The organism is Kitasatospora sp. NPDC056446, from assembly GCF_042796115.1.
GTDB lineage: Bacteria > Actinomycetota > Actinomycetes > Streptomycetales > Streptomycetaceae > Kitasatospora.
Genome location: NZ_JBHTRF010000044.1, coordinates 1 through 57,671, shown reverse-complemented (window position 1 = coordinate 57,671; position 57,671 = coordinate 1). Strand labels below are relative to the sequence as shown.

The following is a 57,671-nucleotide window of genomic DNA, read 5'->3' as shown; positions in this document are numbered from 1 at the left end:
TCAAGCCCGGGCTCACCGGCCTGTGGCAGATCAGCGGGCGCAGCGACCTGCCGTGGGAGGAGGCGGTGCGGCTGGACCTGCGGTACGTGGAGGACTGGTCGCTCGCGCTGGACACGGTGATCCTCTGGAAGACGCTGCGTGCGGTGCTCCAGGGGCAGGGGGCCTACTGAGGTGTCAGTGGCCTTGGTGATGTGTGGGGGGTGCCGTCCGATCGGCACGGGAACGGCGGGCCACAGGGGCCTGCCCGAGGGGAGGAACCGGTCATGCGGGTCAGCGTCTTAGGGCTCGGTTACGTGGGCTGCGTGTCGGCCGCGTGCCTGGCCAGCCTGGGTCACGAGGTCATCGGGGTGGACGTCAACCCGGTGAAGGTCGACCTGGTGAACGACGGCAAGGCGCCGGTGGTCGAGGAGCGGATCGGCGAGCTCATCGCCGAGGTGGTGCGGACCGGGGCGCTGCGCGCCACCACCGACGTCCGCGAGGCGATCATGGGCAGTGAGGTGTCGCTGGTCTGCGTGGGCACGCCGTCGGAGCCCAACGGCAGCCTGTGCACCACGTACCTGGAGCGGGTGACCGAGCAGATCGGTGCCGCGGTGGCCGAGCGGGGCGGGAGGCAGACCGTCGTGTTCCGCAGCACCATGCTCCCGGGCACCTGCCTGAACCTGCTGGTGCCGATCCTGGAGAAGTACGCCGGCGGCACCGCCGGGGTGGACTTCGGGGTGGCGGTCAACCCGGAGTTCCTGCGCGAGGGCACGAGCGTGCGGGACTTCTTCGACCCGCCCAAGACCGTCATCGGCGAGCTCGACCCGGGCAGCGGCGACGTGGTCGCCGCGCTGTACGACGGCCTGCCCGGCGAGGTGTTCCGGGTGCCGGTCCCGACCGCCGAGGCGATCAAGTACGCGGACAACGCGTTCCACGGCCTCAAGATCGGCTTCGCGAACGAGCTGGGCGCGGTGTGCCAGGCGCTCGGGGTGGACTCGCACCAGGTGATCGACGTGTTCCTGGCCGACCGCAAGCTGAACATCAGCCCCGCCTACCTGCGGCCCGGCTTCGCCTTCGGCGGCTCCTGCCTGCCCAAGGACCTGCGCAGCCTGGTGTACGCGGCGCAGCGGGCCGACGTCTCCGTCCCCATCCTGTCCCACGTGCTGCCGTCCAACGCCGAACACCTGCAGCGCGCGGTCGAGTTGGTCGAGCGCACCGGCAAGCGCCGGGTGGGCCTGTTCGGCCTGTCGTTCAAGCCCGGCACCGACGACCTGCGCGAGAGCCCGCTCGTCGAGCTGGCCGAGCGGCTCTTCGGCAAGGGCTACGACCTGCGGATCTACGACCCCAACGTGAACCTCTCCCGGCTGCTCGGGGCGAACCGCGAGTACATCGAGACCAGGCTGCCGCACCTCGCGCAGCTGCTCGCGCAGTCCGTCGACGAGGTGCTGGAGCACGCCGAGGTGTGCGTGGTCGGGACCAAGGACCCGGCGGTGCTGTCGGCGCTGCCGGCCTCCGGCGGCCCGGTGGTCGTCGACCTCGTCCGCCTTCCCGACGCCGAGGCGCGCCGGGCCGAGCCGGGGTACGTGGGCCTTGCCTGGTGAGATCACCGGCGGCGACGGTCCGGACCGTCGCGCGCTGGTCCTGGTGGAGAACCTGTCGGTGCCGTTCGACCGGCGGGTGTGGCAGGAGTGCACGACGCTGCGCGACGCCGGCTGGACGGTGCACGTCATCTGTCCGCAGGGGAGCAAGCGGGACACGGAGCCGGAGGCGGTGATCGACGGGGTGCGGATCCACCGCTACCCGCTGCGCGCCGCCACCGGCGGGCCGGCCGGCTACCTGCGGGAGTACGGATCGGCGCTGTGGCACACGGCCCGGCTGGCCCGCAGGGTCGGCCCGGTCGACGTGGTGCACGCCTGCAACCCGCCCGACCTGCTGTTCCTGCCCGCGCTGTGGCTGAAGCGGCGCGGCGCGCGGTTCGTGTTCGACCAGCACGACCTGGTGCCGGAGCTGTACCTGTCCCGGTTCGACCGGGGCCGGGACCTGCTCTACCGGGGCGTGTGCGCGCTGGAGCGGATGACCTACCGGGCCGCGGACGTCGTGCTCTCCACGAACGAGAGCTATCGGGACGTGGCGCTGCGCCGGGGCGGCCTGCGGCCGGAGGACGTGTTCGTGGTGCGCAGCGCCCCGGACACGGACCGGTTCCGGCCGGTGGAACCCGAGCCGGAGCTGAAGCGCGGCAAGCCCCATCTGCTGTGCTACCTGGGCGTGATGGGCCCGCAGGACGGGGTGGACTACGCCTTGCGGGCGCTGGCGAAGCTGCGCGACGAGCTCGGGCGGACCGACTGGCACGCGGTGTTCGTCGGCTCCGGCGACACCTTCGACGCGATGGTGGAGCTGTCCCGGCAGCTCGGGCTGTCCGAGCAGGTGGAGTTCACCGGGCGGGTGCCGGACGCCGACCTGGTGCGCTACCTGTCGACCGCCGACGTGTGCCTCTCCCCCGACCCGCACAACCCGCTCAACGACGTGTCGACGATGAACAAGGTCCTGGAGTACATGGTGATGGGCCGGCCCATCGTCTCCTTCGACCTGCGGGAGGCCCGGGTCTCGGCCGGTGACGCGGCCGTCTACGCCCGTGCCAACGACGAGGCGGAGTTCGCCGGGCTGGTGGCGCAGCTGCTGGACGACCCGGACAGGCGGGCCTGGATGGGCAAGCTCGGCCGGGAGCGGATCAGCGGGCCGCTCGCCTGGCGCAACTCCCAGCGGTCGCTGCTCGCCGCGTACGCCGCCGCCTGCCGCGACCGGGCCCCGGTGGCGGCGGGCGGCCCGGGCCGGGCGGGGAGAAGGCCGCGCCGTTGAGCGACGAAACGATACGCCTGGCCACGATCGGTCGGATCATCCGTCGGCGCTGGCGGCTCCTGGCCGTCGTCGCCGTCCTGGGTGCGCTCGTCGGCTACGGCACCTCCCTGCTGCTCCCGCCGCAGTACACGGCGTCCGCGTCGGTGCTGCTGCCGGGGGCGTGGCAGGAGCGCGAGCTGCTGACCCAGGCGCAGATCGCGAGCAGTTCGGTGGTCGTCGACCGGGCGGCCGCCGCGCTGGGCTGGGCCGGGACCGGCGGCACGGAGCTGCGGGACCGGGTGAGCGCGGCGGCCTCGGACGGCAACATCGTCAAGATCTCGGGCACGGCGGACACCCCGGAGCGCGCGCAGCAGCTCTCCGACCAGGTGGCCAAGCAGTTCGTCACGTTCGCGGCGCGGGTCGCGGGTGACGGCAGCGACCCGGAGGCGGCGCAGCCCGAGGCGCTGCGGCAGATGGTGGCGCAGGCCAGCCGCCGGATCACCGACCTGGCCGACGCGGTCGCGCCGGGGCAGAGCGTGGAGAGCGTGCAGACCCGTACCGAGCTGGAGAAGCTGCGCACCGCGCTGCAGGACGCCGTCAAGAAGCTGGACCAGGCGGACCCGGCCGCCGCCCTCAAGGCCAACATGGTGGTGATGGGGCCGGCGCCCCGGCCGTCCGGCGAGGCGCCGCCGACGAGGAGCCAACTCGTCGTCGGCGGGGCGCTGCTGGCCATCGTGGTCACGGTCGTGGGCCATCTCGCCTCGGCGCGGATGAGCCGTCGGCTGCGCACCGCGCCGGAGATCGTCGCGGCGCTGGGGTCGACGCTCCTCGGCACCGTCGACGTGACCGGTGAGCCGCCCGCGCGGCGGCCGTCGGGCGGCGGGCCGCGCGCCCGGGTCCGCCGGCTGCTGGGCACCGACGTCCGGTGGGACCTGCCGGCCCCGCACGCCTCCGGCGACGAGGCCGGGCGGCAGGTCCGCTACCGGCGGGTGTGCGCCCGTCTGCGGGACCGGCTGCCCGCGCCCCGGGAGCTGCTGCTCGTCGTCCCGGAGGGCGACGGGATGGCCCTGCGGGCCGCCGATCGGCTCGCCGCCGAGGCGCGGGGCGGTCCGGAGCTGCGGGTGGTGGAGGTCTCGGTGTCCCGGCCGCTGGTGCCGGACCGTGACGAGGGCTCGGGCGCCCTGGTGGTGCTCAGCGCGGGCAGTTGGACCGCGCCGGAGCTCACCGGGATCGCCGAGGCGTGTACGGACGCCCGGCGGGAGGTCGTCGGCGTGGTCGTCGCCGGCACGGTCCGGGGGCGTCCGAAGGCGGCGGCCGGCCGTCGGGCGAAGCGGGCCGGCCGCCGTGGTCCGGACGCCGCCGGGCCCGGCGCCGGCGACGGCGCGGGGGACGCGGACGACAGCGATTCGGTGTTCGCGACAGGTGACGAGCCCGCGCTCGCGGTCGGCGACGAGGCCGGAAGGGGTACGGGGTGACGACGGGTACGGATCCGGAGCCGTCGGCCTCCGCCCCGCTGGTGGACCTCCAGGCGCTGGTGGTCGCGGTGCGCAGGCGCCGGCGCCTGTGGTGCGCCCTGGCGCTGGTCGGGCTGCTGGTCGGCGCGGCCGTGGCGGTCCTGCGGCCGCCGCCGCCGACCGCGGTGGCCAAGGTGCTGGTCGCGCACCAGGCGGACCAGCCGAACGATCCCGGGACGCTGATCCGCACCGACGCGGCTCTGCTGCAGACCACCGGGATCGCCGGCCAGGCCCTCAAGGCCCTCGGGTCGGCGGAGAAGCCGGAGGACTTCATGAAGGACTACGGGGGTGTCGGGCTGACCAACAACCTGCTGGAGATCGACGCGACGGGCCGCACCGGCGAGGAGGCGGTGGCCCGGGCCAAGGCGCTGGCCGACGCGTTCGTCGCGGACCACGTGCGGCGGATCCAGGAGGCCGCGGACGCCGAGTCCAAGGCCCTGCTGGACCAGCGGGACCGGATGCGCGACGAGCTCGTCCAGGTCAACCAGGCGATCGGGGACAGCTCGCAGCAGAGCGGCCCGAAGGCCTCGGCGAACCTGGAGTCGCTGTACGCCAGCCGGGCCGAACTCACCTCCCGGATCACCGACTTCGGCCAGCGCGCGGCGGAGGCGCGGGTCGGCACGCCCCGGCTGGTGGCCGGCACCCAGATCGTGGACGCCCCGCGCGTGGTGCGGCAGTCGCTGCCCAGGGCCGCCGCCACCTCCGCCGCGATCGGGCTGGTCCTGGGGCTGGTCCTCGGGATCGCGGTGGCCGCGGTGGGCACGGTGGTGGCGGACCGCCCGGTGCTGCGCCGGGACATCGCCGCGAACCTCGGCGCCTCGGTCCTCGCGGAGCTGCGCCGGCTGCCCCGCCGGAAGGTCGGGCGGTGGCAGCGCAAGGCCGCCCGGGAGGCCCGGACCAGGCTCACCACGACCCTGGCCCGCCGGGTGCGCGGCTCCGCCGAACCGGTGTCGCTGCTGGCCCTGGGCTGTGCGCACAGCACCGGCGCGATCGCCCTGGACCTCGCCGGGGCGCTGGCGGAGGACGGGCCGGTGGTCGTCGTCGACGGCCTGCCCGGCGCCCGGCTCGCCCGGCGCGGCGCGCAGGAGGGGGGCCCGACCGTGGTCGCCGGCGAGCAGGCCGAGGCCCTGCCGCGCCAGGACCCCCAGGAGCGCCGGATCGGCGTCGGCTCGGTGGCGCCGGGCACGGCGTGGACCGACCTGCGCCACCTCGGCACCCGCGCGGTGCTGGTGGTGCGCGCCGGGCACGGCAGCGCCGCCTGGCTGCACACCGTGGCACGCCGGCTCGCCGACCAGCGCGTCACGGTGATCGGGGTGGTGCTGATCGATCCCGATCCGCGCGACCGGACCGACGGCACCCTGTGGGACGGGCCGGGCGCCGCGCCGCGCGGCCGAAGCGAGCGGCCGGCCCGGCAGAACGGGACGGGCCGGCGGCGTACGGAGCGACTACCGATGTGGACCGCACGGGTCCCGGACAGTGACCAGGAGGCGAGGTAGGACATGTGCGGCATCGCGGGCACGTATCGATGGCCGGACGGCAAGGCGGTGACCGACCTGCTCACCGACACCCTCGCCCACCGCGGCCCGGACGGGGCGGGCCGCTACGGCCACCCCCTCGGGGACGGCGAAGTGCAGCTGGGGCACCGCAGGCTGGCCATCGTCGACCTGTCCGAGACCGGCGCCCAGCCGATGGTCTCGGACGGCCTCGCCCTGACGTACAACGGCGAGCTGTACAACGCGCCCGAGCTGCGGGCCGAGCTGTCGGCCGCCGGGGTGCGCTTCCGCGGCACCTCCGACACCGAGGTGCTGCTGGAGGCGTGGCGGCGCTGGGGCACGGACTGCCTGCCCCGGCTGCGCGGCATGTTCGCGTTCGCGGTGTTCGACGAGCGGACCGGTGAACTGGTGCTCGTCCGCGACCAGCTCGGCATCAAGCCGCTGTTCCTGGTCCGGCGCGGCGGGGGCCTGGCGTTCGCCTCCGAGCTGAAGGCGCTGGCCGCCGCCACCGGCGGGTCGCTGGAGGTGGACCACGCGGCGATGGTGGCCTCGCTGCTGTACTACTGGGTGCCGGACTCCCGGTGCGCGTTCCGCGAGGCGGAGAAGCTGCCGCCGGGCAGCTGGCTGCGCTGCCGGCCCGACGGCCGGGTGGAGCACGGCCGGTTCTGGCACCTGCGGGAGGTCGCCGCCGAGGGCCGGGAGCGGGCGCTGGCCGGCGAGCTGCCGGACATCGCCGCCGTCGTCGAGGAGTCGACCCGGCGCCACCTGCTCGCCGACGTGCCGGTGGCGACGTTCCTGTCCGGCGGGCTGGACTCCAGCTACCTGACCGCGCTGGCGGCCCGCGACCGGCCCGGGATCTCCGCCTACACGATCGGCTTCCGGGCCGAGGACGCCAGGTTCGAGGCGATGCCGGACGACCTGCGCTACGCCCGGCAGGTGGCCGAGCGCTTCGGCGTCGACCTGCACGAGATCGAGATCGCCCCGGACGTGCTCGACCTGCTGCCGCGGATGACGTACCACCTGGACGAGCCGATCGGCGACCCCGCCGCGATCAACACCTTCCTGATCTGCTCGGCCGCCCGGGAGGCCGGGGTCAAGGTGCTGCTCTCGGGGATGGGCGCCGACGAGCTGTTCGCCGGCTACCGCAAGCACCTGGCCAACCGGCTCGCGCTGCGCTACCAGCAGGTGCCCCGGCCGCTGCGGCGCGGCCTGTCCGCGGCCGTGGACCGGCTGCCGGTCGCCACCGCCAGCCGGGGGTTCCGGTCGGTGCGGTTCGCCAAGCGCTTCCTCTCCTTCGCCGACCTGCCGGAGGAGACCGCGTTCCGGCGCAGCTACACCATGTACGACCGGGAGGAGCTGCTCGCCCTGGTCGACCCGGACCTGGCCGGGACCGTCGACGACGTGCTGACCGAGCACGCGGACGTGTACGAGGACAACGAGCTCGACGACTTCGTCAACCGGATGTGCCTGGGCGACGCCCGGATGTTCCTGCCGGGCCTGAACCTCGCGTACACGGACCGCTCCAGCATGGCCGCGTCGACCGAGGTGCGGGTGCCGTACGTGGACGTCGAGGTGGTCAGGGCGGCGTTCACCGTGCCCGGCGACCGCAAGATCGTCGGGCGGCAGGGCAAGGCCGTCCTCAAGGAGGCGGCCCTCTCGGTCCTGCCCCAGGAGATCGTGTACCGGCCCAAGGGCCTGTTCAGCGCCCCGCTGCGGGCCTGGATGAGCCGGGACCTGGCCCCGCTGGTGCGCGAGGTGATCAACGACGGCGAGCTCGTGCGGTCCGGGTTCCTGCGCCGCGACGCGCTGCAGCGGCTGGTCGCCGCGGACGCCGCCGGGCAGCAGGACTTCTCCAAGCACCTGTGGCACGTGCTGACGCTGGAGTACTGGTACCGCGGCGCGATCTCCGGCACCGGCTCCGGCACCCCCGGACGGCCCGGGCACTGAGCGGCCCGGGCACAGGGCGACCCGGGCACCGAACGACTCGGGCACTGAACGGCGTAGGAACCGAACGGCTTAGGGAACAAGGGGACTTCCGGTGAAACAGGTTGTGCAGAACTACAAGAGCGGCGAGCTGTCGGTGCTGGACGTGCCGGTGCCGGGGTGCAAGCCGGGCGGGGTGCTGGTGCGCACCGTCTACTCGCTGATCTCCACCGGGACCGAGATGATGAAGGTGTCCGAGGCCGGGATGTCGATGGTGGGCAAGGCCCGCTCGCGTCCGGACCAGGTGGCCAAGGTCATGCAGAGCGTGGCCACCAACGGGCTGCCCGCCACGTACCGCAAGGTGATGGGCAAGCTGGACTCGTACACGCCGCTGGGCTACTCGCTGTGCGGGGTGGTCGAGCAGGCCGGCGCCGGGATCGACGACGTGAAGGTCGGCGACCTGGTGGCCTGCGCGGGCAACGAGCACGCGCTGCACGCCGAGTTGAACTGGGTGCCCCGCAACCTCTACACCCCGGTGCCGGACGGCCTCGCGCCGCAGCACGCGGCCTTCGGGACCGTCGGGTCGATCGCCCTCCAGGGCGTGCGCCAGGGCGAGCCGCAGCTCGGCGAGGTGGCGCTGGTCATCGGCCTCGGGCTGATCGGGCAGCTGGTGGTGCAGCTCCTCACCGCCGCGGGGGTGCGCGTGGTCGGCGCCGACCCCGACCCCTCGCGCTGCGAGCTGGCGGAGAAGCTGGGCGCGGCGGCCTGCGGCGACCCGGGGTCGGCGGCGGTGGAGAACGCCGTCGCCGAACTGACCGGCGGTCACGGCGTGGACCAGGTGTACCTGGCCGCCGGCGGCGGCAGCAACCAGCCGGTGGAGCTGGCCGCCCACCTGGCCCGGGACCGCGGCCGGGTGGTCGACATCGGCAAGTGCAAGCTGGACCTGCCGTGGAACGCGTACTACGAGAAGGAGTTGGACGTCCGGTTCTCCCGCTCGTACGGCCCCGGGCGCTACGACCCGGAGTACGAGCTGGAGGGGCGCGACTACCCGATCGGCTACGTGCGCTGGACGGAGCGGCGCAACCTGGCCTGCTTCATCGACCTGATGGCCCGCGGCCGGGTGGACGTCGGCCCGCTGGTCTCCCACGTCGCCGACTTCGAGGACGCCGTGGAGACGTACCGGCGCCTGAAGGACGGCGAGTTGAAGGCCGTCACGGCGCTGTTCCGTTACCCCCCGGCGGAGCCGCAGGCGCAGGCCCCGACGGTGGCGGTGCCCGCCGTGCGGCGCCCCGCCGCGCAGGCCGCCCCCGCCCGTCACGGCAAGGCGCCGGTGCGGCTGGCGTTCATCGGCGCGGGCAACTACGCGACCTCCATGCTGCTGCCGCACCTGGCGCAGCGCGAGGGCGTCGCACTGTCCACCGTCGTCACCACCACGGCGCTCTCGGCCGCCAACGCCCAGCGCAAGTTCGGCTTCGCCCAGGCGACCACCGACCTCGACTCCGTCCTCGGCGACGATGCGATCGACGCGGTGTTCGTGGTCACCCGGCACAGCTCGCACGCCGCACTGACCCGCAAGGCGCTGCTCGCCGGCAAGACCGTCTTCGTGGAGAAGCCGCTCGCGCTGACCGAGGAGGAGCTCGCCTCCGTGCTGGCCACGGTGGAGGAGTCCGGCAACGACCGCCTCCAGGTGGGCTTCAACCGCCGGTTCGCGCCGCTGCTGCGCGAGGCCAGGAGCCACCTGGGCGCCCGGACCGGCCCGGCGAGCCTGCGCTACCTGGTCAACGCGGGCCGGCTCCAGCACGGCAGCTGGTACCTCCAGCAGGGCACCGAGGGCTCGCGGTTCGAGGGCGAGGGCGGGCACTTCATCGACACGGCGAGCTGGCTGCTGGGCGCCGACCCGGTGTCGGTGTACGCCGTCGCCCCGTCCGGCAACGAGGACCTCCAGATCGTGCTGAGCTACCCGGACGGCTCCACCGCCGCCATCAGCTACGTCACCTCCGGCGCGCCCGGCTTCCCCAAGGAGACGCTGGACCTCCTCGCGGACGGCAAGGTGCTCAAGCTGGACGACTTCGTCCGCGCCTCGGTCTACGGGCGCAAGCGCTGGGTCAGCTCCCGGCTGCCCAAGGCCCGGGACAAGGGCCAGTCCAACGAACTGGCCTCGTTCGTCAAGGCCGTGCGCACCGGCGGGCCGATGCCGGTGCCGCTGGAGTCGCTGGTCGCCACCACCGCGGCCACCCTGGCCGTGCAGGCGAGCCTGGCCGGCGGCGCGCCGGTGACCCTGGCGAGGTCGCTGTGACCATGAGCGCGGGCTGGTACCTGCGGCGGCTGTCCGCGATGGGGCCGCGGGAGCTCGGCGGCCGGGTCGGCGACACGGTGCGCAGGCGGCGGTGGCGGACGGCGCCGCCGCACGCCCCGGTGGTGACCGGCGCCCGGTTCACCGCCGTCCTGCCCGCCGGGACGCTCGCCGCGGTGCCCGCGGACGCCGCCAAGCGCCTCGTCGCCGAGGCGGACCGGCTGATGGACGGGCACGCCGAGTTCTTCGGGGTGGACCGCGACGACCTGGCCGCCCCGGACTGGTGGCGCGACCCGAAGACCGGGCGCCGGGCGCCGGACGGCTACGCCTTCGACGTGCCGTACCGCGACGAGGACGCCGTCGGCGACATCAAGCAGATCTGGGAGCCGTCCCGGCACCAGTACCTGACCGTGCTCGCCGCCGCCTACGCGCTCACCGGCAACGAGCGGTACGCCGAGCGGGTGGCCGAGCACCTGCGGTCCTGGTGGGCGGCCAACCCGCCGCTGCGCGGCGTGCATTGGATCAGCGGCATCGAGCTGGGCATCCGGCTGCTGTCCTGGGTGTGGGTCCGCCGGCTGCTCGACGGCTGGCCGGGCGCGGCCGCCCTGTTCGAGGGCAACCAGGTGGCGCTGGAGCAGATCTGGCACCACCAGCGCTGGCTGGCCGCCTTCCCCAGCCGGGGGTCCTCGGCGAACAACCACGTCATCGCCGAGACCGCCGGGCAGTTCGCGGCCGCCTGCGCGTTCGACTGGTTCCCCTCCTCGGAGCGCTGGCGCGCGGACGCGCTGGGCTCGCTGGACCGGCACCTGCGCGCCAACACCTTCCTCTCCGGGCTCAACCGCGAACTGGCCAGCGAGTACCACGGGCTCGTCCTGGAACTCGGCCTGGCCGCGCTGGCCGAGGCGGACGCCGCCGGCGTCCCCGTCCCCGCGACCGTCCGGCTGGTGCTGCTGCGGATGACCGACGCGCTCGCGGCCGTCGTGGACGACCGGCTGCGGCCCCCGCGCCAGGGGGACGCGGACGACGGGCACGGCCTGGTCGTGGACGGCGCGGGCACCGACCGCTGGGGCTCGCTGCTGGCCACCGGCGGCGCCGTGTTCGGCCGGCTCCCCTGGTGGCCGGCCGTGAACGGCACCGATGTGCGCACCCCGCTGCTGGCCGCGCTCCTGCGCCCGTACGGGAACGACGGCACGGTGAAGCGCCCGGCGAGCCGGCCGGTGCACTTCCCCGACGCCGGGATGACCGTCCTGCGCGGCCCGGCCGGGATCTGGTGCCGCCTCGACGGCGGCCCGCACGGGTTCCTGTCCATCGCCGCGCACGCCCACGCGGACGCGCTGTCGGTGGAGGTCCGGCACGACGGGGTCGACGTGCTCGCGGACCCGGGGACGTACTGCTACCACGGGCAGCCCGAGTGGCGGCGGTACTTCCGCTCGACGCTGGGCCACAACACCCTGGAGCTGGACGGCGCGGACCAGTCCGTCTCCGGCGGCCCGTTCCTGTGGACCCGGCACGCCCGCAGCCGCGTCCTGGTCGCGGACACCTCCGACCCGGCCGTGTCCCGCTGGTGCGCCGAGCACGACGGCTACCAGGGCGCGGCGCACCGGCGCCGGGTGGAACTGGCCCACCCGCGCCGGGAACTGACGATCACCGACGAGGTGCGCGGCCCGGGCCGGCCCGTACGCCTGGCGTTCCACCTCGGCCCGGCCGTCACCGCGGACCTGAGCGGGAACCGGGCCGTACTGACCTGGACCCGGGACGGCGAGGAGCGCTCCGCGGTGCTCGACCTGCCCGGGCGGCTGACCTGGCGGGCGCACCGCGGCGAGAGCGACCCGCCGCTGGGCTGGTACTCCGCCGGCTTCGGGCGCAGGGAGCCCGCCACCACGCTGGTCGGCACCGGTGTGTCCGACGACGCGCGGCAGTTCACCACGGTGCTCGGGTTCCGGGACTAGGGAGAGGCGAGTGCGGATGAAGAGGCGGCGCCGGGGGGTGTCGGCGGCGGCGCAGCTGGCGCTGGCCCTGCTGCTGGCGACCGGCTGCACCAGCGCGTCGGACGCCCCGGCGGAGCCGACCGCCGGGCCGTCCGGGCCGGTGGCCGTGGCGCGGGTGTGCGCCGCCCCGGCGGACGGGCCGACGAGCGCGCCGGCGGGCGCGGTCACGGTCGACCCGGCGGTGGTCGGCGACCTGGCCGCGAAGACCAGGAGCAGCCCCCCGAACACCACGTTCTGGCTCCGGCCCGGGACGCACACCCTCGAACCGGACCGGTACGCCCAGGTGCTGCCCAAGGAGGGGGACAGCTACGTCGGCGCGCCGGGCGCGGTGCTCGACGGCCGGAAGACCAACGCCTACGCGTTCGGCGGCGGCGCCGCCGGCGTCGGCATCCGCCACCTGACCGTGCAGGGCTTCATCGCCCCGCAGAACGAGGGCGTGGTCAACCACGACTCGGCCGACGGGTGGGTGGTCGAGCACACCACGGTGCAGGACAACTCGGGTGCCGGGCTGATGGCCGGAGCCCACCAGCGGGTCCGCGCCAGCTGCCTGCGCCGCAACGGCCAGTACGGCCTGAACGCCTACAAGACCGGCGCCCCCGTCACCGACCTGGTCGTCGAGGGCAACGAGATCACGGGCAACGACACCGACGAGTGGGAGCGGCAGCAGCCGGGCTGCGGCTGTACCGGGGGCGTCAAGTTCTGGGCCGTCAACGGCGCCGACGTGCGCGGCAACTGGGTGCACGACAACCGCGGCGCCGGCCTGTGGGCGGACACCAACAACAACGACTTCCGCATCGAGGACAACGTGCTGGAGGCCAACGACGGCGCCGCGCTGATCTACGAGACCAGCTACAACGCGGTCATCCGCAACAACACGATCCGGCGCAACAACTGGGTCGAGGGCCGCCGTTCCGCCGACCGCGGCGACAACTTCCCGTTCGCGACCGTCTACCTGTCCGAGTCCGGCGGCGAGCCGCGGATCCCGGCCCGCACGGACCGGATCGAGATCTACCGCAACGTCCTGGAGGACAACTGGTCGGGAATCACCCTGTGGGAGAACGCCGACCGGTTCTGCAACAGCCCGGCCAACACCTCGTCGGGCGACTGCACGCTGCTGGTGCACGGCACCGACCGCTGCGCCCAGCCGGCGATCGCCGGAGCGCCGCTCTACGGCGACTGCCGGTGGAAGACCCAGCGGGTGGACATCCATCACAACCGCTTCTCGCTGGACGCGTCCGTCGTCCAGTGCACGGTGAAGTGCGGCCGGATGGCGGTGCTGGCCAACTACGGCACCTACCCGGACTGGTCGCCGTACAAGGGCGAGCCGGTGGCCGAGGCGATCACCGGCAAGCAGCAGAACCACTGGCACGACAACACCTACGCCGGGCCGTGGAGCTTCATCGCCCACGACCCGAGCCGCACGCTCGACTTCGGGCAGTGGCAGGGCGCGCCGTACCAGCAGGACGCGGGCAGCACCTTCCGGCCCCGGGCGGGTGGTTGAGGTGGGGCGGAACCTGACGGTGGGAAGGGACCTGACGGCGGGCCGGGACCTGACGGCGGGCCGCGAGCCGGCGTCCGCCGCGCCGAAGGCGGTCGGGATCGTCTGGGGGCTGCTGATCCTCAACACGCTCGGCTCCGCCGGGGCGCAGACCATCATCCCGCTGCCCCGCTCGCTGATCCAGATGGCCACCATGGGCGCGCTGGTCTCCGCGTTCGCGCTGGCACTGCTGCTCAACCTGCGGCTGCGCGTGCGGGCCGGCGCCTACCTGTCCCTGCTGACGCTGCTGCTGGTGCTGAGCGTGGTCTCCAGCGCGCACCTGACGTCCGGGGCCGGGGCGCTGTTCCGCTGCTTCCGGCTGTCCCTGTTCGTCGGCACGCTGTGGCTGCTCAGCCGGTGGTGGGACGGCGGGACGACGTTCGTGCGCCACCACATCCGGATGTACTTCGCGGTGCTCGCGTCGGTGGCCGCCGGGCTGGTCGCCTCACCGGGAGCGGCCTTCCCCGACGTCTACGGCGGGCGGCTGGTCGGCGCGCTGTGGCCGCTCACGCCGCCGCAGATCGGCCAGTACGCCGCCGTGATCATCGGGCTGACCGTGCTGCTCCTGCTGGACCGCCGGACCACCGGGCGCGACGCGGCGACCGTCATCGTGCCGTCCCTGGTCCTGCTCGCGCTGACCCACACCCGGACGGCCACGCTCGGCCTGATCGTCGGGCTGACGCTGGCGATCGGCTCGCTCCTGCTGACCAGCGCCGCCGCCCGCCGGTTCTTCTCCTGGGCGGTGCTGTGCGCCACCGTGGCCGCGGTGGCCCTGAGCTCGCTGCTCCAGGCGTGGTTCCTGCGCGGGCAGAGCCAGGAGAACTTCTCCAACCTCACCGGCCGGGCCAAGGTCTGGGACGCCCTGCTGTCGGCGCCCCGCACGACCCTGGAGCAGCTGTTCGGCACGGGCCTGGGCGACAAGTCGTTCGGCGGGCTGCCGATCGACAACAGCTGGCTGGCCGTCTACAACGAGCAGGGCCTGGCCGGCGTCGCCCTCGTGGCGGCGTTCCTCACCGTGCTGGGCGGCGTGGCGCTGCTGCGGCCGCCGTCGCTGGAGCGGGCCGGCGCGCTCTTCCTGATCAGCTACTGCGCGATCGCCTCGTACACCGAGGCCGGGCTGGGCGACGCCTCGCCCTACCTGCTGCACCTGACGGTGGCCGCCTCGCTGCTGGCGGCCCCGGCCGCGGCCGCCCTCCCGGCGCCGTCCGACGTCCCGCGACGGCGCGTACCGCACCGGGCCCAGAGATCGGAGGCGATCTGACCATGCACGTCCTCGTGGTGCACAACCGCTACTCCTCGGCGCAGCCGAGCGGAGAGAACCGGGTCGTCGACCAGGAGGTGGCGCTGCTGCGCGGGGCCGGCCACCGGGTCGGGCTGTTCGAGCGGCGCAGCGACACCATCGCCGCCCGCTCCCTGCCGGGCAAGGTCGCGGTGCCGCTGCTGGTGCCGTGGAACCCGGCGGTCCGCAGGGAGCTGGCGGCCCGGCTGCGCGCCGAGCGGCCGGACGTGGTGCACGTGCACAACGTGTTCCCGCTGCTGTCGCCGTCGGTGCTGGCCGCCTGCGCCGCCGCCGGGGTGCCGGCCGTCGCGACGCTGCACAACTACGCCCAGGTCTGCCCGCCCGGCACGCTCCAGCGGGACGGCCGGCCGTGCGCCGAGTGCGTCGGGCGCTCGCCGCTGCCCGCCGTCCGGCACGGCTGCTACCGCGGCTCCAGGCTGGCGACGGTGCCGCCGGCGGTGAGCCTGGCGGTCAACCGGCGGCGCTGGTGGTCGGGCGTGGAGCGGTTCTTCTGCATCTCGGCGGCGCAGCGCGACGTCCTGGTGGGGGCCGGGCTCCCGGCCGAACGCCTCGTGGTCAAGCACAACTTCGTGCCGGACCCGGGCGCCTGCCGCACCGACGGCGGCGAGCACGTGCTGTACCTCGGCCGGCTCGCGGAGGCCAAGGGGGTGCGGCTGCTGATGGCCGCCTGGGACGCCCTCGCGGCGGACGGCGGTGTGGGCGTGCCGCTGGTGGTCGCCGGTACGGGGCCGCTGGAGCGGGAGGTGGCCGACTGGGCGGCGGGGCGGGACGACGTGCGCTACGTCGGCCTGTACGACCCGGAGCAGTGCCGGCGGGCCGTCGCGCGGTCGGTGGCCGTGGTGGCCCCGTCGACGTGGCTGGAGGCGTTCGGCCTGGTGGTCGTGGAGGCGATGGCGGCCGGGGTCCCGGTCGTCGCCGCCGGTCACGGCGCCTTCGTCGAACTCGTCGAGGACGGGGTGACCGGGCTGCTGCACCGGCCGGGCGAGGCGGCCTCGCTCGCGTCCTGTCTGCGCCGGATCACGGCCGGGGCGGACCGCAACCGGGAGATGGGCACGGCGGCCCGGCGCCGTTACGAGCAGGGGTTCAGTCCGGCCGTCGGGCTGGAACGCCTGGTGGAGGAGTACCGGTCCGTGATCGCGGGCCGGTCCGGCGGCGCGGAGGGCGCGCCGCCGGTGACGAACGGAAACGCTGGCTCGCCGGGGGGCACCCGCGCGGGCAGGAATTGGGGGCAGTAGATGACACGATGCCGACTCTGCGGCTCGACGGCGCTGGGGAGCGTCGTCGACCTGGGGGCGACCCCGCCGTGCGAGAGCTTCCTCTCCGCCGAGCAGTTGGACCTGCCGGAGGCGACGTACCCGCTGCACCTGCGGGTCTGCACCGACTGCTGGCTCGCGCAGCTCCCGCCGCTGATCACGCCGGAGGAGACGTTCCAGGAGTACGCGTACTTCTCCTCCTACTCGACGTCCTGGGTGGAGCACGCCCGTACGTTCGTCGACGGGGCCGTCGAGCGGCTGGGCCTGGGCCCGGACGCGTTCGTGGTCGAGGTGGCGAGCAACGACGGCTACCTGCTGCGGCACGTGGTGGACCGGGGGATCCGCTGCCTGGGCATCGAGCCGTCGGTGAACGTCGGCGCCGCGGCGCGGGAGGCGGGCGTGCCCACGCTCACGGCGTTCCTGGACCAGGCGACCGGCGCGGCCGTGCGCGCCGAGCACGGCCCGGCGGACCTGGTCGCCGCCAACAACGTGTACGCGCACATCCCGGACGTGGTCGGCTTCACCCGGGGGCTGCGCGCCCTGGTGGCCGACGACGGCTGGGTCTCCATCGAGGTGCAGCACCTGCTGACCCTGATCGAGGAGAACCAGTACGACACCGTCTACCACGAGCACTTCCAGTACTACACGGTCGCGTCGGCGATCCGGGCGCTGGCCAGCGGCGGGCTCACCCTCGTGGACGTGGAGCTGCTGCCCACGCACGGCGGCTCCGTCCGGCTGTGGGCGCGGCCGGACGAGGCGGCGGGCGAGCCCAGCCGGCGGGTGGCGGAGGTACTGGACCGGGAGAAGGCCGCCGGGCTCCAGGAGCTGTCCGGGTACACCGAGTTCTCCGACCGGGTGGCCAAGGTGCGCCGGGACCTCCTGCGGTTCCTGGTCGAGGCGGCCGAGCGCGGCGAGACGGTCGTCGGCTACGGCGCCCCGGGCAAGGGCAACACCCTGCTCAACCACTGCGGGATCCGGCCCGACCTGCTCCCGTACACGGTCGACCGCAACCCCTACAAGCACGGCAGGTTCACCCCGGGCACCCGGATCCCGATCCTGCCGCCCGAGCAGATCGCCGTCGACCGGCCGGACTACGTCCTGGTCCTCCCGTGGAACCTGCGGGCGGAGCTGGTCGAGCAGTTGTCCTTCGTGCACGAGTGGGGCGGCCGGCTGGTCTTCCCCATCCCGGAACTGAGCATTGTCGAGGTCAAGCCGTGAAGGTCGTCCTGTTCTGCGGGGGTTACGGGCTGCGGATGCGCAGCGGGGCCTCCGACGACGTGCCCAAGCCGATGGCGATGGTCGGTCCCCGGCCGCTGATCTGGCACGTCATGCGCTACTACGCGTACTTCGGGCACACCGAGTTCATCCTGTGCCTCGGGTACGGGGCCCGCCACATCAAGGACTACTTCCTCAACTACGAGGAGACGGTGTCCAACGACTTCGTGCTGCGCAACGGCCAGACGGAGCTGCTGTCCACGGACATCGCCTCCTGGACGATCACGTTCGCGCAGACCGGCATCGAGTCGCCGATCGGCGAGCGGCTGCGCCGGGTGCGCCACCACCTGGACGGCGACGAGATGTTCCTCGCCAACTACGCCGACGTGCTGACCGACGCGCCGCTGCCGGAGATGATCGACCGCTTCGCCGAACGCGACGCCGGCGCGTCGATGATGGTGGTGCCGCCGCAGTCCTCCTTCCACTGCGTGGAGCTGGGCGAGGACGGCCTGGTGGGGGGCATCACCGCGGTGAGCGACATGCCGCTGTGGGAGAACGGCGGCTACTTCGTGCTGCGCCAGGAGGTCTTCGACCACATCCCGGAGAACGGGGACCTGGTCGCCGACGGCTGTGCCGGGCTGGCCAAGGGCGGCCGGCTGGTGGCGCACCGGCACCGCGGGTTCTGGAAGCCGACCGACACGGTGAAGGAGAAGGCCGCGCTCGACGAGGCGTACGCCCGGGGCGACCGCCCGTGGGCCGTGTGGGAGCGGGGCGGCGCGGACGCGGCCGGCCACCGGCACGGCGCCGGGGCGGGAGCCGCGTGATCCGGCTCGGCGCCGGGCGCCCGGAGCGGGTCGTCGCGCTGGGGGCGCACTGCGACGACATCGCGATCGGCGCCGGCGGCACCCTGCTGACGGTGTGCCGGGCGCGGCCGGGCGTGCGGGTCGACGCGCTGGTGCTCTCCGGCGGCGGCGGCGAGCGGGAGCGGGAGGAGCAGGCCGCGCTGGCCGCCTTCTGCCCGGGCGCCGACCTGCGGCTGACCGTGCTCAAGCTGCCGGACGGCCGGCTGCCCGCGCACTGGGACGAGGCCAAGGCCGCGGTCGAGGAGCTGCGCGCGCGGACCGAGCCGGAGCTGGTCCTCGCGCCGCGCACCGCCGACGCCCACCAGGACCACCGCGGCCTGGCGCAGCTGGTGACCACCGCGTTCCGCGACCACCTGGTGCTCGGCTACGAGATCGTCAAATGGGACGGCGACCTCGGCCGCCCCACCGCGTACCAGCCGCTGGCCGCGGAGGTCGCGGAGGAGAAGGTGCGGCTGCTGCAGGAGCACTACCCCTCGCAGCGGCACCGGCCCTGGTACGACCGGGAGGCCTTCCTCGGGCTGGCCCGGATCCGCGGCATCGAATGCCACGCCCGCTACGCCGAGGCGTTCGCGGTCACCAAACTCGTTCTCGGCCTGGAGGGCTGAACCTTGCGCGTACTGCTGACCGGACACCAGGGCTACCTGGGCACCGTGATGGCCCCGGTCCTCGCGGCCGCCGGGCACGAGGTCGTCGGGCTGGACGCCGGCCTGTTCGCGGACTGCGTCCTGGGCCCGGCTCCCGCGGACCCGCCCGGGCACCGGGTGGACCTGCGGGACGTCACCGCCGACCACGTGGCCGGGGTGGACGCCGTGATCCACCTGGCCGCGCTGTCCAACGACCCGCTGGGCTCGCTGGCGCCCGACCTCACCTACGACATCAACCACCACGCCTCGGTGCGGCTGGCGCGGCTGGCCCGCGACGCCGGGGTGCGGCGGTTCCTCTACGCGTCGACGTGCTCGGTCTACGGCGCCGCCGGCGGCGACGACCTGGTGGGCGAGGACGCCCCGCTGCGCCCGGTGACGCCGTACGCGGAGTCCAAGGTGCGGGTGGAGGACGACCTGCACGCGCTGTCCGACGGCGACTTCAGCCCGGTGTACATGCGCAACGCCACCGCCTTCGGCTACTCGCCCCGGCTGCGCGCCGACATCGTGCTGAACAACCTGGTGGGCCACGCGCTGCTGTCCGGCGAGGTGCTGGTGCTCTCCGACGGCACCCCCTGGCGCCCGCTGGTGCACGCCGTCGACATCGCCCGGGCCTTCACGGCGGCGCTGGACGCGCCGCGGGAGGCGGTGCACGACCGGGCGTTCAACATCGGCAGCGAGGCCAACAACGTGACGGTCGCCGAGATCGCCGGGCAGGTCGCCGAGGCGGTGGCCGGCTCGCGGGTGGTGATCACCGGGGAGAACGGTGCCGACCCCCGGTCGTACCGGGTGGACTTCTCCCGGTTCCGGGCCGCGCTGCCGGGCTTCGACTGCGAGTGGACGGTCAAGCAGGGCGCACTCGAACTCGCCGACGCCTACCGGAAGTTCGGGCTGAACCGGGAGGACTTCGAGCGGCGCTTCACCCGGCTGGCCGTGCTGCGCGCGGCGGCCGGCGCCGGCACCGTCGACGACACCCTGCGGTGGCGCCGGTGAGCACGCCCGGCGAGGAGATGCACGCCCTGGTGGAGCGGCTGTACCCGCTGTGCCGGAGCATCACCGGCGACGGCGTGCGCGCCACCCTGGACATCGTCGGCGAGTACCTGCCGCTGGACGTGCACGAGGTGCCGACCGGCACGCAGGTGCTCGACTGGACGGTGCCGCAGGAGTGGAACATCCGGGACGCGTACATCGCCGACGCCGCCGGGAACCGGGTCGTCGACTTCGCCGCGTCCAGCCTGCACGTGCTCGGCTACAGCGTGCCGGTGGCGGCGACCATGCCGCTGTCCGAGTTGCGCGGGCACCTGCACACCCTGCCGGACCACCCGGCCTGGGTGCCGTACCGCACCAGCTACTACACGCCGCAGTGGGGGTTCTGCCTGTCCCAGGAGACCCTGGACGGGCTGCCGGACGGCGACTACGAGGTGCGCGTCGACTCCACGCTCGCGGACGGTCACCTCACCTACGCCGAGCACGTCGTGCCCGGGCAGGTCGCCGACGAGGTGATCGTCTCCTGCCACGTCTGCCACCCGTCGCTGGCCAACGACAACCTGGCGGGCATCGCGGTGGCGGTGTTCCTGGCCCGGGAGCTGGCGCAGCGCACGCCGTACTACACCTACCGGTTCATCTTCGCGCCGGGCACCATCGGGGCGATCACCTGGCTGGCCCGCAACGCGGAGCGGGTGGACCGGGTCAAGCACGGGCTGGTGCTGGCCTGCGCCGGGGACCCGGGGCAGCTGACGTACAAGCAGAGCAGGCGCGGCGACGCGGAGATCGACCGGGTGCTGCGGCACGTCCTGTCCGCGTCCGAACGCCCGCACCGTGTCACCGAGTTCACCCCGTACGGCTACGACGAGCGGCAGTACTGCTCGCCCGGGTTCGACCTCGGCGTGGGCTCGCTCAGCCGGACCCCGTACGCCGGGTACCCCGAGTACCACACCTCGGCGGACAACCCGGACTTCGTCAAGCCGGAGGCGATGGAGGACACCCTGGCCGTCTGCCGCGAGGCCTTCGCCGTCCTCGACCGCAACCGGAGCTACCTCAACCTCAGCCCGTACGGCGAACCGCAGTTGGGCCGGCGCGGGCTGTACGACTCGCTCGGCGGGCGCAGCGACGCCAAGGAGGCGCAGCTGGCCATGCTGTGGGTGCTCAGCCTCTCCGACGGCGCGCACAGCCTGCTGGACGTCGCCGAACGGTCCGGGCTGCCGTTCGACACCGTCGCCGTGGCGGCCGACGCCCTCCGGGGCGCCGGGCTGATCAAGGCGTGACGGCGGTGGGCGGCGAGGGGGTGGAGACGAGGACGGCCGGTCCGTCCGGGGAGACGGGGCGGACCGGGCGGACCGGGCGGACCGCCAAGCGGGGCGTGCTCGGGCGGCTGTCCTGGGGGCTGGCCGACCAGGCGGTCTCCAGCATGACCAACTTCGCCGTGGGGGCCTTCGTCGCCCGCTCGCTGGGGGTGACCGCGTTCGGCGTGTTCAGCCTGGCCTGGCTGACGTACGGCGTGGTGCTCAACGTCTCCCGCGGGCTGGCCACCGACCCGCTCATGGTGCGGTTCAGCGGCGTGCCCGAGCCGGTCTGGCGCACGGCGGCGGGCCGCTCCTCGGGCGCCGCGCTCGCCGTCGGCTCCACCCTGGGCGCCCTGTGCCTGCTGGTCGGGCTCGGCCTCGGCGGCGACGTCGGGACGGCGTTCGCCTGCCTCGGCGTCGCCCTGCCCGCGCTGCTGCTCCAGGACTCCCGGCGGTTCGCGTTCTTCGCCGCCGGCGCCGGACGCAAGGCGTTCACCAACGACCTCGTCCAGGGCGTCGCGCTCGTCCCGGCCATGGTGGTGGCCGCCCGGGTCGGCACCGTGGCCGCCTTCGTGCTGGCCTGGGGCGCCGCCGCCGCGTTGGCCGCCGGGTACGGCTTCCTCCAGTCCGGCATCCGGCCGCGGGTGACCGAGGCCCGCGGGTGGATTCGCGAGCAGCGCGACCTGGGCAGCCGGTACCTGGTCGAGAACGTCAGCCTCAGCGGCGCCGGCCAGCTGCGGGCGTACGGGCTCGGCGCGATCGCCGGGGTCGGCGCGGTGGGCGCCGTCCGGGGCGCCGAACTGCTGCTCGGCCCCTTCCTCGCCCTGCTGATGGGCCTGTCGCTGGTCACCGTGGCCGAGGCGGCCCGGGTGCTGCGGCAGGAATCGCACCGGCTCGGCCGGTTCTGCTTCCTGCTGGGCGGTGGGCAGGCCGGCGCCGCCCTGCTGTGGGGCGCGGCGCTGCTGCTGATGCCGGACCGGGCCGGCGAGCTCGTCCTCGGCGACGTCTGGCACTCCGCCTCCCGGCTCATCGTGCCGGCCACGCTCGGCGTCGCCGGCGCCGGCCTCGGCAGCGGCGCGGCGACCGGACTGCGCGCGCTCGCCGCGGCCCGGCGCAGCCTGCGCTGCCAACTCTTCGCCTCCGCCTGCTACCTCGGCGGCGGGCTCGGCGGGGCGGCCGCGGCCGGCACGGTCGGCTCCGCCTGGGGCGTCGCCACCGCCACCGCCTGCGGCTCCGCCGTGTGGTGGCTGCAACTGCGGGCCGCCCTGCGCGAACACCACCGCGCCCCCGCGCCGGCCCCGGAACCGGCCCCGGCCCCGGCCCCGGCCCCCGAACCATCGCACGACATCCCCGAAGTGAGGACGCCATGACCGCCGTTCCCCGGTTGAGCATCGGGCTGCCCGTCTACAACGGCGAGGAGTACCTCGCCGAGTCGTTCGACGCCCTGCTCGGCCAGACCTACGAGGACTTCGAGCTGGTCGTCTCCGACAACGCCTCGACCGACGCCACCCAGGACATCTGCCGCCGGTACGCCGCGCGGGACTCCCGCATCCGGTACCTGCGGCTGCCCCGCAACATCGGCGCCGCGCCGAACCACAACCACGTGTTCACCGAGTGCCGCGGCGAGCTGTTCAAGTGGGCCTCGCACGACGACCTGTACGCCCGGGACCTGCTGCTGCGCTGCGTGGAGGCGCTGGACGAGCGGCCGGACGTGATCCTCGCGCACTCCGGCCAGGCCGTCATCGACGGCGACGGCCGGGTGAAGGTCCCGTACGAGTACGGGCTCGCCACCGACTCCCCGCACGCGCCGGAGCGGTTCCGGAGCCTGCTGTTCGAGCCCGGCGGCGACGACTTCTACGGCGTCATGCGGGCCGACGTGCTGCGCCGGGTGAAGCCGCACGACAGCTACCACCACGCGGACCGCACCTTCGTCGCCGAGATCACCCTGCACGGGCCCTTCCACCAGGTGCCCGAGCTGCTGTACTTCCGCCGCGACCACCCCACCCGCGCCGAGCGGGCGAACCCCTCCAAGCGCTCCCGCTGCGTCAACCTGGACCCGCGCCGGGCGGGCCCGCTGCACCCGACGCCCCGGCTGCTCGCCGAGTACGTCTGGGGCTTCGCCTCGGCGGTCCGACGGGCGCCGCTGTCCCCGGACGACCGGCGCGCCTGCTACCGCCACCTGGCCTCGTGGATGACCAGCCGGGTCCGGCCGGGCGCCGGCGAGCGGGTCGAGGACCGCGCGCCGGTCGACCCGGCCCGGCTCACCGTCTCGGTCGACGCCCTGGTGGCCGGGCGCGAGGGGAGGCGGGCGTGACGGCGGACGGAACCCCGGTGCGCGTCGGGGTGTTCGGCCTGCTCGGCTCCGGCAACCTCGGCAACGACGGCTCGCTGGAGGCCGTCCTCGGCTACCTGCGCGCCGAGCACCCGGCGGCGGTCGTGGACGCGCTGTGCGGCGGGCCCGAGGCCGTCACCGCCCGGTACCGGATCCCGGCCACCCGGCTGCACTGGTACCGCGGCGAGTACCGCACCGCCTCACGGGCGGGCTCGATCGCGGCGAAGGGCCTGGGCAAGCTCGTCGACGCCGTCCGCACCGCCGCCTGGGTGCGCCGGCACGACGTGGTGATCGTGCCCGGCATGGGCGTCCTGGAGGCCACCCTGCCGCTGCGGCCCTGGGGCTTCCCGTACGCGCTGTTCCTGCTCTGCGCCTCCGGGCGGCTCCTCGGCACCCGGGTGGCGCTGGTCGGCGTCGGCGCCTCCGCGATCGCCGACCGGCCCACCCGGGCCCTGGTCCGCTGGTCGGCCCGGCTGGCCGCGTACCGGTCGTACCGGGACGCCCTGTCCCGCGACGCGATGCGGGCGATGGGCGTGGACACCGCGCGGGACGAGGTCTACCCGGACCTCGCCTTCGCCCTGCCCGCGCCGCCGCCCGGGGCGCCGTCCGATGCACCGTCCGATGCGCAGGGCCCGGTCTGCGTCGGCGTCATGGCCTTCCACGGCGGCAACGACGACCGCGACCGCGCCGAGGAGATCCACCGGCGCTACCTGGACGGGACGACCCGCTTCGTCCGCACGCTGGTCGAGGACGGCCGGCCGGTCCGGCTGCTCACCGGCGACGGGGTCGACGCCCCGGTGGCCGCCGCGATCGTCGACGCGGTGGGCTCACCGCTGGTCACCGTCTCCGACGCCGCCTCGCTGGCCGAGCTGATGGCGGAGGCCGCGGCAGCCGACGCCGTGGTGGCGACCAGGTACCACAACCTGGTCTGCGCGCTGAAGGCCGGCACCCCGACCCTCGCGCTGAGCTACGCGGCGAAGAGCGACGCGCTGATGGCCGGGATGGGGCTGGGCACGTACTGCCACCCGGCCCGCGAGGTCGACGCCGACCGGCTGGTCGAGCAGTTCCGGGAGCTGGAGCAGCGGTCGGCGGAGCTGCGACGGACCCTCGCCGAGCGCAACCTCGCCGCCTCCCGGCACCTCGGGCAGCAGTTCGCCGCCCTGACCGCCGCGCTCTTCCCGGCGACCGGCCGCGCCGGTGGCACCACCGATACCAACACCGATACCGATACCGATACCCGTGCCCGTGTTCTGAAAGAGGCCCCATGAAGGTGACCGAAGTCCCGGCGATCGCCGGGGCGTACCTGTTCGAGCCGACGCCGTACGCCGACGAACGCGGCTTCTTCTGCCGCACCTTCGACGCCGACGTGGTCCGCTCGGTGGGCCTCGACCCGGACGCCTTCGTCCAGCACAGCGTGTCCCGCTCGGTCCTGGGCGTGCTGCGCGGCCTGCACCTGCGCTCCGGCGCCGGCGAGGCCAAGCTGGTGCGGTGCTCGTACGGGCGGGTCTTCGACGTCGTCGTGGACCTGCGGCCGGACTCGCCGACCTACCTCGGCCAGGCCCACTTCGAGCTGTCCGGCGACACGCAGGCCAGCGTGTACATCCCGGCCGGGTGCGCGCACGGCTTCCAGGCGCTCACCGACACCACCGACGTCTCGTACCTGATCGACCGTCCGCACGATCCGGCCGAGGACGTGACGATCGCCTTCGACGACCCGCAGCTCGCCGTGCCCTGGCCGCTGCCGGCCACGTCCGTGTCCAAGCGGGACCGGGAGGCGCCGAGCCTCGCCGAAGCCCTCCGGCCGCAGGGGAAGTGAGGGGCCGCATGTCCACCGAAGAGTTCCGGCTCCCCCGCTCCCGGGCGGCGAACGAGCGGCTGCACGCCGTGATCCCCGGCGGCGCGCACACCTACGCCAAGGGCGACGACCAGTACCCCGAGGACCTGGCCCCGGTCATCAGCCACGGCCGCGGCGCCCACGTGTGGGACGTCGACGGCAACCGCTACATCGAGTACGGCTCCGGCCTGCGGTCGGTCAGCCTCGGGCACGCCCACCCGCGCGTGCTGGAGGCCGTCCGGCGCGAACTCGACCGCGGCACCAACTTCGTCCGGCCCTCGATCGTCGAGGCCGAGGCCGCGGAACGCTTCCTGGCCACCGTGCCGACCGCCGAGATGGTGAAGTTCACCAAGAACGGCTCCGACGCCACCACCGCCGCGGTGCGCCTCGCCCGCGCCGTCACCGGGCGCTCCCGGGTGGCGATCTGCGGCGATCACCCGTTCTTCTCCGTCGACGACTGGTTCATCGGCACCACCCCGATGTCCGCCGGCATCCCGGCCTCGACCACCGAGCTCACCGTCGCGTTCCCCTACGGGGACCTGGCCGCCACCGAGGAACTCCTCACCCGCCACCGGGACGAGGTCGCCTGCCTGGTCCTCGAACCCGCCGGCCACACCGAGCCACCCCCCGGATACCTCGCCGGCCTGCGCGCACTGGCCGACCGGCACGGCTGCGTCCTGGTCTTCGACGAGATGATCACCGGCTTCCGCTGGTCCGAGGCGGGCGCCCAGGGCCTGTACGGCGTCGTCCCCGACCTCTCCACCTTCGGCAAGGCGCTGGGCAACGGGTTCGCCGTCTCCGCGCTGGCCGGGCGCCGCGAGCTGATGGAGCGCGGCGGCCTGCGCCACCCCGGCGACCGGGTGTTCCTGCTGTCCACCACGCACGGTGCCGAGACCCACTCGCTGGCCGCCGCGATGGCCGTGCAGACCACCTACACCGAGGAGGGCACCACCGCCCGGCTGCACGCCCTCGGCGAGCGGCTGGCCTCCGGCGTCCGCGAGGCCGCCGCCGCCATGGGCGTCGGCGACCACGTCGTCGTCCGGGGCCGGGCCAGCAACCTGGTCTTCGCCACCCTCGACGAGGACCTGCGGCCGTCCCAGGAGTACCGCACCCTGTTCCTGCGCCAGTTGCTCGCGGGCGGGGTGCTGGCGCCGTCGTTCGTGGTGAGCGGCGCGCTCGACGACGCCGACATCGAGCGGACCGTGGACGTGGTGGCCGAGGCCTGCGGCGTGTACCGGAAGGCCCTGGACGCCGGCGACCCCGCGCCCTGGCTGGGCGGGCGGCCGGTGAAACCCGTGTTCCGCCGCCTCGCCTGAGCTACCTCGCCTTGTCCACTACCCGACCGACCGGCCAGGCGGCCGTCGGCACCACCGCCGGCGCGGTGCACCAATCGCCCAGCGCGTCGGTCGGGTCGTGCGCGCCCAGCACGACCTGCGCCCAGCCCATCACAACTCCCGCAACCACCGTCGGCGACGCCCCGCACAGACACTCGCCGGACCTGACCAAACCTCGGTGCAACCAGCCAGGAGCGGACGTACGCTGTGCGGATGGAGCGAGCTACAGTGACTTCGTTTCGTGCGGTGGTCTTCGACTTCTTCGGCGTCCTGACGTCGAACATGGTCGAGGTCATCACGTGGTTCGAGAACCGGGAGCGGATCGCCCCGGGGACGTTCCTGCGTGCCTGGTCCGACCCCCGGGGGCAGGACCTGTTCCGGAATCTCGAACTCGGCCGGATCAGTCAGACGGACTGGAACACCGAGTTTGCCGCCCTGATGGGCGTGAAGCCGGACAACCTGCTGGCGAGGTACCTTCACGACGCTTTTCCGGCGTACCAGGTTCTCCAGGTCGCGCGGCAGGCCCGTGCGGCGGGGGTGCGGACGGCGGTACTGTCAAACAGCCTCGGGCGGCAGCCCTACGACCCATACGCGGGTTTCGACCTGCACGGCACCTTCGATGCGGTGGTGCTGTCGGCGGAGCATGGTGCCCGCAAACCCGAACCCGAGGCGTTTCAGGTCGTACTGGAGCGCCTCGGTGTCAGCGCCGAGGAGTGCCTGTTCGTGGACGACAGTGAGGAGAACCTCGTCGCCGCCCAGCGGCTCGGCTTCACCCCTGTGCTGGGGCTGGACGAGGACGTGGTCGTCCGACGGCTACGCGAGCTCCTGCGCCTGCCCGGCTTCTAGGAAGTCGCGGACCCCTGTATGGGCGGTGTGCGGATCCAGTTTCTCGCGCAGACCCCGCAGTTGGGATTCGGAGCGCGCGGAGTCGACCGCTCCGAGGCAGGCAGCGGCGTGTCGGCCCGTTGCCACGGCCGCGTCCAGGTCGTGCAGTGCGAGGTGTGCCTCCGCGGCGCGGGCGAGGTAGATGGCGTGGCTGCGGGGGTACTGCTCGTCACCCGGATACGCCTGCATGCCGGCCTCGAACCGCCGCAGGGCCTCGGCAGGGTCTCCCAGTTCCAGAGCGGAGGAGCCGGCGATCATCTCGATCTCGCCGTAGTCCACCCAGTAGAGGAAACCAGGGTCGTCCTCGCGCCGTCCCTTGTCCAGCGCTGCGTGTGCCAGGTGAAGCTGCTGCGTGGTCTCCTTCCTCGCTCCGTCCTTCGACCACGCGCGGGCGGCGCGGGCGGCGAGCATCGCCTCCATCCGCGGGGTGCTACGGCCGCGCACCTGGGTCCGGGCTGTGTCCACGAACGACACCGCCCGGCCGGCCAGGCCGGGGGAGGAGTAGCACTGAACGGCGGCGAAGGACAGCGTGTAGGCGCCGGCGATCACATCGCCGCACTCGGCGGAGGCCCGCAAGGAGGCATCGAAGTAGGACTGGGCGAGGCCGACGCGGCCCTGATCGAAGGCCGCCCAGCCGACCTGGCGGGCGGCCTCGGTGGTGATCGCGTACAAGCGCGACAGGTGATTGCCCTTGTAGCGCCCGGACTTGATCGCTGCCAGTGCCAGGGCAAGGTCGCTGCGCGCGGCCGTGAAGACCTCGCCACTACCGAGCTCGTCATCCACGCGGCGCAGGAGACTGAGCCGGCCCTCCAAACCTGCCATCAGGGACGAGCCGTCCACATGCCTGGCCCGTGGATCCTGGAGAGTGCGCCCGATGGCCGTGACCCAGTTGTTCGTTGACGCTGTCAGGGCAACACCGGCAGCAAGGAACCCTCGGCGATCCACTCGTCTTCCTTCCATCAGGCTCGTGAGAACCGCCAGAGTCGCTCCGGCCCGGTTCCAAGAAACCTCCACAACTGCGGTATCCGCAAGGGCGGCGGCGAAGCCTCCGCCTGTGTCGAGGACCCTGTCGTAGGCGGCGGCCACCGACTCGGTCACCCGACGGTTGCCGTTCTCCACGTTGCGCAGGTACGCCACACCGAACCCGCTCGCACGGGCGAACTCGGCCCAGTTCAGGCCGGAAGCGCGGCGGGCTTGCCTCATATCGCGACGCAGTTGATCGGGCATCATGGCGCTCCTCGGGGATGGGATCGCTTTTGGATCGCGCCATGGCATTGTCTCCATCGTGTTGGCGGTGTGTGATCGATTCCGTACAGATCGCAGTCGTTGCCGTCTGGTCGCCTGGAGCCGGAGCGTTGACCCCGGCGTGCACCGGTCCGTCCGCGCCTGCCTGAGTCCACGTCAGTGTGGGGCAGCGGAAGCCATGCCCATGCCTCCCACCGGAATACCGTTCTGAGGTACTTCGCCATGCTCAAAACCTGGTCTGCGGCCCGCCGCCCCTGCTCGTTCGCCGGGCGCCTCGACTCCCGCGCGGACTCGACGCCCCTCGCGCGGCACCTCCTCCGGGCATACCTGGCCGGCCTCCCTGCGGGTGATCGCTACCGCGATGTTGCCGAACGCCTCCTCGGCGAGCTGTTCGCCAACGCCGTCCAGCACTCCGACGCACCCGCCGACCGCCCCATCGAGATCCACTTCGCCCTCATCGGCGATCGCCTGCGCCTGGAGGTCCACGACGCCGGCAGCGGACGTCCCTCTCTCCGCCGTTCCAGCACCGACAACGAGCGCGGACGCGGCCTCTTCCTCGTCAACGAACTCGCCGAGCGCTGGGGCTGCTGCCCTCAGGCCATCGATATCGGAAAGTTCATCTGGGTCATCGTCGCCCCCACCCCCGTTCCTGCCATCTGAAAGCGTGCCGTCGATGCAGCCGCCTCTCGCCGCCCTCGCCCGGCACTCCCTCGCTCGCGGCTCCACCGCAGCCGAGACCTACGCCCTCCTCGCCCGCCGCAGCGGCAAGCCGCTCCCCGCCGCCCGCGCCGTCTGCCTCGCCCTCGACATCCCCCTCGCCGAGACCACGCGCCGCCTGAACGACTGCTACGACGCCCTGCTCGCCGACCCGCGCCCCGGTGTCGAGGCCGACACCGGTGAACTCCTGGAAGCCCTCGGCGTGTTCGACGTCCCGAAGCGCCTCGATGCCCGCGAGCTGGCGGTCATCGACCTCTTCCTCACCGCCATCGACGCCATGGGCGGAATCCGCGCCGGACACCAGCACGGGCTGGGGCGCTGGTTCACCACGGGCAACCTCATCACTGCCTACCTCTCCCTCGTCGCCGCCCACCCCCTTCCCCGCACCGGTGACCCCGTCCAGTACTGGACCACCCTCGTCCAGGTCGGCGAACTCCTCGCCGCCGCCCCCCACCCGGACACGCGCATCAAGTACGCCCTCACCCGGTGCCGCACCAACGCCACTCGCGCGACCACCACGTAATCGCAGGAGGTCGGCCCCGCTGACTTCCCGTGCACGACCTCCTCCAGGCGAACACGTTGAGTACGACGAAGGTTCAGATGCGCACCGTCCCCGGAAGGACCCCACAGCCGTGACCAGTCCACTTCCCACCCCCTCCGACCGTCTTGAAGTCCTCGAAGCCGCCACGCTACGCCTGGTGGAGACGACCCCGCCGATGCTCTCACCGGAGCACCGCGCCGCGATGGACCACGTGTGGGCGAAGGCCGTCCAGGCGAACCCGGACCTGTTCGACGGCCCGGCGGTGGTGTGCACCGCCACCGGGTACGACGGAGACAGTCTCGTCCTGTCCTGGGCCCCCGTGACCTACCGGCACTTCGCGCTGCGCCGCGTGCCAGGGGCACCTCGGGTGTCGTCGGTGTTCGTGACCATCGCGCAGCCGATCGACGCGGGCGGCCTTGTCGTGGGCCGTATGTCCGCCTCGACCGCGGCGCCCGGCCGCTGGCAGTTGCCTGGCGGCAACGTGGAACCGTCCATCGGTACCGGAGTCCTGGACGAGACCGAATTGCGCAGCCAGGCGTGCCGGGAGCCGGCGGAGGAGATCGGTGTGCACGCGACGCCCAAGGACCTGACGCTGTGGGCCGTCACCCGAGGGGAGAACGGCAACATCGGCATGCACTACGAGGCGCCCCCGCTGCCGCAGCAGACTGTGCCGAGCGGTACGAGGCGCTGGTGCGGGCGGAGAGCGCTGCGGGCCGCACCCCGGAGCTGGACCGGATCACCGTCGTGGACGGTGCAGCCACCGGGTTGGAGGACCCGCAGGCGGACTACCTCGAAGCCCTGCTCCACCGTTACAAGGCGAGGACCCATGAGTGACACCCGCGCCCCGCGGTGGATCCTGGAGGCGGCGGGGGAACTGCTGGCGGCCGAGCAGTTGGGCCTGCCCGCCGCCCGACCGTGGACGTGGTGGCCGAGGTCTGCGGCGTGTACCGGAAGGCGCTGGACGCCGGTGACCCCGCGCCCTGGCTGGGCGGGCGGCCGGTGAAGCCCGTGTTCCGCCGCCTGGCGTGAGGCGGCGCGAATTGACCTGACGTGACGTCAGCTGCCGTCCCGCCGGGCGATGTCGGCCGCCCGGTCCACCAGCCGGGCGGTCACCGGCACCACCGCCAGCGCGGTGCACCAGCCGCCGAGGACGTCGGTCGGGTAGTGCGCGCCGAGCGCGACCTGCGCCCAGCCCATGGCGGCGCCGGCGGCCAGGGCCACGGCGAGCGGGAGCAGGGCGGCGGCCGGCCCACCGGGGCCGGGGCCTCGGTCGGGGCCGGGACCGGCCCCGGTCCGGCCCCGGTGGCCGGTCACGAGCATCGCCACCACGAGGGCGAGCGAGGTGGCGAAGGCGGTGTGCCCGCTCGGGTAGGACAGGTTCCCCTCGCCGTGGATGGTGCGTCCCACCAGGTGCTTGAGCAGCGTCGCCGCCCCCACGGCCAGGGCGACGCCGACGACGGCGAACACCGCTCCGCGCGGACGCCGGAGCAGCAGGCAGCCCGTCACCACGGCCGCCATCAGCAGCGCGGCGCCCACGGGCTCCCCCAGGACGTCCAGGGCCCGGGCGAGGTACCGCCACGGCGGCTCCACACCGTCCACCACCGCCTGGATCCGCGCGTCCACCGCGCCGGGCTCGCCCTCCCCCGCGTACCGGAACCCCAGCACGGCGACCACCGAAGCGGCCAGCGCCGCCATCAGCCCGAGCCACCCGCGCAGCGCCGGAACGGGTGCCACGGCGGGGCCGGGTATGCGGGCGCCGTCCTCGGCGCGGGGGGTGGTCCGGTTGCCGGTCATCCTGCGATTGTCTCGCAGCGGACGCCGGCAGGACTCGGAAATCCCCGGACCGAAACAAGTCGCCCGGCCCCGGACGCGCTTCCGGACGGCGATCTTCCGATGCCCGCCCGGGCACCGGGCACCGTCCCGCCGTGCAGGAACCTGCATGCGCATTCTGCAGGAACTGTCATCGATTGACGGACACAGTCAAGTTCGGGCACGGATAGATTCGATGGCACCTCAGTCAGGCAGGGGCGACGCCGTCGGGTGAATACGGATCGGGGCCGGTCGGGCCGTGCCGCGCATACGGGAGAAAGAAGAAACAGTGGACCTGGAACATACGACCGTCCGTACCCCGCGGAACCTCCGGTCGAGCCGGACGCACCGGCAGCGCGTGCTGCGCACGGCAGCCGTGGTGCTCACGACGGCCGTGGTGACCGGCAGCGGGCTCGCGACGGCACCCGCGGCCACGGCGGACAGCGGCCTCGGCGACGACGGAGTGAGCGGCACCCTGTACGACGGGGTGCTGCACGGCGCCCTCATCAACGTCAAAGGCTACGAAAAGGCCCAGATGGGCGGCGTGTTCGAGCTGCTGACCGATGACGACGGCAGCCTCCTCACCTACTGCATCGACCTCCCGACCGCCGTCGTGCAGGACGCGCGCTACCAGGAGGTCGACTGGGCCGACGCACCCACGTTGAAGGACAACGACGACGCGGGGAAGGTCAACTGGGTCCTCCAGCACGCGTACCCGAAGATCTCCAAGCAGGACCTCGGCGAGCTCGTCCACAGCGAACTCTCCGACAACGATGCCGCCGCCGCCACCCAGGCCGCCATCTGGCACTTCTCGGACCACGTCACGGCAACTCCGACCCATCCGGGCGCGGCCGCTCTCACCGAGTACCTGGTGTCCCACGCCGAGGACGTCGAGGAGCCGGGCCCCTCGCTCAGCCTCGGCCAGGCCCAGGTCACCGGCGAGAGCGGAACGGTACTCGGCCCGATCAGGATCACATCCGCCAGCGGCGAGGTCTCCGCCGCCCTCGACACCGCGGCCGTCACGGCCGGTGTCGCGCTGACCGACCGGGCCGGCACCGTCGTCTCCGACGGCGACGGCAGACTCACCAACCCCGCCGCCGGCGGCGACTCGCTCTACGTCAAGGCCCCGGCCGACGCCCGCCCCGGTAGCGCGACCATCACCGCGACCACCTCGCTCAAGGTCCCGGTGGGCCGGGCCTTCACCAGCCCGGGCAGCCAGTCCCTGATCATCGCGGGCAGCACCGTCGTCAGTGCCACCGCGCACGCCAAGGCCAGTTGGACCGCGGCCACCCCCACGCCGTCGCCCTCCGCCACGGCCACGCCGTCGCCCTCCGCCACCGCGAGCGCCTCGACCAGCCCGCCCCCGGGCCCGGCGCCGAGTCCGACCGCGACCGCGACCGCCAGCGCGACCGCCTCGGGCTCGGCCTCGGCGAGCCCGAGCCCGAGCGGTCGGCCCCCCACGAGCGCTTCGACAAGCCCGGCCCCGACCGCGCCCCCGTCCACCGCCCCCGGTACCACCCCCACCGGCGGCACTACGGCGGGCTCCGAACTCGCGTCCACCGGCGCCGACGGCCCGTTTCCGCTGATGGCCGGCGTCGGCGCGGCGCTGATCCTGGTCGGCGGCGGCACGTTCCTCACGGCCCGCCGTCGCGACCGCCGACGGGCCACGGCGCACACCCGGCCCGACAAGAAGTGACCAGCGGGTCGGTCCGGGAGAGCGGGGGCCCGCGATCGATGACCCCATAGGTCTATGACCCCATAGGTCTTCCCTATGGGTGTATCCCGGAGCGGGGCGGATCCCACCGACGCCGACGAGGCGCTCGGCAGTGACGAAATCCCCCGGCTGACGGACGACTTGGCGCCGGACCGGCGGCCGTCCGACGCGCCGTGACCGGGCCGAGGCCCGCGGATCGCGCCGACCGAGTCCGAGGCATTGGTCCCGTCGGCCCTGGCCGAACGTCCCTGGGGAGACGGGCTCCGTCCGTTGGACGATCCTCCTTCGACGGTGGTCCCGGCTTCGGGCCCGGAACCACCGCTCACAGTCGGACGGCTACCAAGGAATCGGGACGGGCACGGTGGAAGAGAACACACTCGCGGTCCTCGGCGTGAGCGCGGGCGAGGAGGCGGTCTACCGGACGACCCTGCGGTCGCCGGGGCTCGGGGTCTCCGCCATCGCCGTCGGCTGCGGAATCGACCGGGAGAGCGCCGCAGCGCTGCTCACCAGGCTTCAGGACCTCGGCATGGTGACCACCGCGGACCGGCGGACGTTCAGCGGCGCGGACCCGGCCGCCGTCGTCGAGCGGCTGTCGCGGACCCGGATCAGCGGCCTCCAGGGCGAGATCCGGCAGATCGCCTCGTCGCGCCACCTGGCGGACAGCCTGCTGCGGGACCAGCGGGACGGGGCACGGGAGCCGGTCACCGAACTGCGGCACCTCACGGGCCTCGACCAGGTGGTCGCCTGCGTGGACGAGCTCTCCTTCTTCGCCCGGGAGGAGCGGCTGACCACGTACCCGGGCCCGTTCCTCGCCACCGCCCTCGACGACGTCCGGCGCCGCGATCTGAAGTACGTGCGCCGGTTGCGGATGCGGACCATCGTGCACGCCAGGGCCCTCGGCTGCCAGGACGCCGGCAGCTTCGCGGCGGAGCTGTCGGAGCGGGGCGCCCAGGTCCGCAGCACCGCCGAACCGCTCGAACGGATGGTGATCTTCGACCGGCACACCGCCGTCGTGGCGAACGACCCGGAGGACATCACCCGGGGCGCCCTGCTCGTCCGCCAACCCGGCCTGGTGTCCAACCTGTTGACGCTCTTCGAATGCCGCTGGTCGCGGTCCCACGGGATCGCGGACGTTCTGCCGAGCGAGGCCGAACGCCGGGTCCTCGGCACCATGGCACGGGTCGACAAGGACGCCACCGGCGCCCGGGAACTCGGCATGTCCCTACGGTCCTACCGCGGCCACGTCGCCACGCTCATGCACCGGCTGGGGGCGCCGAACCGCTTCCGGGCCGCGCTGGCCGCCCGCGAACGCAACTGGCTCTGACCCCCACCGGCCCCCGGCACCGCTCCGACCGGGGCGGCCGAGGCACTGTCAGTGCTTCCTTGTACTGTCGATCACCGCAACACCATGATCGACACGGGGGAATGACCGATGTTCAAAACCGATCCGCAGGCACCCGACCGCTTCGTCACGCCGGTCGACGAGGTCTTCGTCCGCAACCACCTCGGGCCGCACCCGCGGCTCGACCGGGCGACCTGGTCCCTCACCGTCGAGGGCCTGGTGGAGCGGCCCCTGCGGCTGGACTTCCAGGCCCTCCTCGGCCTGCCGCAGACCAGCCTGACCGCCGTCCACGAGTGCTTCGGCAACCCGCTGCACCCCACCGTGCCGACCCGCGCCGTCACCAACCTGGAGTGGTCCGGCGTCCCGCTCTCCGCCGTCCTGGAGCTGGCGGGCCCGCGCCCACAGGCCCGCCATGTCTGGCTGGAGGGCGCCGACAGGGGCGACTTCGCGGGGCAGAGCGACGTGAGCTTCCTCAAGGACCTGCCGCTCGACCAGGCGGGGGCGGAGGTCGTCCTCGCGCACACCATGAACGGCGAACCGCTGCGCCCGAACCACGGCTACCCGGTGCGGGCGGTGGCACCCCTGATGTTCGGCACCAACTCGGTCAAGTGGCTGAGCCGGATCGTGCTGGCCGCCGACCGGCCCGAGCACCTCTTCACCACCCACTTCTACACCCGCGTCCTGCCCGGCGAGAGCGAGTCCCGGCCGGTCCGCGAGAAGGACGTCTCCAGCAAGCTGCTCACCCCGGCCGACGGGAGCACCGTCCCGGCCGGGGCCCGTGAGATCGCCGGCTACGCCTGGAGCACCACCGAGGTGACGACCGTGGAGGTCGCGGTGGACGACGCCGACTGGCAGCCCGCCGTGCTCGACCGGCGCGGCCCGGACCCGACGTGGCAGCGCTTCCGCCTCCGGGCCGACCTCGCGCCGGGCCCGCACCGCATCCGCTGCCGGGCCACCGACTCCGCCGGGCGGGTCCAGCCGCTCGACGGCGACCGCAACGCCGTCCACGAGATACGCGTCGTCGCCGAGGACGGCGCGTGACCGGACGAGCGGCGGGTCTGACGCGCCCCGCAGGCCCGGCGCGCCCGCAAGCCTGACGGGCCCGCAGGCCTGGCGCGCCGCACCGTCGATTTCCCGATTCGCCGACGGACCGTCCGTGTCCGTGGGTAGCCTCTGGCGGGCGGCCGGGAGCCGTACCGGAACCGATGGAGGGGCTCGCATGGACACGGTCTCCGCACCGTTCGCGCGGTCGTCGCAGCTCGCGCAGGTCGTACGGCGCTCGTGGTCCGTACGGCGCTCGCAGTCCGCTCGGCTGACGGCGGGTCCGCGGTGACCGCGGCATCCCCGTCCGGAGCCGGCCGGTCCGGCGGCCCCCGCATCGACCCGCTGCTCGCCGACCGCGTCACCGAGGCGGTCCTGCTCGCCGGGCTGCCCGTCGCCTACGGCGGGCACGGGCCCGGCGTCCACCTGCGCCCGGCGCGGCCGCTCGACGACGCCGACGACTGCGCCGGCCTCCTCGCCGTGCACTGGGAGCCCGGCCCCCGGCTGGCGGCCGCGGCGGCTGCCGGGCTCCCCGGGCAGCCGGTGGCCTCGGCCCGGCTGATCGTCACCGGCGGCATGACGAACGCCTTGGCGGAGTTCCTGCCGGACTTCGGTATCACCGTCGTCCCCGGCCGCGACGGCGGGGAGACCAGGGTCGGCGGCTTCACCGGTCCGCTCCCGGCCGGCGGGCGCGGTGTCCCCGCCCCGCCGCCGGCCGGGTCCGCTCCGCTGGAGCTCGGCATCGGCACCGATGTCGTCGACGCGGTACGGCGGAGCGCGGCGCTCGCGGGTCTGCCCGTCGCCGACCACCTGTACGCACCCGGCATCACCCTCGGCCCGTGCCGGCCCGCCGACGACGGTGACGACACCACCGGTGTCGCCGACCTCGGGTGGAACCCGCCCCGGCGCATGTCCGCCGTCGCCGACGGCGGTACGCCGGCCGCCGAGCAGGCCGCCCGCCTGCGGGCCGCCGTCCGGGACGCCATGCGCCACGCCATCGGCTCCGTCCTCGGCGCCTGCGGCCTCGAAGCCCGGTGGCGCCGACCCGCCGGCCTCCCGGCGCAGCTCCGCGCGTACGGGCCCGCGCAGCGGCCGCCGGTCGGGCGCTGACCCCGGCGGCGGAACACCCGTCACTCCACCCCCTTTGTAGCCCAGCTGTCCGACTGACAGACGGCGCGGCCTGATTCCGTGCTGTCCGCCCTCTTGTCAAAGGTTAGGGAAGTTTCCTAACTTAATGTCATGTCCGAGACACCACGGCACTCCCGGCGTGACCTCCTCCGGATCGGCGCGACGGGCGGAGCCGCCCTCACCGCCGGCGGCCTCCTGCTGCCCGGCACCGCCCTCGCCGCCCCGCGTCCCACCGCCCTCGACACCCCGATCGCCCCCTCCCCCCTCCCCACCACTCCCCTCCCCTCGCCGCGGACCGAACGGATCGCCGGGTCCGCGCTGCGCCCCTTCGGCCGGCACCTCGCCTTCGGCGCCGACCCGTCCCGCCAGGTCGTCGTCTCCTGGCAGGTCCCGGGCGCGGTGACCGCGCCCTTCGTCCGGATCGGCCTGCGGCCCGGCGACTTCGGCGCCCCGATCGCCGCCGAGGTCCGCACCCTGGTCAGCAAGCTCTCCTGGCAGCACCCGGTCGAGGACCTGCCCCTGGTCAAGCCCACGACCGTCACCCAGTACTACCTGCACGCCCTGGTCGACCAGTTGATCCCCGACACCACGTACTACTACGTCGTCGGCCACCAGGGCAACGACCCCGCGGGCCAGGGCGCCCGGCTCGGCGACGTGGCGAGCTTCCGCACCGCGCCCGCCCCCGGCCGGGGCCCCGGGTTCACCTTCACGGCCTTCGGCGACCAGGGCATCGGCTACAACGCGGCCGCCACCGGCACCCTGATCGCCGGCCTCGACCCGGCCTTCCACCTCCACATGGGCGACCTGTCGTACGCCAACAGCGGCGGCAGCGGCAAGACCGGCGACGCGTACGACGCCCGCCTGTGGGACTCCTTCTTCGTGCAGAACGAACCCGTCGCCGCCCGGACCCCGTGGATGGTGGCGATCGGCAACCACGAGATGGAGCCCTGGTACGGAACCGACGGCTACGGGGGCGTCCGCGCCCGGTTCACGATGCCCGACAACGCCTGGACCCAGTCCACCGGCATCTACTCCTGGCGGTACCAGAACGTCGGCCTGGTCAGCCTCGACGGCAACGACATCTGCTTCAACACCCCGGCCAACCTCGACTACACCAAGGGCAAGCAGAAGAAGTGGCTGGACAGCCGGCTCGCCGCGCTGCGCGCCGACCCCGGCATCGACTTCATCGTCGTCTACCTGCACCAGTGCACGTACTCGACCTGCCACGACAACGGGGCCGAACTCGGCGCGCAGCAGGACTGGGCCCCGCTGTTCGACAAGTACCAGGTGGACCTGGTGCTCAGCGGCCACAACCACGTCTACGAGCGGACCGATCCCCTCCGGGCCGGCAAGGCCACCCGCAGGGCCGACCCCGGCGGCACCGTCGACCCCTCCAAGGACGGCACCACCTACATCGTCGCGGGCGGTGGTGGCGGCGGGCTCTACACCTTCCCCGCCTCCGACACCTACCTGGGGCACGAGACCGCGAACGACTCCGCCGTCCCGATGGTGGTCTCCGACCGGTCCGGCCACAACCAGACCGTCAAGGTCACCTGGTCCAGGGTGCGTTACACCGGCTACTGCCTGGTGGCGGTCGACGTGGCCCCCGCCGAGGCGGGCAAACCCGCCCGGATGGAGGTGCGTTCCGTCACCGAGGACGGCACCGCCGTGGACCGGGTCACCGTGCAGCGCGGCTGACCGCCCGAATCCCGCACGGACCGGAACTGCCCTCCACGCCACCGGACTTCCCGTATAAAGGAAGCGAGAGGGACCGCGAGGGACCGAGGGGGTCACGGCATGCAGGCGAGGCAACAGCCGGAGCGGGCCGGGCGCCCCCGTGGCGACACGGGCCCGGCCCGACGGCCCGGCACCGGGCCGCGACCCGAGACCGGGGCCGTGCCCCCGGGGGACCTCGCGGCCCTGCGGCGCGCCGGCAATGCGGCGACGGCACGGGCCGTCGCCGAGCAGCGGGACGGCTCCGGCGCGCGCGGGCGCCGGACGCCACCCGCGCTGCCGGCGCTCCAGCGGGTGGCGGGCGACCGGCGCCCGGCGCGGGAACAACTGGACCCGACCAACGTGCTGAGGATCTGCGAGGCCGCCGGCTACGACGGGGAGGCCGTCACCCCCGGGGCCCGGGCCGGCGCCCTGCGGGACATCGTGTGGGAGAACCACTGGGCGGCCATCTCGGAGGTGTGCCGGAAGCACAAGTACACCATCGCCGTCCGGGAGACCGGGGAGTACTCCATCCGTCGCATCGCGGAGGGCGCCAAGCCCAAGCCGCACACCATCCTGGAGAAGTCCATCAAGCCCTCGTCGGTGCGCAGTCGTTACGGCGCCGGGCCCGGGCAGGCCCAGGGCGACCCGGCGGTCGTGCTGCGGTGGCTGCGGGACCACGACCTGAGCGGCTTCGTCGGCCACTGGAACGCCCAGGGCCTGGCCGGCGTCCGGATCGACAGCCCGCCCCAGGAGGTCCTGGACACCGGGATCGTCCGGAACGGCCCCCGAGGCGAGCAGTATGTGCCGATCGACATGGACGCCGACGACGGCGGCCCGGAACTGGCCCAGTTGAAGGCCGACCCTCAGTGGCGGCACTACCTCTACACCGGGGACTACGACCTGCACGAGGTGTACTCCGCGCAGGGCGGTGGCGGCGGCCAGATCCCGGAGGCCACCCCCGAGAAGGCCAAGCTGCTCAACCGGCTCAACCAGGGCATCGCCCTCGGCTCCCAGGAGGAGGTGGTGCGCAGCGGCACGGCGGCCCTGGAGCACGGCAGGCTGCACATGGCGGCCGGCTCCGAGTACGCCATGTTCCAGCACGGCGACCAGGCCACCTACCGGATGAACCAGTACCTGGAGGCCGGGGAGGCCGCCGGGGAACAGGCCGCGCTGGAGGGCCGGGTGGCCCGGCTGGCGGCGCAGCTGGTGCGGGCGGTGGCCACCGAGGCCGACGAGCCCTTGGCCTGGTGCCGGATGGGCAAGTGGTACGTGACCAGGAACCGCGCGGAACACGCGGTCCTGCGGACCAAGTGGAACCTCGCCGTCCCCCACACCTGGGGCGAGTCCGAGGTGGAACGCACGGCCGAAGGCGGCTACCGCACGGCCCGCTACACCGCCTGACCGCCGAACAGCCGGGTGTGCCGGGCCCCGGCGGGCCGGGAGGGCCCGCCGGGGGGGTGGGTCAGGCGCCGGCGGCGGCCAGGCGGGCCTGGCGGCGGGCGGTGGCCTCGGCCGGGTCCAGCACCGGTACGGCGGCCAGCAGGCCCTTGGTGTACGCGTGCTGCGGGGAGTCGTACACCGTGTCGGCGTCGCCCTGTTCCACGATCCGCCCGGCCCGCATCACGGCGACCCGGTCGCTGACCTGCCGGACCACGGCGAGGTCGTGCGCGATGAAGACCAGCGTGAGGCCGAGGTCGCGCTGCAACTCGCCGAGGAGGTCGACCACTTGGGCCTGGGTGGTGACGTCCAGCGCGGAGACCGGCTCGTCGCAGACGATCAGCCTCGGCTCGGGTGCCAGTGCCCGGGCGATGCCGACCCGCTGCCGCTGCCCGCCGGAGAACTCGTGCGGGTAGCGGTGGTACCAGTCGGGGTCGAGCCCCACGCGTTCGAGGAGTTCGCCGACCCGGGCCCGGATGCGGCGCTCGTCGGACTCGCCGGCGATGCGCAGCGGGTCGGCGACGGACTCCCCGATGGTGCGGCGCGGGTTGAGCGAGGACACCGGGTCCTGGAAGACCATCTGGAGTTCCCGCCGGAGCGGGCGCAGTTCCTTCTCGCCGAGCGCTCCGATGTCGCGGCCCCGGTAGTGGAGCCGGCCGCCGGTCGGCTCCAGCAGCCGGACGAGCATCCGCCCGAGCGTGGTCTTGCCGGAGCCGGACTCGCCGACGACACCCAGCGTCTCGCCGGCCCGCACGGTGAGCGAGACGCCGTCCACGGCGGCGACCGGGGCGCCGCGCCGGGCGAGGCCGCCACGCATCGCGAACTCCCGGCGCAGGTCGGTGGCTTCGAGCAGCACCTCGCCCCCGGAGGACCCGGAGGACCCGGCCGCCGCGGCGGACGCGTCCGGCGCGTCCGGCGCGCCCGCCGCCTCCGGCGCGTCGACCCGGGGCACCGCCGACAGCAGCGCGCGGGTGTACGGTTCGCGCGGCGCGCCCAGCACCTCGGCGACCGGGCCGTGTTCGACCGCCCGGCCGTCCTTCATCACCAGCACCCGGTCGACGCTCCCGGCGACCACGCCCAGGTCGTGGGTGACCAGGACCAGCCCGGCCCCGGTCTCGGCGCGCAGCTCGTGCAGCAGGTCGAGGATCTGGGCCTGGACGGTGACGTCCAGCGCGGTGGTCGGCTCGTCGGCGACCAGCAGGCGCGGCTCGCAGGCCAGGGCCATCGCGATCAGCACCCGCTGGCGCATGCCGCCGCTGAACTCGTGCGGGCGCGAGCGCGAACGCCGGGCCGCGTCGGGGATGCCGACCCGGTCGAGCACCTCGACGGCCCGCTCCCTGGCGGCCCGGCGGGAAACCGGCCGGTGGACCCGGACGACCTCGGCGATCTGGTCGCCGACGGCGTAGTACGGGTCCAGTGCGGAGAGCGGGTCCTGGAACACCATCGCGGCCAGTCCGCCGCGCAGGCGCCGCAGTTCGTCGCCCTCGGCGGTGACGGCGTCGACGCCGGCGACCCGGACCGAGCCGCCGATCCGGGCGCCGGTCCCGCGATGCAGGCCGAGCAGCCCGTAGGCGACGGTGCTCTTGCCGGAGCCGGACTCGCCGACGATGCCGAGCGCCTGCCCGGCCTCCAGGGTGAAGCCGACGCCGTCGACGGCGCGGACGTGGCCGTCGCCGACCGGGAAGTCGACGACCAGGTCCCGGACCTCGACCAGGCTTGCGGCGTCGGCCGGCGACGCGGCATCGGCCGACGACGCGGCGTCGACCGGGGATGCGGCGCTCATGTCAGGACCACCCTTCGGTCGGTCACCGCGTAGAGCACGTCCGCGATGACATTGGCGAGGACCACGAAGAAGCCGGTGACGAGGGTGAGACCGACGACGGTCGGCAGGTCGATCAGACCGACCGAGGTGACCAGCAGCTTGCCGAGCCCCGGGAGGCCGAAGAGCGACTCGGTCAGCACGGCGGACCCGAACATCGTCCCCAGGTCGATGGCGGTGAGCGCGATCACGGGGGTGAGCGCGCCGCGCAGCGCGTGCCTGGTCACCAGGTGCCGCTCGCTGACGCCGTACGCCCGGAAGGTCCGGATGTGGTCGTCGGCGAGGGTCTCCAGCATGGAGGAGCGGGTCAGCCGGGCGTACTTGGCGGACTCGATCAGGGCGAGCGAGATCCAGGGCAGCAGCAGGCCCCAGAACCACTGCTGGGGGTCCTCGGTGAGCGGTGCGTAGCTCGGGAACGGCAGCCACTGGAGCTGGGAGCAGAGGACGATGAGCAGGACCAGGCCGATGACGAACACCGGGATGGAGCTGCCGGCCAGCGTCAGCCCGGTCAGCAGCCGCTCGCTGAGCCGGCCCCGGCGCAGCGCGGAGAGCAGTCCGGTGCCGACGCCGAGGACGAGCCAGAGCACCATCGCGCCGAGTGCCAGCGAGGCCGTGACCGGGAGCCGGGCGGCGATCATGTCGGTGACCTGCTCGCCGCTGCGGTAGGAGACGCCCAGGCAGGGCGCCGGGCAGTGCAGCAGGCTGTTCCCGGCGCTGAAGTCCCGGCCGGCGAAGACGCCTTGGAGGAAGTGGGCGTACTGGAGGTAGACCGGCGCGTCGAGGCCCAGCCGTTCGCGCACCTGGGCGACCTGGGCGGGGCTGCACTTCTCGCCGCAGGCCAGCTGGGCGGGGTCGCCGGGCGCGATGTAGAAGACCGCGTAGACGATCAGGGAGAGGGCGAGCAGGACGCCGAGCATGCCGACGGCCTTGCGGAGCAGGAAGCGGGTCATGCGGTGGCCTCCTCGGCTGCGGCGGCCGACGGGCCGGTACGGGCGGGGTCCGACGGGCCGGCGCCCGTGGGACCGGTGGCCGTGGGACCGGTGGCCGTCGGCCCGGACGCCGTCGGCCCGGACGCCGCCGGTCCGGCGGTGCCGCGCCCCGTGCCGACCCGCAGCCGGGAGGCCGCGCGGGGGTCGAGCTCGGTGCGGACGGCGTCGCCGAGCACGGTGAAGGCGAGCACGGTGGCGAACAGCAGCGCGGACGGCAGCAGCACGTACATCGGGTCCGCGCGGAACCAGGTGGTGGCGCCGGAGAGCATCTGGCCCCACGACGAGGTCGGCGGCTTGACGCCGACTCCGAGGAAGGACAGCCCTGCTTCGGAGACCACGTTGGACGGCAGCAGCACCGCCGCGTAGGTGATGACCGGGGCGGCCAGGGAGGGCAGCAGCTCCCGGCGGGCGATCCGCCACCGGCCGGCGCCGGCGAGCCGGGCCGCGGCCACGTAGTCGAGCCGGCGCAGGCTGAGCGTCTGCGCCCGGACCACCCGTGCGGTGCCGGCCCAGCCCAGCAGCCCGATGACCACGGTCAGCAGGAGCGGGCGGGGGAAGGAGGAGGGCACGACCGCCATCAGCGAGATGGCGAAGACCAGCGAGGGCAGGGCGAGCATCACCTCGGTGGTGTTGCCGATCAGCTGGTCGAGCAGCCGGCTGCCGAGTCCGGCGGCGAGGCCGATGAGCACGCCCAGGGTGACCTGGACGAGGGTGGCGCCGACGGCGACGAGCAGCGAGATCCGGGCGCCGTGGACCAGTCGGGCGAACACGTCGCGCCCGGTGCCCGGTTCGACGCCGAGCCAGTGCTCGGCGCTGACGCCGCCGAAGGAGCCGGTGGGCACGCCGCCGGCCGCCGAGTCGAGCAGGTCGTTGTGGTAGCTGGTGGGGTCCTGCCCCTCGATCGCGCTGAGCAGCGGTGCCGCCGCCGCGATCAGGACGAGCAGGACGATGACGAGGCCTGCGGCGAGTACGGTGCGCCGCGCGAGCAGCCGCCGCCACACCCGCCGGCCCCCGGCGGCCGGGGAGGCCGCGGGGGCCTCCCCGGCTCTGGGTTCCTGTGGAGCCATGGTTGTTGTCCGACCGATCCGTCCGATCCCGTCCGTTCCCGTCCGCTACTTGACCGCGACCTGGGAGACGTCGAGCACGCCGGTCCAGTCGCTGATGACGATGTTGCGGACGTCCTTGCCGGACAGCCGCTTGTAGACGGGGTGGAACAGCGGGACGGTGAGGGCCTGGTCACCGATGCGCTTGTCCAGGGCGCCCCAGCGCTTGGCGGCCTCGGCGTGGTCGGTGATCTTGTTGATCTGGTCGATCTCGTCGTTCACCGACGGGTCGTCCAGCTGCGCGGAGTTGAAGTTGTAGCCGTCGGTGACGATCTGCCGGCCGTCGAAGATCGGCGCGAGGAACGGGCCGCCGGACGGCCAGTCGGCGCCCCAGCCGGAGAGGAAGAGGCCGGGCTCGGTGCTGACGGTGTGGATCGTCTTGGAGTAGCGGGTGGAGTCCAGGGCGTCGAGCTGGACGGTGATCCCGGCCGCCTTGAGGCCGTCCTGGACGGCGGTGGCGAGGTCCGGCCCGTAGCCCTTGCCGGTCGCGGTGGAGTGGGAGAGCGTGATGGTCAGGCCGTCCGGGTAACCGGCCTCCTTCAGCAGCTCCTTGGCCTTCTCCGGGTTGCCGGTGGCGCCGGCCGGGAACGGGTCGTACGGCGTGTACCCGAAGGTCTCCTGGTTGGGCAGGTAGGTGGTGGCGGCGTCGGCGAGCGAGGAGCCGCCGGCCGCGTTGACGACCGAGGTGCGGTTGATCGCGTAGGCGACGGCCTGCCGGACCTTGGGGTTGTCGAACGGCTTGACCTTGGGGTTGAACGCCAGGTAGTTGACGTAGCCGAAGCGGCCGGTGCCGACGCGGGCGGCGAGGGCCTTGTCGTCCTTGACCTGGGCGAGCTCGGAGGGGCCGAGGTTGGTGTCGGTGGTGACGGCGGCCGCGTCGGCGCCGGTGCCGGCGGTGAGCCGCTGGTTGATCACCGCCGGGTCGAGGCCGGACTGCACGTCGATGGTGTCGGGGTACGCCTTGCGCTGGTCGTCCGTCGCCGAGGACCAGTTGGGGTTGCGCTTGAGGACGAGGTGCGCGCCGTCGTTCTCGTTCTTGACGACCTGGTAGGGGCCGGAGGAGACCGGGTGGTCCTGGTACTTCGCCCCGGTGTCCTTGGCCTTCGGGACGGGGGTGGTCTGCGTCTGGGTGGCCAGGTACGGGAAGTCGCCCTCGGGCTTGTTGAGGTGGAAGACGATGGTCTTCTCGTCCGGGGTCTCGATGGCGTCCAGGGTGCGGCCGTCCTTGTACGGGCCCTGGTAGTCGGCGGCGCCGACCAGCCAGTCCCTCAGGTACGGCGCCCCGCCGGAGAGTTCGGGGGCGAAGGACCGCTCGATGCCGTACTTGATGTCGGCGGTGGTGATCGGCGAGCCGTCCTCGAACTTCAGGCCGTCCTTGAGCCGGTAGGTCCACACCGTGGCGCCCTCGGAGGGGGTGCCGGTGTCGGTGGCGAGGTCCGGGACCACCTTGGTGCCGGCGACGCCGTCGGCCCGGTTGCGGGTGGTGAGGGTGCGGAAGACCAGGGAGGGCACGTTGCCGCCGCCGGAGGTGTAGAGCCGCGCGGGGTCGAACTGGTCCTGCGGGTTCTGGTTGAGGACGGTGAGGGTGCCGCCCTGCTGCGGCGCGGCGTCCTTGCCGGTGCTTCCACCGCCGTCGGCCTTCGGTCCGCACGCCGCCAGTCCGACGACCAGGGCGACGGTGACGGTCGCCAGGGCGAGGCGGCGAGGGGTGGAGGTGGTTCGAGACATCGGAAAGGGAGCCTTTCGCTACCGATGGCGCACGGGGGAATTCGTGCACGGAGGAAGGCGGGCGACAGTGGGGCCTGGAAGGAGAGTGAGCAGCACCGCGCCCGCGGGAGGGGACGAAGCCCCGAGGCGGCGATCACCGCTACGCGTCGGGACAGGCGGATTCAGCGACAGAGATTGTCGGAAACGCAGTGCGTGGCCACGCCGATCAGCGCCAGCTCGATGGCGGCGCACTCGATCGGGTGACGGTCAGACATGCCGAGAAGACTGTATGACTTCATGCGGAATGTCAAAACCCCGCATACCGTCCCCCTCCCCCGCCACACGCCGGTGGCACCGACCCTGGACGGGCCGGTGCCACCGTCTCCCCTGAGGGTCGGATCGACTCGAGCCGCCACCCCTGGTTGCTCCAGCTGTTGCTGTCCCGGGGCCGGGGCTACGACGAGGCGGCGTCCACCACGGGATGCGCGTCACCGCTGCCCGCGCCCAGGCTCGCCAGCAGGCGCAGCCCGTCCTCGGCGGGGCTGCCGGGGACCGCGGACAGCACCAGCAGTTCCATGCCCGACTCGTCCGGCAGCGCGAAGTTCTCCTGGTGCAGTTCCAGCACTCCGACCAGCGGGTGCCGGTACGCCTTGCGCCCGTGGGAGCGGGCGCGCACGTCGGCGCGGGCCCAGAGGCGGCGGAAGCGCTCGCTGCCCATCGCCAACTCGCCGATGAGCGAGGCCAGACGGGGGTCCTCGGGGTACGTGCCGGCGGCCAGCCGCAGGTGCCCGACCACGTCGAGGGTGCAGGTCTCCCAGTCCGCGTAGAGGCCGTGCTCGGCCTCCTCCAGGAAGATGTTCCGCGCGATGTTCAGGCCCGGTATCGGCCGGCCGAAGAGGGACCCGGCGAGGCGGTTCCCGGCGAGCACGTCCAGGCGGTGGTCCATGATCAGCGCGGGTGCGTCGGGGACCAGGCCGAGGACGCGCAGCAGCTCCGGCCGGACCCTCCCGCCGGGCGCCTTCGCGCGGCGGCCGCGCTGGCGGGCGAGCCGGTAGAGGTGCCCGCGTTCGGTCCCGTCGAGGCCGAGGACGCGGGCGAGCGCGTCGAGGACCTGCTCGGAGGGCTGGGTCGCGCGGCCCTGCTCCAGGCGTACGTAGTAGTCGACGCTGACGCCGGACAGGTGCGCGACCTCCTCGCGGCGCAGCCCTTCGACCCGGCGGCGGCTGTCGGTGGGGATGCCGACGGCCGCCGGGTCGAACCGGGAACGCCGGGTCCGCAGGAAGCCCGCAAGATCGTCCATGCCCCGAGTATGCCCCCGGCGGTGTCCCGTGAGGGTGGTCCTGCCAGTACCAGGAAGTCCGGTCCGACGGAAGAGGCGCCCCTGTACGGCGCGGCGCCGTCGGCAGAGCATCTGTGGCAACACACCTTGTCGAGAGGGAACAGCCGTGAAGACGCTCATCGTCTACGCCCACCCCGAGCCGCGTTCGCTGAACGGCTCGTTGAAGGACCTCGCCGTGTCCACGCTCGAAGCCGCCGGGCACGAGGTGCGGGTCAGCGACCTGTACGCGATGGGCTGGAAGGCCGTGGTGGACACCGCGGACTTCGGCGAGCACGCCACGAACCCGCTGCGGGTGGTGCCGAGTTCGGCCGGGGCGTTCGACGCCGGCGCGCTCACGCCCGACGTGGCGGCCGAGCAGGAGAAGCTGCTGTGGGCCGACACGGTCGTCTTCCAGTTCCCGCTGTGGTGGTACACGATGCCGGCCGTCCTCAAGGGCTGGGTGGAGCGGGTGTTCTCCTTCCACTTCGCGTACGGGGTCGGAGTGCACGACGAGACGCGGTACGGCGACCGTTTCGGTGAGGGGACGCTGAAGGGGCGGCGGGCGATCCTGTCGGTGACCGTCGGGGGCCCGGAGTCCCACTACAGCGATCGCGGGATCAACGGTCCGATCGAGGAGCTGCTGTTCCCGATCCACCACGGGATCCTGTACTACCCGGGCGTGGAGGTGCTGCCGCCGTTCGTGCTGTACGGCAGCGACAGGATCGGCGACGACGACTTCGAGGACGCCGCGAAGGCGTGGAAGGAACGGCTCCTGTCGCTGGAGACGACCGAGCCGATCGCGTTCCGGCGCCAGAACTTCGGTGACTACGAGATCCCGTCACTGCGGCTGAAGGAGGGCCTGGAAGCACCGGGCCGCACAGGCTTCGGCCTGCACGTGCGCGGTTAGGGGCCGGCGGGCGCCTTGCGGACGTGCAGGACGGCGGCGCCCAGCGGCAGCGGCGCGTGGTCCACGAGACGCAGCCCGGCGTCGGTGAACAGTCGGCCGTAGTGGTCGGCCCGGCGTTCCCTGCCGCCGGTGTTGCACATCATGTGGAGGTCCCACGCGGTGGCCAGCGATGCCGAGCCGTCCGCCGGCAGCAGGCGTTCGACGACCAGCAGGTCGGCGTGGGCGGGCATGGCGCGGGCGCAGTGGCGCAGGATCTCGCGGCAGCGCGCGTCGTCCCAGTCGTGCAGCACCCGGGACAGCAGGTAGACGTCGGCGCCCGGCGGGACGTCCGCGAAGTCCCCGGCGCGGTAGGCGCACCGGTCGCCGAGCCCGGCCGCGTCGAGCCGGCGGCGGGCGGCGGCCACGGTCTGCGGGCGTTCCAGCAGGACGCCGCGCAGGCGCGGGTGCGCGGCCAGGACGAGCCCGAGGAGTTCGCCGGTGCCGCCGGCCACGTCGACGACGGTCGCGGGGCCGGGCGCCGCGTCCGCGCCGACGAGGACCGGGTGCGCGGGGACGGGTTCGAACATCCGCGAGCCGGCGGCCATCGACCGGTCGAACAGCTCGGCGAGTTCCGGGTCGCGGGCGAAGTGGTCGAAGTGGTTCTCGCCGAAGAGGTGGTCGAAGCCGACCTCGCCGGTACGCACGGTGTGGCCCAGGGCCTCGAAGGACCGGTAGAACGGGCCGCCGTACATCAGGGCCAGGGCGCGCATCGAGCCGGGGGCGTCGGTGCGCAGCAGGGCGCCGAGGGCGGTGAGCCGGAAGCCGTCGCCCTCCCGGGCCGTCACGCCCACCATCGTGAGGTAGCGCAGCAGCGTCGCCAGGCTGCCGGGGTGGGCGCCGACCGACCGGGCGAGGGCCGGGGTCCCGGTCGGCGTGCGGGTGTCCAGGGCGTCGGGCAGCCGCAGTCGCGCGCACACCGCGAGGGCCTGGGTCGTCCAGGCTCCGGTCAGCAGGCGCAGGAGGTCTTCGGCCGGCCGGTGCGCGGAGTCTTCGGCAGAGTTTTCAGCGGGGTTTGCCGCAGGGTTTGCCGCAGGGTCTTCGGCGGGACGGGCGGCGGGGTCGTGGGCGGCGTCCGCGTGGTCCGTGCGTGCCTGGTCCGCGTGCGCCCGGTCCGTGCCCAGGTGGGCGGCGAGTACGGCGGGGTGGCTGCCCCGGGCGTGGAGCTCCACCCGCCGGTAGCCCGCCGCGGTGTGGGCGGGGGCGGTGAAGTAGAGGACCGTCCCGTCCTCGTGCGGGTTGTAGCCGCCGCCGTCGGGCGTCGCGCCGTGCCGCGCCAGGAGCGCGCACAGGCCGTGCAGCACCAGGGGGTCAGGGCGGGCGACCTCGAAGGCGAGGTGCTCCTCGTGCCGGTGGGCGCGCTCGTGCGCGGCGACGGCGGCCAGGTCCGAGCCGGGCGGTACGGCCAGGGCGAACACCTCGACCGTCCGCTCCTCCCGGTGCGGCCCGGGCACCCGCGGGCGCACGATCCTGACGTCGAGTCCGGCCTCGTCCAGCCCGTGCCGGCGGGCGAGCCGCTGCCGTACCACGGTGCTCGGGTAGGAGGGCGTGTCCGGGTCCAGCCGGCAGGCGGCCAGTCGGGCGCGCAGCGCGCCGTCGTCGGGCGGGAAGACCAGCAGCGCGGCGTGCGCGAAGCGGCAGTGGTCGGCCAGCGCCCGCAGCTCCGGGCCGTCGAGGCCGGGCAGCAGGAGCCGGAGCAGGGTGTCGGTGTCCTGTTCTTCGACGAACTCGGCTGCCGCGCGCAGGCGGGCCGTGTCGTCCGGGGTTGTCGCCGTCATCGCGGGGCGTTCCTATCCGGGGGTCGGGTCGCGGCGGTCCGGGCCGCCGTACGGGTGCGGAGGGAGGGGGGTGTCGGGGACGGGGGGTGTCCGGGACTTGAGGGGGGGTTACACGCCGACGTAGTTCTCGGCGAACCAGTCCTGGTGGGCGCGCGAGGTGCGCAGTGATTCCAGCCGCGAGCGCCGCATGGATTCGTGGAAGAACGATTCGCCATCCGTACCGGGATCGGTGTGCAGCAGCCGGATCATCCAGTGCGAGAACTCCTGCGCGCGCCAGATGCGGGCCAGGCCGCGCCGCGAGTACTGCTCCAGCGCGCCGGGCTCGCCGTGGGCCAGGTCGTCGACGAGGGCCTCGGCGAGGAGTTCGGCCTCCAGCACCGCGAGGTTGGCGCCCTTGGCGGCGGAGGGGCTGACCAGGCTCGCGGCGTCCCCGGCCAGCAGCAGCGAGCCGTGCCGCAGCGGTTCGACGACGTCGGAGCACAGGTCGACGACGGTGCGCCCGATGATCCCGCCGCGGCGCAGCGGCCCGTGCTCGGCGGCGCGCATCCGCAGGTCGAGCAGGTCCCAGACCTGCTCGTCGGTCCAGGAGTCGGCCGGGGTGCCCCGGTCGCACTGCAGGTAGTAGCGGGTCACCTCGGGGGTGCGGGCCATGTGCCCGGCGAAGCCGCCGCGGTGGGTCGCGTAGCCGACGGCGTCGAGGCTCGGCGGGGCCTGGGCCAGCAGGCCGAGCCAGCTGACGCCGTGGTCGCGGTGGTGGCGCAGGGCGCTCGGGGGCAGCGAGCGCCGGGCGGCGCCGTGGCGGCCGTCGCACCCGGCCACGTAGCGGGCCCGCCACCGGGTGGGGCGGCCGTGGGCGTCGCGTGCGGAGACGGTGGGCCGGGTGCCGTCGGCGTCGTGCACGGCCAGCGCCTCGGTGCCGAAGGCGATCCGGCCGCCGGTGTCGAGGTAGTGCGCCAGCAGGTCGGCGACCAGGTCCTGCTGGGGGTAGACGGTGTGCTGCTCGCGGTGCCCGAGGGAGCCGTAGTCCAGGCGGAAGCGGCCGTCGTCGGTGCGGAACTCGCAGACGCCGTGCGGGCGGCCGTCGCGGCGCAGGCCGTCGGCCAGGCCGTGGCGTTCCAGGGTGCGGACGGTGTTCGCCGCGAGGAAGCCGGCCCGGGCCCGGGTGCCCAGGGCGGCCCGCTCGGCGCGTTCGAGGACCACGCAGTCGATCCCGTGCGCGTGAAGGAGGTTTCCGAGGGTCAGCCCGGCAGGGCCCGCGCCGAGGATGACCACGGCGGCGGACTCCGGTCGCACTGAGCTGTTCTGACGTTCTGTCACAGAAAGTGGATCATAGGTGTCGGGAGATACATGAAAGGCATGAAATAACCCGAACCAGCTAATAGACAGATGATCCGTCTACGGCTCGCCGCACACGTCCGACCCTCCCCCCGTCCGGTGGTGGCGGCGCCCGGCGGATAATGGCCGGACCGCGGGGCCGCGCGGCGGGCCGCGTCGACCGCGCCGGCGGCACCGATCGAACCGACGGAGAGGCAGCGGACGGATGACCCTGGAGGAAGGCCGGCGCGTCCGGCTGGGCGAGGACCTCGGGATCGGCGAGGCGGTCGCCGGAGAGCCCGCGGCCGTCGTCGGGCTCCTGTCGCTGGGAGCCGGGATCGAGGGCACCGTCGTACGGGTGGACGAACTCCCGGAGAGCCACGGGGTCCGCGAGTACCGGCGGCTCACCGCGCTGTTCCAGGACTACGGGCACACCATGCCGACGGCGAGCCGCGAGCGCCTGGCGGAGGAGATCGCCGCGCTGGAGCCGGAGTGGGCCGCCCACCGGGCGCGGGGCGCGCAGGTGAGCGTACGGGTCCGCTGGGACAACGGCCTCGTCCTCGACGGGGCACGGGAGGACATCCTCACCCCGCTGTGACCGGACGCCCGGCCGGAGGACGGAGCCGCTACCGTGCGCCCGGCCGGAGGCCCGAGCCGAGACCGGAGCCGAGACCGGACGCACGCCACCGGACCGGGCCCGGCCGACAGCCCCGGAAAATCGCTGTCGCTGCTCTGTTCGGTCCTGGTAGCGTCCTCGCCGTGGCAAAGCTGAACCAGATCATCGCCGTCGAAAAGGGCGTCAAGTCGAAGTCCTTCCAAGAGCTGACGCAGGCCCACCAGGACCTGCAGAAGCCCGCGCTGCTGGCCGGGATCTCCCGCACCTACCAGCCCAAGGACGAGGAGGGCGAGCAGCTGCCGCCGGAGTCGACCCGGGTGCAGCTCAAGGCCGAGGACATCCTGCGCTCCACCGCGAACACCCTCACCCGGCTGTTCGACGTGACGGCCACCAAGGACTGGGCCAACATCGGCGCCGCCGCCGACGTGGCGGTGGACGGCCAGGTGCTCCTCGCCCAGGTGCCGGTGCCGTACCTGCTCTTCCTGGAGAAGCAGCTCACCGACCTGTCGACCTTCGTGAAGAAGCTCCCGGTGCTGGACGCCTCCGAGTCCTGGAACCCGGACGCGTCCACGGACTCCTGGAAGACGGAGCCGGTGCGCACCATCCGGACCAAGAAGGTGCCGCGCAACCACGTCAAGGCCGAGGCCACCGAGAAGCACCCGGCGCAGGTCGAGGTGTACTACGAGGACATCGCGGTCGGCTACTGGACCACGGTCAAGTTCTCCGGCGCGCTGCCGGCCCGCCGGGTGAACGAGCTCGCCGAGCGGGTGGAGAAGCTCCAGCAGGCGGTCAAGTTCGCCCGCGAGGAGGCCAACGCGGTCGAGGTCACCGACCGGCGGGTGGGCGACGCCGTCTTCGGCTACCTGTTCCGGTAGCCCCATGATCGCCCGCCCGGGGAGCCGGGCGGGTGCGCCGAGCGCGCGGAGGACTCAGTCCCGGAGACCGGGGCCGGTGCTCCGCGCTGCGGGGCGCGAAAAGCTGACACTGATGTTGAAGCTGACCCAGGGGTCACAGTGGAGGTTCGAATCCTCCCCCCGGCACCACCGGCCGGGGTAGCCCAAGCGGAAGAGGCAGGCCCCCTGAATCTCAGACTCTCGCTCCAGTCTCAGTATTCGCCGCCGAACACCGGATCGACCGGGTGCGGACGAATATCGACGAATGCAGGTTCGAGTCCTGTCTGTGCCGCTCCGTGGCACGGTAGTTCAAAGGCAGAACGCGTCGATTTCAATCTGATCCGCGGCCCTTAAACGTGCCGGTGTGCGCAATTGGGCGGCAAACAGGGGCCCGGGAGCTGGCTACGCTCCCGGGTCCTCTCGCCTTTTCCGCGCCGTACCCGCGCCGTTCCAGCACCTCTGCTCTCGCCGCTCCCCCACCGTTCCCGTGCGATTCCCGCGCGGATCCCGCGCCGTGGGCTCACTCCACCAGGGCGGCGGCGATGCGGCGGACCGTATCACGGCGCCGCGCCCGGTCGTCGAGGCCCACGACGGCCAGCACCTCGGGGTTCGCGCCCTCCCACAGCATCGCGAGGTGGACGAGCAGGGCGAACAGGACCTGGGGCTCGAACCGGCTGGAGACCAGGCCCTTGGCCTGCAGCTCGGCGATGGCGGCGCTCCTGTCCCGCACCTCGGCGATCCCGAGGTCGTTGAGCGCTTCGCCGCGCTCCAGCCGCTGCCAGGTGACCAGCCGGGGGATGTCCGGGTCTGCGGCGTAGAGGTCGCTCAGGCCGGCCGCGAACCCGGGCAGGTCGTTCACGTCGAGCGGGACGCCGACGACGATCTGCTCGACCAGTTCGTTCCAGACCGCGTCGAACAGCCCGGACTTGTTCCCGAAGTAGTGGTAGATCTGCGCCTTGTTGCTCCGCGCGGCGGCGGCGATGCGGTCGACGCGGGCACCGTTCAGCCCGTACGCGGCGAACTCGGCCCGGCCGGCCATGACGAGTCTCCGTTTGGTGGCCTCGGCGTCGCGCTCCATGCACCCAACTCCTAACTAACCGTTTACTTGACAGGGTTCACCAGGGCACAGTCTAATCAACTAACCGTTCAGTTGAATACGGCTGCGGTCATGCGTCTCGGGGGCAGGGGAGGGAGCCGGGCTTGGAACCGGGCACGGTGATGGTCGGTCGGGACAGCGAACGGGCCCGGCTTTCCACGTTCGTACGGGCCGCCGACGGGCAGGCCCTGGTACTCCGGGGGGAGGCAGGTGTCGGCAAGAGCACCCTGCTCGACCTGGCGGCGCGGCTCGCGGCCCGGGAGGGACACCTGGTGGTCCGCGCCACCGGGGTCGAGGCGGAGACCGAACTGCCCTACGCCGGACTGCACCAGCTCCTCTACCCGCTGCTCCCCACCGACCGAACGGGACAACCCGACGGGCCGGGGCAGTCCGGCGGCCCGGGACAGCCCGGCGCGCCGGAGCGCGAGCAGCCGGACACCGCCGCCCTCGCGGTGTTCGACGGCGTGTTCAACCGGACCGACGGCCCCGCGCCGTCGGTCATGGCCCTCGGCATCGCCGTGCTCAACCTGCTGTCGGCCACGGCCTCGAAGCGGCCGCTGCTGCTCGTCCTCGACGACGGCCAGTGGCTGGACGGGGCCAGCGCCGAGGTCTGCGGGTTCGTCGGCCGTCGGCTGGCCGGCAGCCCCGGGGCCAAACTCCTGGTCGCCGTCCGCAGCGACACCGCCTCGCGGTTCGACACCGCGGCACTGCCGGAGGCACCGGTCGGCGCACTCCCGGCCCCGGACGCCGCCCGCCTGCTGGACCGCCACCACCCGGCGCTGGGCGGGCCGTTGCGCGGGCTCGTGCTGGACCAGGCCCGCGGCAACCCGCTGGCCCTGCTGGAACTGCCCGCCCACATCGCGAGCCGCCCCGACGACCGGGCACCGCAGGACCTGCTCGGCCTGCACGGCGTGCCGCTGCCCCGGCGGATCCAGGAGGTCTACGCCGGTCGGCTCGACCGCCTCGACGGCGCCGTCCGGGCGGAACTGCTGACCGGCGCCCTCGACGGTGCCACGGCCCGCAGGGGCGACGGTCCGGCCCCCACCACGCGCTACCGCATGCGCGGCGTCGACGAGGCGGTCGCGTGCGGCCTGCTGGTCGTCGACCCGGCCACCGACACCCTCGCCTTCCGCCACCCGCTCGTCCGGTCGAGCGTCGTCCAACTGGCCACGGCGGACCAACGCCGCGCCGCCCACCGGGTGTTGGCGCACGTCCACCGGGAGGACCCGGAGCGCCGCGCGACCCACCTGGCAGCCGCCGCCGTCGACCCGGACGAGGACGTCGCCGCCGCCCTCGAAGCCGCGGCCCGCTCGGCGACCCGGCGCGGCGGTGCGCGGATGGCCGTGTCCTGGCTGACCCGTGCCGCCGAGCTGAGCGAGAACCGGGCCGACCGCTCCCGGCGGCTCGGCGACGCCGCGTACGTCGCCGGGCAGGCCGACCGGCTCGGGCAGGCCCGCAGCCTCGCGCTCGCCGCGTCCGTGCCCGACTCGGACGACAACCCGGCCGCGGTCCTCGCCAACGGCTACCTGGCGCTGTACCGCGACGGGGACGTACGGGCCACCCACCGCCAGGTCGCGGCGGCGGTGGCGCGGCTGCGCGCCGGCGGCCCCGGCCGCCCCGGACCGGACCGCGACGGTCCCAGCCGCGACGACCGTGGTGGCGATGGCCGTGGTGGCGACCGTGGCGCCGACGACGACCGTGCCAGCGACCGGGAGGACCGTGGTGGCGACCGCACCGGCGAGGTGCTCGACCGCCTGGTCAGCCTCCTGCTCGCCGTCAGCCAGTACGCCGGGAGCCCCACCGCGTGGCAGCGCACGCACGAGGTCCTCGCCTCGCTCGGCGACCTCGCCACCGAACGGGCCTGGATGTACGCCGACACCTGGAGCGACGTGGTCCGGCACGGCGCCGGCTGGTCCGGGCCGGTGGAACGGGCCGCGGCCGACCTCGCGGACCAGGACCCGTGGGACGTCACCCGGCTTGCCGTGTCGGCCTACCACCTCGACGTCCTGAGCCCGCTGCGCCCGTACCTGGAACGGGTCGTGGACCGCGAACTGGACACCGGCGCCACGTCCAGCGGCATCGTCATGCTGCACCTGATCATGCTCGACCAGACCGCGCTCGGCCAATGGGACGCCGCCGAGCACACCGGGCGCCGCGCCCTGGCCCTGGCGGCCGAGACCGGCCACGCGCTGTTCGCGCACCAGACCCGGGCCTACCTGGCGCAGCTCGCGGCCGTACGCGGCCGGGCGGAGGAGGCACGCGACCTCCAGGCCGCGGTCGACGCGTGGGCCCGCCCGCGCGGCATCGGGTTCCTCACCCAGCTCGCCGACGCCATCGGCGCCACCACCGCGCTCGCCGCCGGCGACTACGAGACCGCGTTCCTCTACGCCATCGGCATCACCACCCCCGGAGCGTTCCGGCCCTACGCCTACCAGGCGTCGCGGACCCTCCTCGACCTCGCCGAGGCGGCCCTGCACACCGGTCGCGCCGAGCAGGCCCGGGCCCACGCCCTGGCCGCGCGCGACGCCGGCCTGCCCGACCTCTCCCCGCGCCTGGCCCTGGTCACCTACGGGGCCCTCGCGATGACGGCCGCCGACGACGGGGAGGCGGCCGACATGTACACCCGCGCGCAGACCCACCCGGCCGCCGAGCGCTTCCCGTTCGAACTGGCCCGGATCCGGCTGGCGCACGGCATCCGGGTACGGCGCACCCACGGCGGCGCGGCGGCCCGCACGTTCCTCGCCCCGGCCGCCGAGGCCCTCGACCGCCTCGGCGCCACCGCGTGGGCCGAGCGGGCCCACGCCGAACTGAGGGCCGCCGGGGTCGCGCCCCACACCCCCGCGCCCACCCCCTCGGTACCGCTGACCTGGCAGGAGCGCCGGATCGCCGAACTCGCCGCCGGCGGCCTGACGAACAAGGAGATCGGCTCACAGATCTGCCTCTCCCCCCGCACGGTCGGCGCCCACCTCTACCGCGCCTTCCCCAAGCTCGGCATCACGACGCGCGCCGCCCTCCGCGACGCCCTGACCAGGATCGACCACCACCCGGCCGCGCCCTGACGGCGGGGCCGAGCCCCGGTCAGGCCTCGTCCGCCCAGATCACCCTGCGGTCGGGCTGGATGTGGGCGGTGACCGACATCTCGCGGTAGAGGGTGACCGCGTCCGGCGCGCCGACCTCGGCCCGCGCCTGGAAGGCGGTCGCCGGAAGCAGGGGGTGGACGCACTGCTCCGGGGGGCTCAGCAGCGACTGGCCCGGCGCCAGGGTGACCCGCACCCCGGTGCCCCAGAGGCCGGGGCAGGCGCGGCTGCCTCCGGAGCGGACCCAGCCGACCCTGGCCTGCACCGTCACCGCCTCCGGGCCGGTGTTGGTCAGCCGGACCGCGAAGCTCAGCCCCGACTCGTCCACCCGGGTGCACGGTGTCCAGGCGAGGCCGTCGACGTACCGGATCCGCCCGCACCGGTGGTTGCCGCCGATCTCGGTGCGGGCCCCGTCGGCCGGGGAGAAGAGCGGCAGTTCCGGGGCGACGGCCGGTGGCTCCCCCGGGGCGGCCGCCGACGGCTTGGCCGGGACGGCCGTGGTCGGCGGCGGCGCCGCGGCCCCGCCCGTTCCCTCGCTGCCGTGCCCCGGCAGCAGGAGCAACGGCGGGACGGCCGCCGCGGCCAGCACCGCCGCGACGGCGGGCAACCACCGGCGCACGGTCGTACGGGCAGGGCGCGTGCCCTCGGCGCGCGCCTGCTCGGCACCACCACCGGCGCCTTCACCCCCGCCCGCGCCCCCGCCCCGGTCCTCGCCGACCACGGCGCCGGGGTCGGCGCCACCGCCCGCGCCCAGGTCGGCGTCCGCGTCGAGGTGGGCGACCCACATCCCCCGCCCCCCCGCACCCGGTCGCGTATACACAAATGTC

At 73.8% G+C, this 57,671-nt stretch carries 47 protein-coding genes (1 of these 47 running past the window's edge); 35 read left to right on the top strand and 12 right to left on the bottom strand.

All coding sequences use genetic code 11. The features are described 5' to 3' along the window. The 22 genes from ACFQ6N_RS25415 to ACFQ6N_RS25310 form a co-directional block, all read left to right on the top strand. Window positions 1-170, top strand: partial view of a sugar transferase gene (locus tag ACFQ6N_RS25415; protein WP_380653280.1) — the 3' end only. It extends 1,315 nt beyond the left edge of the window; 170 of the gene's 1,485 nt are visible here — the last part of the coding sequence; its start codon lies beyond the left edge, outside the window; its stop codon occupies window positions 168-170. Between the two features lie 93 nt (window positions 171-263). Then, on the top strand, window positions 264-1,580 hold the full coding sequence (locus ACFQ6N_RS25410) for a nucleotide sugar dehydrogenase (protein ID WP_380653278.1): 1,317 nt from the start codon (window positions 264-266) through the stop codon (window positions 1,578-1,580). Next, window positions 1,570-2,835, top strand: a complete 1,266-nt coding sequence (locus ACFQ6N_RS25405; protein WP_380653276.1) for a glycosyltransferase family 4 protein — start codon at window positions 1,570-1,572, stop codon at window positions 2,833-2,835. The genes ACFQ6N_RS25410 and ACFQ6N_RS25405 overlap by 11 nt, the downstream gene beginning before the upstream one ends. Beyond that, complete coding sequence (locus ACFQ6N_RS25400; protein WP_380653273.1) at window positions 2,832-4,289, top strand: Wzz/FepE/Etk N-terminal domain-containing protein; 1,458 nt, start codon at window positions 2,832-2,834, stop codon at window positions 4,287-4,289. Before ACFQ6N_RS25405 ends, ACFQ6N_RS25400 begins: the two co-directional genes overlap by 4 nt. Then, complete coding sequence (locus ACFQ6N_RS25395; RefSeq protein WP_380653270.1) at window positions 4,286-5,824, top strand: Wzz/FepE/Etk N-terminal domain-containing protein; 1,539 nt, start codon at window positions 4,286-4,288, stop codon at window positions 5,822-5,824. Before ACFQ6N_RS25400 ends, ACFQ6N_RS25395 begins: the two co-directional genes overlap by 4 nt. A 3-nt stretch (window positions 5,825-5,827) precedes the next feature. Beyond that, window positions 5,828-7,768: an asparagine synthase (glutamine-hydrolyzing) gene (asnB, locus tag ACFQ6N_RS25390; RefSeq protein WP_380653267.1), complete on the top strand. Its 1,941-nt coding sequence runs from the start codon at window positions 5,828-5,830 to the stop codon at window positions 7,766-7,768. A gap of 91 nt (window positions 7,769-7,859) precedes the next feature. After that, window positions 7,860-10,040 (top strand): bi-domain-containing oxidoreductase, encoded by a 2,181-nt coding sequence (locus ACFQ6N_RS25385; RefSeq protein ID WP_380653259.1) that lies wholly within the window; start codon window positions 7,860-7,862, stop codon window positions 10,038-10,040. A 2-nt stretch (window positions 10,041-10,042) separates the two neighbouring features. Further along, on the top strand, window positions 10,043-11,986 hold the full coding sequence (locus tag ACFQ6N_RS25380) for an alginate lyase family protein (RefSeq protein WP_380653257.1): 1,944 nt from the start codon (window positions 10,043-10,045) through the stop codon (window positions 11,984-11,986). 16 nt (window positions 11,987-12,002) lie between these two features. After that, a complete protein-coding gene (locus ACFQ6N_RS25375; RefSeq protein ID WP_380653317.1) occupies window positions 12,003-13,526 on the top strand; it encodes a right-handed parallel beta-helix repeat-containing protein in 1,524 nt (507 codons plus the stop codon). 31 nt (window positions 13,527-13,557) lie between these two features. Then, a complete protein-coding gene (locus tag ACFQ6N_RS25370) occupies window positions 13,558-14,823 on the top strand; it encodes an O-antigen ligase domain-containing protein (RefSeq protein WP_380653315.1) in 1,266 nt (421 codons plus the stop codon). Window positions 14,824-14,825: 2 nt separating this feature from the next. Beyond that, window positions 14,826-16,097 carry a glycosyltransferase family 4 protein gene (locus ACFQ6N_RS25365; RefSeq protein ID WP_380653255.1) on the top strand — a complete coding sequence of 424 codons (1,272 nt, stop codon included), beginning with the start codon at window positions 14,826-14,828 and terminating at the stop codon, window positions 16,095-16,097. Then, window positions 16,098-17,333: a methyltransferase domain-containing protein gene (locus ACFQ6N_RS25360; RefSeq protein WP_380653253.1), complete on the top strand. Its 1,236-nt coding sequence runs from the start codon at window positions 16,098-16,100 to the stop codon at window positions 17,331-17,333. Further along, on the top strand, window positions 17,330-18,154 hold the full coding sequence (locus tag ACFQ6N_RS25355; protein ID WP_380653251.1) for a glucose-1-phosphate cytidylyltransferase: 825 nt from the start codon (window positions 17,330-17,332) through the stop codon (window positions 18,152-18,154). The genes ACFQ6N_RS25360 and ACFQ6N_RS25355 overlap by 4 nt, the downstream gene beginning before the upstream one ends. Beyond that, a complete protein-coding gene (locus tag ACFQ6N_RS25350; RefSeq protein WP_380653248.1) occupies window positions 18,151-18,798 on the top strand; it encodes a PIG-L deacetylase family protein in 648 nt (215 codons plus the stop codon). The genes ACFQ6N_RS25355 and ACFQ6N_RS25350 overlap by 4 nt, the downstream gene beginning before the upstream one ends. A 3-nt stretch (window positions 18,799-18,801) precedes the next feature. Beyond that, window positions 18,802-19,827, top strand: a complete 1,026-nt coding sequence (locus ACFQ6N_RS25345) for an NAD-dependent epimerase/dehydratase family protein (protein WP_380653245.1) — start codon at window positions 18,802-18,804, stop codon at window positions 19,825-19,827. Further along, window positions 19,815-21,098 carry a DUF4910 domain-containing protein gene (locus tag ACFQ6N_RS25340; protein ID WP_380653243.1) on the top strand — a complete coding sequence of 428 codons (1,284 nt, stop codon included), beginning with the start codon at window positions 19,815-19,817 and terminating at the stop codon, window positions 21,096-21,098. The genes ACFQ6N_RS25345 and ACFQ6N_RS25340 overlap by 13 nt, the downstream gene beginning before the upstream one ends. 20 nt (window positions 21,099-21,118) lie before the next feature. Then, window positions 21,119-22,486, top strand: coding sequence for a hypothetical protein (locus ACFQ6N_RS25335; RefSeq protein ID WP_380653313.1), 1,368 nt, complete (start codon window positions 21,119-21,121; stop codon window positions 22,484-22,486). Beyond that, window positions 22,483-23,430: a glycosyltransferase family 2 protein gene (locus tag ACFQ6N_RS25330; protein WP_380653241.1), complete on the top strand. Its 948-nt coding sequence runs from the start codon at window positions 22,483-22,485 to the stop codon at window positions 23,428-23,430. The genes ACFQ6N_RS25335 and ACFQ6N_RS25330 overlap by 4 nt, the downstream gene beginning before the upstream one ends. Beyond that, window positions 23,427-24,716, top strand: coding sequence for a polysaccharide pyruvyl transferase family protein (locus tag ACFQ6N_RS25325; RefSeq protein ID WP_380653239.1), 1,290 nt, complete (start codon window positions 23,427-23,429; stop codon window positions 24,714-24,716). The genes ACFQ6N_RS25330 and ACFQ6N_RS25325 overlap by 4 nt, the downstream gene beginning before the upstream one ends. Beyond that, window positions 24,713-25,264, top strand: a complete 552-nt coding sequence (locus tag ACFQ6N_RS25320; protein ID WP_380653236.1) for a dTDP-4-dehydrorhamnose 3,5-epimerase family protein — start codon at window positions 24,713-24,715, stop codon at window positions 25,262-25,264. Before ACFQ6N_RS25325 ends, ACFQ6N_RS25320 begins: the two co-directional genes overlap by 4 nt. An 8-nt stretch (window positions 25,265-25,272) precedes the next feature. Continuing rightward, the gene (locus tag ACFQ6N_RS25315) at window positions 25,273-26,598 is read left to right on the top strand and encodes a glutamate-1-semialdehyde 2,1-aminomutase (protein ID WP_380653233.1); all 1,326 of its coding nucleotides are present in this window, start codon (window positions 25,273-25,275) and stop codon (window positions 26,596-26,598) included. Window positions 26,599-26,862: 264 nt separating this feature from the next. Beyond that, window positions 26,863-27,462, top strand: a complete 600-nt coding sequence (locus ACFQ6N_RS25310; RefSeq protein WP_380653230.1) for an HAD-IA family hydrolase — start codon at window positions 26,863-26,865, stop codon at window positions 27,460-27,462. Here ACFQ6N_RS25310 and ACFQ6N_RS25305 read toward each other — a convergent pair. Beyond that, complete coding sequence (locus tag ACFQ6N_RS25305) at window positions 27,430-28,728, bottom strand: helix-turn-helix domain-containing protein (RefSeq protein WP_380653228.1); 1,299 nt, start codon at window positions 28,726-28,728, stop codon at window positions 27,430-27,432. The two genes, ACFQ6N_RS25310 and ACFQ6N_RS25305, sit on opposite strands and share 33 nt — an antisense overlap. A gap of 240 nt (window positions 28,729-28,968) precedes the next feature. Between ACFQ6N_RS25305 and ACFQ6N_RS25300 the strand changes: the two genes are divergently transcribed. The 3 genes from ACFQ6N_RS25300 (at window position 28,969) to ACFQ6N_RS25290 (ending at window position 31,007) form a co-directional block, all read left to right on the top strand. Further along, a complete protein-coding gene (locus ACFQ6N_RS25300; protein WP_380653225.1) occupies window positions 28,969-29,406 on the top strand; it encodes an ATP-binding protein in 438 nt (145 codons plus the stop codon). Window positions 29,407-29,419: 13 nt separating this feature from the next. Continuing rightward, window positions 29,420-29,986 carry a hypothetical protein gene (locus ACFQ6N_RS25295; protein ID WP_380653222.1) on the top strand — a complete coding sequence of 189 codons (567 nt, stop codon included), beginning with the start codon at window positions 29,420-29,422 and terminating at the stop codon, window positions 29,984-29,986. 109 nt (window positions 29,987-30,095) lie between these two features. After that, a complete protein-coding gene (locus tag ACFQ6N_RS25290) occupies window positions 30,096-31,007 on the top strand; it encodes an NUDIX hydrolase (protein ID WP_380653319.1) in 912 nt (303 codons plus the stop codon). A 53-nt stretch (window positions 31,008-31,060) separates the two neighbouring features. Here ACFQ6N_RS25290 and ACFQ6N_RS25285 read toward each other — a convergent pair whose 3' ends face one another. Then, window positions 31,061-31,798: a phosphatase PAP2 family protein gene (locus ACFQ6N_RS25285; protein ID WP_380653220.1), complete on the bottom strand. Its 738-nt coding sequence runs from the start codon at window positions 31,796-31,798 to the stop codon at window positions 31,061-31,063. Window positions 31,799-32,171: 373 nt separating this feature from the next. On the opposite strand from ACFQ6N_RS25285, the gene ACFQ6N_RS25280 reads away from it, so the two are divergent. From ACFQ6N_RS25280 to ACFQ6N_RS25255, 6 genes are all read left to right on the top strand, one after another. Next, on the top strand, window positions 32,172-33,509 hold the full coding sequence (locus ACFQ6N_RS25280; protein WP_380653217.1) for a Cys-Gln thioester bond-forming surface protein: 1,338 nt from the start codon (window positions 32,172-32,174) through the stop codon (window positions 33,507-33,509). A gap of 379 nt (window positions 33,510-33,888) precedes the next feature. Continuing rightward, window positions 33,889-34,851 (top strand): helix-turn-helix transcriptional regulator, encoded by a 963-nt coding sequence (locus ACFQ6N_RS25275; protein ID WP_380653214.1) that lies wholly within the window; start codon window positions 33,889-33,891, stop codon window positions 34,849-34,851. Between the two features lie 108 nt (window positions 34,852-34,959). Further along, window positions 34,960-35,910 (top strand): molybdopterin-dependent oxidoreductase, encoded by a 951-nt coding sequence (locus ACFQ6N_RS25270; protein WP_380653211.1) that lies wholly within the window; start codon window positions 34,960-34,962, stop codon window positions 35,908-35,910. A gap of 288 nt (window positions 35,911-36,198) precedes the next feature. Continuing rightward, window positions 36,199-37,020 carry a hypothetical protein gene (locus tag ACFQ6N_RS25265; RefSeq protein WP_380653209.1) on the top strand — a complete coding sequence of 274 codons (822 nt, stop codon included), beginning with the start codon at window positions 36,199-36,201 and terminating at the stop codon, window positions 37,018-37,020. A gap of 129 nt (window positions 37,021-37,149) precedes the next feature. Beyond that, complete coding sequence (locus ACFQ6N_RS25260) at window positions 37,150-38,736, top strand: purple acid phosphatase family protein (RefSeq protein ID WP_380653206.1); 1,587 nt, start codon at window positions 37,150-37,152, stop codon at window positions 38,734-38,736. Between the two features lie 198 nt (window positions 38,737-38,934). Beyond that, on the top strand, window positions 38,935-40,155 hold the full coding sequence (locus ACFQ6N_RS25255) for a hypothetical protein (protein WP_380653203.1): 1,221 nt from the start codon (window positions 38,935-38,937) through the stop codon (window positions 40,153-40,155). A gap of 61 nt (window positions 40,156-40,216) precedes the next feature. Here ACFQ6N_RS25255 and ACFQ6N_RS25250 read toward each other — a convergent pair whose 3' ends face one another. The 6 genes from ACFQ6N_RS25250 to ACFQ6N_RS25225 form a co-directional block, all read right to left on the bottom strand. Beyond that, complete coding sequence (locus tag ACFQ6N_RS25250) at window positions 40,217-41,974, bottom strand: ABC transporter ATP-binding protein (protein WP_380653200.1); 1,758 nt, start codon at window positions 41,972-41,974, stop codon at window positions 40,217-40,219. Beyond that, a complete protein-coding gene (locus ACFQ6N_RS25245; protein WP_380653197.1) occupies window positions 41,971-42,960 on the bottom strand; it encodes an ABC transporter permease in 990 nt (329 codons plus the stop codon). The genes ACFQ6N_RS25250 and ACFQ6N_RS25245 overlap by 4 nt, the downstream gene beginning before the upstream one ends. Beyond that, window positions 42,957-44,066, bottom strand: a complete 1,110-nt coding sequence (locus ACFQ6N_RS25240; protein ID WP_380653194.1) for an ABC transporter permease — start codon at window positions 44,064-44,066, stop codon at window positions 42,957-42,959. The genes ACFQ6N_RS25245 and ACFQ6N_RS25240 overlap by 4 nt, the downstream gene beginning before the upstream one ends. A 45-nt stretch (window positions 44,067-44,111) precedes the next feature. Then, window positions 44,112-45,830 (bottom strand): ABC transporter substrate-binding protein, encoded by a 1,719-nt coding sequence (locus ACFQ6N_RS25235; protein WP_380653191.1) that lies wholly within the window; start codon window positions 45,828-45,830, stop codon window positions 44,112-44,114. 161 nt (window positions 45,831-45,991) lie between these two features. After that, window positions 45,992-46,084, bottom strand: a complete 93-nt coding sequence (locus ACFQ6N_RS25230; RefSeq protein ID WP_341846036.1) for an Ms4533A family Cys-rich leader peptide — start codon at window positions 46,082-46,084, stop codon at window positions 45,992-45,994. Between the two features lie 179 nt (window positions 46,085-46,263). Continuing rightward, window positions 46,264-47,109 carry a helix-turn-helix transcriptional regulator gene (locus tag ACFQ6N_RS25225; RefSeq protein ID WP_380653188.1) on the bottom strand — a complete coding sequence of 282 codons (846 nt, stop codon included), beginning with the start codon at window positions 47,107-47,109 and terminating at the stop codon, window positions 46,264-46,266. 145 nt (window positions 47,110-47,254) lie between these two features. On the opposite strand from ACFQ6N_RS25225, the gene ACFQ6N_RS25220 reads away from it, so the two are divergent. Next, window positions 47,255-48,034, top strand: coding sequence for an NAD(P)H-dependent oxidoreductase (locus tag ACFQ6N_RS25220; RefSeq protein WP_380653185.1), 780 nt, complete (start codon window positions 47,255-47,257; stop codon window positions 48,032-48,034). On the opposite strand, the gene ACFQ6N_RS25215 is transcribed toward ACFQ6N_RS25220, so the two are convergent. Then, entirely contained in the window at window positions 48,031-49,848 is a 1,818-nt protein-coding gene (locus ACFQ6N_RS25215) for a methyltransferase (protein ID WP_380653183.1), read from the bottom strand. The two genes, ACFQ6N_RS25220 and ACFQ6N_RS25215, sit on opposite strands and share 4 nt — an antisense overlap. Window positions 49,849-49,956: 108 nt before the next feature. After that, window positions 49,957-51,165: a 4-hydroxybenzoate 3-monooxygenase gene (locus ACFQ6N_RS25210; RefSeq protein ID WP_380653181.1), complete on the bottom strand. Its 1,209-nt coding sequence runs from the start codon at window positions 51,163-51,165 to the stop codon at window positions 49,957-49,959. Window positions 51,166-51,388: 223 nt separating this feature from the next. Here ACFQ6N_RS25210 and ACFQ6N_RS25205 point away from each other — a divergent pair, with 223 nt between their 5' ends. Together ACFQ6N_RS25205 and ACFQ6N_RS25200 are read left to right on the top strand one after the other, a co-directional pair. Continuing rightward, window positions 51,389-51,760 carry a hypothetical protein gene (locus ACFQ6N_RS25205; RefSeq protein WP_380653179.1) on the top strand — a complete coding sequence of 124 codons (372 nt, stop codon included), beginning with the start codon at window positions 51,389-51,391 and terminating at the stop codon, window positions 51,758-51,760. Between the two features lie 161 nt (window positions 51,761-51,921). Next, window positions 51,922-52,653: a hypothetical protein gene (locus ACFQ6N_RS25200; RefSeq protein WP_380653176.1), complete on the top strand. Its 732-nt coding sequence runs from the start codon at window positions 51,922-51,924 to the stop codon at window positions 52,651-52,653. A 538-nt stretch (window positions 52,654-53,191) separates the two neighbouring features. Here ACFQ6N_RS25200 and ACFQ6N_RS25195 read toward each other — a convergent pair. Further along, window positions 53,192-53,749 carry a TetR family transcriptional regulator gene (locus ACFQ6N_RS25195; RefSeq protein WP_380653173.1) on the bottom strand — a complete coding sequence of 186 codons (558 nt, stop codon included), beginning with the start codon at window positions 53,747-53,749 and terminating at the stop codon, window positions 53,192-53,194. Window positions 53,750-53,889: 140 nt separating this feature from the next. Between ACFQ6N_RS25195 and ACFQ6N_RS25190 the strand changes: the two genes are divergently transcribed. Then, entirely contained in the window at window positions 53,890-56,826 is a 2,937-nt protein-coding gene (locus tag ACFQ6N_RS25190) for an AAA family ATPase (RefSeq protein WP_380653311.1), read from the top strand. Window positions 56,827-56,845: 19 nt separating this feature from the next. Here ACFQ6N_RS25190 and ACFQ6N_RS25185 read toward each other — a convergent pair whose 3' ends face one another. Further along, window positions 56,846-57,631, bottom strand: a complete 786-nt coding sequence (locus tag ACFQ6N_RS25185) for a hypothetical protein (protein WP_380653170.1) — start codon at window positions 57,629-57,631, stop codon at window positions 56,846-56,848. Window positions 57,632-57,671: the final 40 nt, after the last annotated feature.

Coding starts and splice junctions, on each gene's coding strand:
- ACFQ6N_RS25410 (WP_380653278.1), top strand. CDS start 264: ATGCGGGTCAGCGTCTTAGGGCTCGGTTACGTGGGCTGCGTGTCGGCC.
- asnB (WP_380653267.1), top strand. CDS start 5,828: ATGTGCGGCATCGCGGGCACGTATCGATGGCCGGACGGCAAGGCGGTG.
- ACFQ6N_RS25380 (WP_380653257.1), top strand. CDS start 10,043: ATGAGCGCGGGCTGGTACCTGCGGCGGCTGTCCGCGATGGGGCCGCGG.
- ACFQ6N_RS25375 (WP_380653317.1), top strand. CDS start 12,003: ATGAAGAGGCGGCGCCGGGGGGTGTCGGCGGCGGCGCAGCTGGCGCTG.
- ACFQ6N_RS25365 (WP_380653255.1), top strand. CDS start 14,826: ATGCACGTCCTCGTGGTGCACAACCGCTACTCCTCGGCGCAGCCGAGC.
- ACFQ6N_RS25360 (WP_380653253.1), top strand. CDS start 16,098: ATGACACGATGCCGACTCTGCGGCTCGACGGCGCTGGGGAGCGTCGTC.
- ACFQ6N_RS25330 (WP_380653241.1), top strand. CDS start 22,483: ATGACCGCCGTTCCCCGGTTGAGCATCGGGCTGCCCGTCTACAACGGC.
- ACFQ6N_RS25320 (WP_380653236.1), top strand. CDS start 24,713: ATGAAGGTGACCGAAGTCCCGGCGATCGCCGGGGCGTACCTGTTCGAG.
- ACFQ6N_RS25315 (WP_380653233.1), top strand. CDS start 25,273: ATGTCCACCGAAGAGTTCCGGCTCCCCCGCTCCCGGGCGGCGAACGAG.
- ACFQ6N_RS25305 (WP_380653228.1), bottom strand. CDS start 28,728: ATGCCCGATCAACTGCGTCGCGATATGAGGCAAGCCCGCCGCGCTTCC.
- ACFQ6N_RS25300 (WP_380653225.1), top strand. CDS start 28,969: ATGCTCAAAACCTGGTCTGCGGCCCGCCGCCCCTGCTCGTTCGCCGGG.
- ACFQ6N_RS25295 (WP_380653222.1), top strand. CDS start 29,420: ATGCAGCCGCCTCTCGCCGCCCTCGCCCGGCACTCCCTCGCTCGCGGC.
- ACFQ6N_RS25285 (WP_380653220.1), bottom strand. CDS start 31,798: ATGACCGGCAACCGGACCACCCCCCGCGCCGAGGACGGCGCCCGCATA.
- ACFQ6N_RS25270 (WP_380653211.1), top strand. CDS start 34,960: ATGTTCAAAACCGATCCGCAGGCACCCGACCGCTTCGTCACGCCGGTC.
- ACFQ6N_RS25260 (WP_380653206.1), top strand. CDS start 37,150: ATGTCCGAGACACCACGGCACTCCCGGCGTGACCTCCTCCGGATCGGC.
- ACFQ6N_RS25250 (WP_380653200.1), bottom strand. CDS start 41,974: ATGAGCGCCGCATCCCCGGTCGACGCCGCGTCGTCGGCCGATGCCGCG.
- ACFQ6N_RS25245 (WP_380653197.1), bottom strand. CDS start 42,960: ATGACCCGCTTCCTGCTCCGCAAGGCCGTCGGCATGCTCGGCGTCCTG.
- ACFQ6N_RS25240 (WP_380653194.1), bottom strand. CDS start 44,066: ATGGCTCCACAGGAACCCAGAGCCGGGGAGGCCCCCGCGGCCTCCCCG.
- ACFQ6N_RS25235 (WP_380653191.1), bottom strand. CDS start 45,830: ATGTCTCGAACCACCTCCACCCCTCGCCGCCTCGCCCTGGCGACCGTC.
- ACFQ6N_RS25230 (WP_341846036.1), bottom strand. CDS start 46,084: ATGTCTGACCGTCACCCGATCGAGTGCGCCGCCATCGAGCTGGCGCTG.
- ACFQ6N_RS25225 (WP_380653188.1), bottom strand. CDS start 47,109: ATGGACGATCTTGCGGGCTTCCTGCGGACCCGGCGTTCCCGGTTCGAC.
- ACFQ6N_RS25215 (WP_380653183.1), bottom strand. CDS start 49,848: ATGACGGCGACAACCCCGGACGACACGGCCCGCCTGCGCGCGGCAGCC.
- ACFQ6N_RS25205 (WP_380653179.1), top strand. CDS start 51,389: ATGACCCTGGAGGAAGGCCGGCGCGTCCGGCTGGGCGAGGACCTCGGG.
- ACFQ6N_RS25195 (WP_380653173.1), bottom strand. CDS start 53,749: ATGGAGCGCGACGCCGAGGCCACCAAACGGAGACTCGTCATGGCCGGC.
- ACFQ6N_RS25190 (WP_380653311.1), top strand. CDS start 53,890: ATGGTCGGTCGGGACAGCGAACGGGCCCGGCTTTCCACGTTCGTACGG.
- ACFQ6N_RS25185 (WP_380653170.1), bottom strand. CDS start 57,631: ATGTGGGTCGCCCACCTCGACGCGGACGCCGACCTGGGCGCGGGCGGT.